Origin of the sequence: Bradyrhizobium sp. 179 (assembly GCF_023073535.1) — a bacterium.
Lineage (GTDB): Bacteria > Pseudomonadota > Alphaproteobacteria > Rhizobiales > Xanthobacteraceae > Bradyrhizobium.
This window is the reverse complement of the sequence record NZ_JADPJR010000028.1, coordinates 1-54,056: the sequence shown is the minus strand read 5'-3', so window position 1 is coordinate 54,056 and position 54,056 is coordinate 1. Positions and strand designations below refer to the sequence as shown.

At 64.7% G+C, this 54,056-nt stretch carries 59 protein-coding genes and 1 riboswitch (1 of these 60 running past the window's edge); of the genes, 26 read left to right on the top strand and 33 right to left on the bottom strand.

All coding sequences use genetic code 11. The annotated features are described in order from the left end of the window. Positions 1–671, top strand: partial view of a DMT family transporter gene (locus IVB12_RS05895; protein ID WP_247296551.1) — the 3' portion only. 292 nt of this gene lie to the left of the window's left edge; the window shows 671 of its 963 coding nt (coding positions 293–963); its start codon lies beyond the left edge, outside the window; the stop codon is at positions 669–671. Positions 672–851: 180 nt separating this feature from the next. Here the strand turns inward: IVB12_RS05895 and IVB12_RS05890 are convergent, their stop codons facing one another. Together IVB12_RS05890 and purQ are read right to left on the bottom strand one after the other, a co-directional pair. Next, complete coding sequence (locus tag IVB12_RS05890) at positions 852–1,823, bottom strand: tripartite tricarboxylate transporter substrate binding protein BugD (RefSeq protein ID WP_247296549.1); 972 nt, start codon at positions 1,821–1,823, stop codon at positions 852–854. Further along, entirely contained in the window at positions 1,820–2,521 is a 702-nt protein-coding gene (gene purQ, locus IVB12_RS05885) for a phosphoribosylformylglycinamidine synthase subunit PurQ (RefSeq protein WP_247296546.1), read from the bottom strand. The genes IVB12_RS05890 and purQ overlap by 4 nt, the downstream gene beginning before the upstream one ends. Before the next feature lie 169 nt (positions 2,522–2,690). Here purQ and IVB12_RS05880 point away from each other — a divergent pair, with 169 nt between their 5' ends. Next, positions 2,691–3,707, top strand: coding sequence for a magnesium and cobalt transport protein CorA (locus IVB12_RS05880; protein ID WP_247296544.1), 1,017 nt, complete (start codon positions 2,691–2,693; stop codon positions 3,705–3,707). Positions 3,708–3,719: 12 nt separating this feature from the next. Here the strand turns inward: IVB12_RS05880 and purS are convergent, their stop codons facing one another. Both purS and purC read right to left on the bottom strand, forming a co-directional pair. Beyond that, the gene (purS, locus tag IVB12_RS05875; protein ID WP_247280678.1) at positions 3,720–3,959 is read right to left on the bottom strand and encodes a phosphoribosylformylglycinamidine synthase subunit PurS; all 240 of its coding nucleotides are present in this window, start codon (positions 3,957–3,959) and stop codon (positions 3,720–3,722) included. A 15-nt stretch (positions 3,960–3,974) separates the two neighbouring features. Beyond that, entirely contained in the window at positions 3,975–4,742 is a 768-nt protein-coding gene (gene purC / locus IVB12_RS05870) for a phosphoribosylaminoimidazolesuccinocarboxamide synthase (protein ID WP_173015815.1), read from the bottom strand. A gap of 310 nt (positions 4,743–5,052) precedes the next feature. On the opposite strand from purC, the gene IVB12_RS05865 reads away from it, so the two are divergent. Further along, positions 5,053–5,376 carry a DUF1476 domain-containing protein gene (locus tag IVB12_RS05865; protein WP_247296542.1) on the top strand — a complete coding sequence of 108 codons (324 nt, stop codon included), beginning with the start codon at positions 5,053–5,055 and terminating at the stop codon, positions 5,374–5,376. Between the two features lie 75 nt (positions 5,377–5,451). Here IVB12_RS05865 and cynS read toward each other — a convergent pair whose 3' ends face one another. Beyond that, positions 5,452–5,940 (bottom strand): cyanase, encoded by a 489-nt coding sequence (gene cynS / locus IVB12_RS05860; protein WP_247296540.1) that lies wholly within the window; start codon positions 5,938–5,940, stop codon positions 5,452–5,454. 269 nt (positions 5,941–6,209) lie between these two features. Next, positions 6,210–7,418, bottom strand: a complete 1,209-nt coding sequence (locus IVB12_RS05855; protein ID WP_247296538.1) for a TrmJ/YjtD family RNA methyltransferase — start codon at positions 7,416–7,418, stop codon at positions 6,210–6,212. Between the two features lie 336 nt (positions 7,419–7,754). Between IVB12_RS05855 and IVB12_RS05850 the strand changes: the two genes are divergently transcribed. Next, positions 7,755–8,969 (top strand): NADP-dependent isocitrate dehydrogenase, encoded by a 1,215-nt coding sequence (locus tag IVB12_RS05850; RefSeq protein WP_247280674.1) that lies wholly within the window; start codon positions 7,755–7,757, stop codon positions 8,967–8,969. A 181-nt stretch (positions 8,970–9,150) separates the two neighbouring features. Here the strand turns inward: IVB12_RS05850 and alaS are convergent, their stop codons facing one another. Then, positions 9,151–11,829, bottom strand: coding sequence for an alanine--tRNA ligase (alaS, locus tag IVB12_RS05845; protein ID WP_247296535.1), 2,679 nt, complete (start codon positions 11,827–11,829; stop codon positions 9,151–9,153). 235 nt (positions 11,830–12,064) lie between these two features. Beyond that, positions 12,065–12,155, top strand: a riboswitch (glycine riboswitch). A gap of 146 nt (positions 12,156–12,301) precedes the next feature. Between alaS and gcvT the strand changes: the two genes are divergently transcribed. The 3 genes from gcvT (at position 12,302) to gcvP (ending at position 16,871) form a co-directional block, all read left to right on the top strand. Further along, positions 12,302–13,450 carry a glycine cleavage system aminomethyltransferase GcvT gene (gcvT, locus tag IVB12_RS05840; protein WP_247296534.1) on the top strand — a complete coding sequence of 383 codons (1,149 nt, stop codon included), beginning with the start codon at positions 12,302–12,304 and terminating at the stop codon, positions 13,448–13,450. Positions 13,451–13,460: 10 nt separating this feature from the next. Next, on the top strand, positions 13,461–13,829 hold the full coding sequence (gene gcvH / locus IVB12_RS05835; RefSeq protein ID WP_247296532.1) for a glycine cleavage system protein GcvH: 369 nt from the start codon (positions 13,461–13,463) through the stop codon (positions 13,827–13,829). Positions 13,830–14,003: 174 nt separating this feature from the next. Then, positions 14,004–16,871, top strand: a complete 2,868-nt coding sequence (gene gcvP, locus IVB12_RS05830) for an aminomethyl-transferring glycine dehydrogenase (RefSeq protein ID WP_247296530.1) — start codon at positions 14,004–14,006, stop codon at positions 16,869–16,871. 147 nt (positions 16,872–17,018) lie between these two features. On the opposite strand, the gene IVB12_RS05825 is transcribed toward gcvP, so the two are convergent. The 4 genes from IVB12_RS05825 to IVB12_RS05810 all read right to left on the bottom strand — a co-directional run bounded on the left by IVB12_RS05825 (position 17,019) and on the right by IVB12_RS05810 (position 21,172). After that, the gene (locus tag IVB12_RS05825) at positions 17,019–17,396 is read right to left on the bottom strand and encodes a hypothetical protein (RefSeq protein WP_247296528.1); all 378 of its coding nucleotides are present in this window, start codon (positions 17,394–17,396) and stop codon (positions 17,019–17,021) included. Positions 17,397–17,399: 3 nt separating this feature from the next. Then, complete coding sequence (locus IVB12_RS05820) at positions 17,400–18,386, bottom strand: hypothetical protein (RefSeq protein WP_247296526.1); 987 nt, start codon at positions 18,384–18,386, stop codon at positions 17,400–17,402. Between the two features lie 103 nt (positions 18,387–18,489). Beyond that, positions 18,490–19,578, bottom strand: coding sequence for a recombinase RecA (gene recA, locus IVB12_RS05815; protein WP_247280668.1), 1,089 nt, complete (start codon positions 19,576–19,578; stop codon positions 18,490–18,492). Between the two features lie 1,336 nt (positions 19,579–20,914). After that, complete coding sequence (locus IVB12_RS05810; protein WP_247296524.1) at positions 20,915–21,172, bottom strand: DUF2798 domain-containing protein; 258 nt, start codon at positions 21,170–21,172, stop codon at positions 20,915–20,917. Between the two features lie 537 nt (positions 21,173–21,709). Between IVB12_RS05810 and IVB12_RS05805 the strand changes: the two genes are divergently transcribed. Continuing rightward, positions 21,710–21,955, top strand: a complete 246-nt coding sequence (locus tag IVB12_RS05805; protein ID WP_247280664.1) for a hypothetical protein — start codon at positions 21,710–21,712, stop codon at positions 21,953–21,955. On the opposite strand, the gene IVB12_RS05800 is transcribed toward IVB12_RS05805, so the two are convergent. Further along, positions 21,952–22,206, bottom strand: a complete 255-nt coding sequence (locus tag IVB12_RS05800; protein WP_247280663.1) for a hypothetical protein — start codon at positions 22,204–22,206, stop codon at positions 21,952–21,954. The genes IVB12_RS05805 and IVB12_RS05800 overlap by 4 nt on opposite strands. 107 nt (positions 22,207–22,313) lie before the next feature. Then, entirely contained in the window at positions 22,314–22,607 is a 294-nt protein-coding gene (locus IVB12_RS05795; RefSeq protein ID WP_247296522.1) for a hypothetical protein, read from the bottom strand. 370 nt (positions 22,608–22,977) lie between these two features. On the opposite strand from IVB12_RS05795, the gene IVB12_RS05790 reads away from it, so the two are divergent. Then, on the top strand, positions 22,978–23,442 hold the full coding sequence (locus IVB12_RS05790) for a PaaI family thioesterase (RefSeq protein ID WP_247296521.1): 465 nt from the start codon (positions 22,978–22,980) through the stop codon (positions 23,440–23,442). A gap of 45 nt (positions 23,443–23,487) precedes the next feature. On the opposite strand, the gene IVB12_RS05785 is transcribed toward IVB12_RS05790, so the two are convergent. Further along, entirely contained in the window at positions 23,488–25,482 is a 1,995-nt protein-coding gene (locus IVB12_RS05785; RefSeq protein ID WP_247296703.1) for a pyrroloquinoline quinone-dependent dehydrogenase, read from the bottom strand. A 55-nt stretch (positions 25,483–25,537) separates the two neighbouring features. Continuing rightward, a complete protein-coding gene (locus tag IVB12_RS05780; protein WP_247296518.1) occupies positions 25,538–25,762 on the bottom strand; it encodes a hypothetical protein in 225 nt (74 codons plus the stop codon). 153 nt (positions 25,763–25,915) lie between these two features. Here IVB12_RS05780 and IVB12_RS05775 point away from each other — a divergent pair, with 153 nt between their 5' ends. Beyond that, entirely contained in the window at positions 25,916–26,320 is a 405-nt protein-coding gene (locus IVB12_RS05775) for a hypothetical protein (protein WP_247296516.1), read from the top strand. Between the two features lie 109 nt (positions 26,321–26,429). Further along, complete coding sequence (locus IVB12_RS05770) at positions 26,430–26,762, top strand: hypothetical protein (RefSeq protein ID WP_247280659.1); 333 nt, start codon at positions 26,430–26,432, stop codon at positions 26,760–26,762. A 56-nt stretch (positions 26,763–26,818) separates the two neighbouring features. Here IVB12_RS05770 and IVB12_RS05765 read toward each other — a convergent pair whose 3' ends face one another. Both IVB12_RS05765 and IVB12_RS05760 read right to left on the bottom strand, forming a co-directional pair. Further along, the gene (locus IVB12_RS05765; RefSeq protein WP_247296511.1) at positions 26,819–27,286 is read right to left on the bottom strand and encodes a YeeE/YedE family protein; all 468 of its coding nucleotides are present in this window, start codon (positions 27,284–27,286) and stop codon (positions 26,819–26,821) included. Between the two features lie 5 nt (positions 27,287–27,291). Then, positions 27,292–27,720 (bottom strand): YeeE/YedE family protein, encoded by a 429-nt coding sequence (locus tag IVB12_RS05760; RefSeq protein WP_247296508.1) that lies wholly within the window; start codon positions 27,718–27,720, stop codon positions 27,292–27,294. A gap of 185 nt (positions 27,721–27,905) precedes the next feature. Here IVB12_RS05760 and IVB12_RS05755 point away from each other — a divergent pair, with 185 nt between their 5' ends. Continuing rightward, positions 27,906–29,075, top strand: coding sequence for a GNAT family N-acetyltransferase (locus tag IVB12_RS05755; protein ID WP_247296505.1), 1,170 nt, complete (start codon positions 27,906–27,908; stop codon positions 29,073–29,075). A gap of 7 nt (positions 29,076–29,082) precedes the next feature. Here IVB12_RS05755 and IVB12_RS05750 read toward each other — a convergent pair whose 3' ends face one another. After that, positions 29,083–29,748, bottom strand: coding sequence for a DsbA family oxidoreductase (locus IVB12_RS05750; RefSeq protein WP_247296502.1), 666 nt, complete (start codon positions 29,746–29,748; stop codon positions 29,083–29,085). 167 nt (positions 29,749–29,915) lie between these two features. Between IVB12_RS05750 and IVB12_RS05745 the strand changes: the two genes are divergently transcribed. Then, a complete protein-coding gene (locus IVB12_RS05745) occupies positions 29,916–30,716 on the top strand; it encodes a thioesterase family protein (RefSeq protein WP_247296500.1) in 801 nt (266 codons plus the stop codon). Here IVB12_RS05745 and IVB12_RS05740 read toward each other — a convergent pair. Together IVB12_RS05740 and IVB12_RS05735 are read right to left on the bottom strand one after the other, a co-directional pair. After that, entirely contained in the window at positions 30,704–31,528 is an 825-nt protein-coding gene (locus IVB12_RS05740; protein ID WP_247296498.1) for a helix-turn-helix transcriptional regulator, read from the bottom strand. The two genes, IVB12_RS05745 and IVB12_RS05740, sit on opposite strands and share 13 nt — an antisense overlap. 40 nt (positions 31,529–31,568) lie before the next feature. Beyond that, the gene (locus IVB12_RS05735; protein WP_247296496.1) at positions 31,569–32,390 is read right to left on the bottom strand and encodes a helix-turn-helix transcriptional regulator; all 822 of its coding nucleotides are present in this window, start codon (positions 32,388–32,390) and stop codon (positions 31,569–31,571) included. A gap of 101 nt (positions 32,391–32,491) precedes the next feature. Between IVB12_RS05735 and IVB12_RS05730 the strand changes: the two genes are divergently transcribed. Next, a complete protein-coding gene (locus tag IVB12_RS05730; protein WP_247296494.1) occupies positions 32,492–32,722 on the top strand; it encodes a hypothetical protein in 231 nt (76 codons plus the stop codon). A 31-nt stretch (positions 32,723–32,753) separates the two neighbouring features. Next, on the top strand, positions 32,754–33,152 hold the full coding sequence (locus IVB12_RS05725) for a hypothetical protein (protein ID WP_247280650.1): 399 nt from the start codon (positions 32,754–32,756) through the stop codon (positions 33,150–33,152). Positions 33,153–33,270: 118 nt separating this feature from the next. Here IVB12_RS05725 and IVB12_RS05720 read toward each other — a convergent pair whose 3' ends face one another. After that, positions 33,271–33,846 (bottom strand): SET domain-containing protein, encoded by a 576-nt coding sequence (locus tag IVB12_RS05720; protein WP_247296493.1) that lies wholly within the window; start codon positions 33,844–33,846, stop codon positions 33,271–33,273. Positions 33,847–34,007: 161 nt separating this feature from the next. Between IVB12_RS05720 and IVB12_RS05715 the strand changes: the two genes are divergently transcribed. Continuing rightward, positions 34,008–34,613, top strand: coding sequence for a hypothetical protein (locus IVB12_RS05715; RefSeq protein WP_247280648.1), 606 nt, complete (start codon positions 34,008–34,010; stop codon positions 34,611–34,613). Here IVB12_RS05715 and IVB12_RS05710 read toward each other — a convergent pair. Then, positions 34,610–35,365 carry a TetR-like C-terminal domain-containing protein gene (locus tag IVB12_RS05710; protein WP_247280761.1) on the bottom strand — a complete coding sequence of 252 codons (756 nt, stop codon included), beginning with the start codon at positions 35,363–35,365 and terminating at the stop codon, positions 34,610–34,612. The two genes, IVB12_RS05715 and IVB12_RS05710, sit on opposite strands and share 4 nt — an antisense overlap. 106 nt (positions 35,366–35,471) lie before the next feature. On the opposite strand from IVB12_RS05710, the gene IVB12_RS05705 reads away from it, so the two are divergent. The 5 genes from IVB12_RS05705 to IVB12_RS05685 all read left to right on the top strand — a co-directional run bounded on the left by IVB12_RS05705 (position 35,472) and on the right by IVB12_RS05685 (position 38,834). Continuing rightward, the gene (locus IVB12_RS05705; RefSeq protein WP_247296490.1) at positions 35,472–36,869 is read left to right on the top strand and encodes a carotenoid oxygenase family protein; all 1,398 of its coding nucleotides are present in this window, start codon (positions 35,472–35,474) and stop codon (positions 36,867–36,869) included. 77 nt (positions 36,870–36,946) lie between these two features. Then, positions 36,947–37,210 carry a hypothetical protein gene (locus tag IVB12_RS05700; protein ID WP_247296488.1) on the top strand — a complete coding sequence of 88 codons (264 nt, stop codon included), beginning with the start codon at positions 36,947–36,949 and terminating at the stop codon, positions 37,208–37,210. A 77-nt stretch (positions 37,211–37,287) separates the two neighbouring features. Beyond that, on the top strand, positions 37,288–37,863 hold the full coding sequence (locus IVB12_RS05695; RefSeq protein WP_247296487.1) for a hypothetical protein: 576 nt from the start codon (positions 37,288–37,290) through the stop codon (positions 37,861–37,863). Positions 37,864–37,876: 13 nt separating this feature from the next. Further along, entirely contained in the window at positions 37,877–38,431 is a 555-nt protein-coding gene (locus tag IVB12_RS05690) for a septation protein IspZ (protein WP_247296485.1), read from the top strand. Positions 38,432–38,537: 106 nt separating this feature from the next. Continuing rightward, a complete protein-coding gene (locus IVB12_RS05685) occupies positions 38,538–38,834 on the top strand; it encodes a hypothetical protein (protein ID WP_247280643.1) in 297 nt (98 codons plus the stop codon). 180 nt (positions 38,835–39,014) lie between these two features. Here the strand turns inward: IVB12_RS05685 and IVB12_RS05680 are convergent, their stop codons facing one another. After that, a complete protein-coding gene (locus IVB12_RS05680) occupies positions 39,015–40,670 on the bottom strand; it encodes a fumarate hydratase (RefSeq protein WP_247296483.1) in 1,656 nt (551 codons plus the stop codon). A gap of 209 nt (positions 40,671–40,879) precedes the next feature. On the opposite strand from IVB12_RS05680, the gene IVB12_RS05675 reads away from it, so the two are divergent. The 3 genes from IVB12_RS05675 (at position 40,880) to IVB12_RS05665 (ending at position 42,543) form a co-directional block, all read left to right on the top strand. After that, on the top strand, positions 40,880–41,353 hold the full coding sequence (locus IVB12_RS05675; RefSeq protein WP_247296481.1) for a hypothetical protein: 474 nt from the start codon (positions 40,880–40,882) through the stop codon (positions 41,351–41,353). Positions 41,354–41,579: 226 nt separating this feature from the next. Further along, positions 41,580–41,753 carry a hypothetical protein gene (locus tag IVB12_RS05670; protein ID WP_247278050.1) on the top strand — a complete coding sequence of 58 codons (174 nt, stop codon included), beginning with the start codon at positions 41,580–41,582 and terminating at the stop codon, positions 41,751–41,753. Between the two features lie 115 nt (positions 41,754–41,868). Then, positions 41,869–42,543, top strand: coding sequence for an isoprenylcysteine carboxylmethyltransferase family protein (locus IVB12_RS05665; protein WP_247296479.1), 675 nt, complete (start codon positions 41,869–41,871; stop codon positions 42,541–42,543). Between the two features lie 26 nt (positions 42,544–42,569). Here the strand turns inward: IVB12_RS05665 and IVB12_RS05660 are convergent, their stop codons facing one another. The 10 genes from IVB12_RS05660 to flgB all read right to left on the bottom strand — a co-directional run bounded on the left by IVB12_RS05660 (position 42,570) and on the right by flgB (position 51,631). Then, positions 42,570–43,277 carry a glutathione S-transferase gene (locus IVB12_RS05660; protein WP_247296476.1) on the bottom strand — a complete coding sequence of 236 codons (708 nt, stop codon included), beginning with the start codon at positions 43,275–43,277 and terminating at the stop codon, positions 42,570–42,572. Between the two features lie 77 nt (positions 43,278–43,354). Continuing rightward, a complete protein-coding gene (locus tag IVB12_RS05655) occupies positions 43,355–44,035 on the bottom strand; it encodes a lectin (RefSeq protein WP_247296474.1) in 681 nt (226 codons plus the stop codon). 159 nt (positions 44,036–44,194) lie between these two features. Continuing rightward, positions 44,195–45,184, bottom strand: a complete 990-nt coding sequence (locus IVB12_RS05650) for a Tim44 domain-containing protein (protein ID WP_247296472.1) — start codon at positions 45,182–45,184, stop codon at positions 44,195–44,197. A gap of 216 nt (positions 45,185–45,400) precedes the next feature. Beyond that, complete coding sequence (locus IVB12_RS05645) at positions 45,401–47,983, bottom strand: PAS domain-containing protein (RefSeq protein ID WP_247296471.1); 2,583 nt, start codon at positions 47,981–47,983, stop codon at positions 45,401–45,403. A gap of 154 nt (positions 47,984–48,137) precedes the next feature. Further along, the gene (gene flhB / locus IVB12_RS05640; RefSeq protein WP_247296469.1) at positions 48,138–49,217 is read right to left on the bottom strand and encodes a flagellar biosynthesis protein FlhB; all 1,080 of its coding nucleotides are present in this window, start codon (positions 49,215–49,217) and stop codon (positions 48,138–48,140) included. Positions 49,218–49,230: 13 nt separating this feature from the next. After that, positions 49,231–50,001 carry a flagellar biosynthetic protein FliR gene (fliR, locus tag IVB12_RS05635; protein WP_247278056.1) on the bottom strand — a complete coding sequence of 257 codons (771 nt, stop codon included), beginning with the start codon at positions 49,999–50,001 and terminating at the stop codon, positions 49,231–49,233. 17 nt (positions 50,002–50,018) lie between these two features. After that, positions 50,019–50,282, bottom strand: coding sequence for a flagellar biosynthesis protein FliQ (fliQ, locus tag IVB12_RS05630; protein WP_011088555.1), 264 nt, complete (start codon positions 50,280–50,282; stop codon positions 50,019–50,021). 157 nt (positions 50,283–50,439) lie between these two features. Continuing rightward, the gene (gene fliE / locus IVB12_RS05625; protein ID WP_122402438.1) at positions 50,440–50,748 is read right to left on the bottom strand and encodes a flagellar hook-basal body complex protein FliE; all 309 of its coding nucleotides are present in this window, start codon (positions 50,746–50,748) and stop codon (positions 50,440–50,442) included. A gap of 16 nt (positions 50,749–50,764) precedes the next feature. Further along, positions 50,765–51,190, bottom strand: coding sequence for a flagellar basal body rod protein FlgC (gene flgC / locus IVB12_RS05620; protein WP_247296466.1), 426 nt, complete (start codon positions 51,188–51,190; stop codon positions 50,765–50,767). 36 nt (positions 51,191–51,226) lie between these two features. Continuing rightward, positions 51,227–51,631: a flagellar basal body rod protein FlgB gene (flgB, locus tag IVB12_RS05615; protein WP_247296463.1), complete on the bottom strand. Its 405-nt coding sequence runs from the start codon at positions 51,629–51,631 to the stop codon at positions 51,227–51,229. 352 nt (positions 51,632–51,983) lie between these two features. On the opposite strand from flgB, the gene IVB12_RS05610 reads away from it, so the two are divergent. Together IVB12_RS05610 and fliP are read left to right on the top strand one after the other, a co-directional pair. Next, positions 51,984–52,943: a flagellar biosynthetic protein FliO gene (locus tag IVB12_RS05610; protein ID WP_247296461.1), complete on the top strand. Its 960-nt coding sequence runs from the start codon at positions 51,984–51,986 to the stop codon at positions 52,941–52,943. Next, a complete protein-coding gene (gene fliP, locus IVB12_RS05605) occupies positions 52,940–53,698 on the top strand; it encodes a flagellar type III secretion system pore protein FliP (protein WP_247296458.1) in 759 nt (252 codons plus the stop codon). The genes IVB12_RS05610 and fliP overlap by 4 nt, the downstream gene beginning before the upstream one ends. The last annotated feature ends 358 nt before the right edge of the window (positions 53,699–54,056 follow it).

Here is a 54,056-nt window from a genome sequence, read left to right as displayed (position 1 = left end):
AATTGATCAACTCGACCTTTCCGTTCCTGATCATCACCTGGTCGCAGCAATATGTGCCGGCGTCGAACACGGTGGTGCTGGCTTCGACGACGCCGATCTTCGCCTTCCTGATCACGTCGCTGATCACGCGGCACGAGCCGGCGACGCTGCTCAAGCTCGCGGGCGCGATCCTCGGGCTTGCCGGCACGATTCTCATCGTCGGCCTCGATGCGCTGCGCGGGCTCAGTCGCGAGATCATCGCGGAGGTCGCGATCCTCTTCGCCACCATCTCGTTTGCCTGCGCCACGATCTTCGGCCTGCGCCTGTCCGATTACGACCCGATGGTGGTGGCGGCCGGTTCGCTGCTGTTCGGCGGCATCATCCTGCTGCCGCCCTCGCTTCTCATCGACCAGCCCTGGACGCTGCACCCGACGCCGACCGCGATCACCGCCACCATCGTCATGGGCATCGTGTCGAGCGCATTGGGCTTGATGCTGTTCTATGTTTGCCTCGGGCGGCTCGGCACGCTCACGACGAACGCCCAAGGCTATTTGCGCATCCCGATCGGCGTCGGCCTCTCCGTGCTGCTGCTCGGCGAGAGCGTGCCGTCGAACCTCGCGCTGGGTCTGCTGCTGGTCATGGCCGGTGTTGCGGCAATGACGGTGCCGACCGAACGGCTGAAGCTGCGCTAGAGCGGGATGAGATGGGGCGTAGCGGCCGCCACGAGGAAGATCGCCCCCTTCTTCCGCTCCATTTTTGTGACGAGCCCGACCCCTCCTGATTGAGCTGACTTTCGGTCTGGCGCCACTGATGCGCAACCATAGCTGCGCCGCCTGCAAACAAATGAATGATTGTCGATCGAAGGCTGGCCGCTACTTGGCGTCGTCCGCGAGCATTTTCCGGTATTTTTCCACGTCGCGCGTCACGAGCTTTTGCAGCACTTCCGGCGTGTGCTCGTCGGGATCGGGCGCAACGGTCGAGAGGTCAGCGAAGCGCTTCTTCACCGCGTCGGATTCCACAGCCGTGCGCGCGGCGGCATTCAGCTTGGCGATCACGGCCGGCGGGGTGCCCTTGGGCGCGAACAGGCCGTTCCAGCCCTGCGCCTCGAATTCGGCTAGGCCGGCTTCGGCTGATGTCGGCAGATCGGGCAACGAGGCCAGCCGCACGGTCGAGCCGACCACGAGGCCCTTTACCAGCTTGTCGTTGATTGCCTGCGAGACGGAGGCGGCCGCATCGCAGACGCCGTCGATCTGGCCGCCGATCGCATCGGTCAGCGCGGGCGCGGCACCGCGATAGCCGACCAGCGTCGCGTCGATCCCGGCGGCGGTGACGAAGCTCTTGCAGATCAGATAGTTCGAGGAGCCGACGCCGGCATGGCCGAGATTGATCCTGCCTGGATTGGCCTTGACGTAGGCGATGAACTCTTTCAGGTCCTTGGCCGGAAAATCCTTGCGCACGGCGACGACGCCGAACGTCTTCGCCACCATGGCGATCGGCACGAACGATTCCGGCGTGAACGGCAGCTTTGGATAGATCGTGTAGGTCGCCGCGTTGGTGCCGGCATTGCCGATCGCGATGGTGTAGCCGTCGGGCTCGGCGCGGGAGGCGCGTGCCAGCGCCGTCGAGCCGCCGGCGCCGGCGACGTTCTCGATCACCATGGTCTGGCCGAGCGCGATGCCCATCTGCTCGGCCACGGTCCGCGCGATCACGTCCGAGGTGCCGCCGGCCGCGAACGGCACGATCATGGTGATTGGACGCTTGGGATAATCCTGCGCGAACGCAACGGTCGCGAACGACAGCGCCGCGAGCGCGGCGAGCGACCGCTTCAGCACGAACCAGATCACGCGGCTTTTTCCAGATGCTGGACGAGGCCGGCGAACAGGCCGCGGCCGTCAGTGCAGCCCATGATGTCTTCGACGTGGTTTTCCGGATGCGGCATCATGCCGAGCACGTTGCCCTTGTCGTTGACGATGCCGGCGATGGAATGCGCCGCGCCGTTGATGTTATGGGTCTCATCAACCACGCCCTCAGGGGAGCAGTAGCGATAGAGCACCCGCCCCTCGCCTTCGAGCCGCTTGATAGTCTCTTCGTCCGCCTCGTAATTGCCCTCGCCATGCGCGACGGGCACGCGGATCACCTGCCCGGCATTGTAGCCGCGGGTGAACGGCGTGTCGGAACGCTCGACCCGCAGATGCACGTCGTGGCAGATGAATTTCAGCCGCGCATTGCGCATCAAGACGCCCGGCAACAGGCCGGATTCGCAGAGGATCTGGAAACCGTTGCAGACGCCGAGCACGAGGCCGCCCTTGGCTGCATAGTCGCGCACCGCGTCCATTACGGGCGCGCGCGCCGCGATCGCGCCGCAGCGCAAATAGTCGCCATAGGAGAAGCCGCCCGGCACCACCACGAGGTCGGTGCCCGCAGGCAGTGAAGTCTCGGCGTGCCACACCATCGCGGGCTCGCGGCCGGAGATCAGCCTCAAGGCACGCGCCATGTCGCGCTCGCGGTTGATTCCGGGAAAGACGAGGATGGCGGCTTTCATGGCGTAAGGTTCCGACGGTGGCTGGAATCGAGATGGCAGGGAGGGCCAATTCGCCAAGAGACATAACCATTTGACGGGGATTTTACCAGTGCTAGCCTCGGCAAAGGGCCTTGTACACAGGCCATGGCCGCATGCGGTTTGGCCGCTCGAATTGCCCGGGATTGAAGCCATGAACGTCCCGTCGCTGTCCGCATCTCCTGCCGAACCGGTGTCCGCCGAGGGCGTCGTCGCGGCCGGCGCCTATGTCGACGGCCGCCGCGTTGCCAATATCGCCATCAGCGAGGCCTCGAGCTGGCGGGCCAAGCCCGGACACGTGGTCTGGATCGGCCTGCACGAACCCGACATGGCGCTCCTCGGCGCCGTGCAGAAGCAGTTCGATTTGCACGAGCTCGCCATCGAGGACGCCAACCACGCCCATCAGCGGCCCAAGATCGAGCAATATGGCGAGGCTCTGTTCATCGTCGCGCGCACCGCGCAATTGATCGAGGGCCGCATCGCCTTCGGCGAGACGCACATCTTCGTCGGCGAAGGCTATCTGGTGTCGGTGCGCCACGGCGCTTCGACCTCCTACACGCCGGTACGCGAACGCTGCGAAAGCTGCCCGCGGGCGCTGGCGCGCGGCGAGGATTACATCCTCTACGCCATCCTCGATTTCATCGTCGACAATTACTCGCCCGTGCTCGAAAGCATTCACGATGAAGTCGAGGCCATCGAGGACGACGTGCTCTCCAAGCCGATCAGCAAGGCGCAGATCGAGCGGCTTTACATGCTGCGCCGCGACCTGTTGCGGCTCAGGACCGCGATCGGCCCGCTGGTGGAGGTTTGCCGCCGGCTGGAGCACGACGAACTCGCCATGGTGCGCCAGGCCATGCAGCCGCTGTTCCGCGACGTCACGGACCACGTCCGCAACATCCAGGAGCGCATCGATTCCATGCGCGAGGTGCTGGCCTTCGCCTTCGAGGCGAGCCTGCTGGTCGGCCAGGCGCAGGAAACGGCGGTGTCCAAGAAGCTCGCCTCCTGGCTCGCGATCATCGCCATCCCGACTGCCCTCGCCGGCATCTACGGCATGAACTTCAAGCACATGCCGGAGCTGGAATGGGAATACGGCTATTACATGCTGCTCGGCGTGATGCTGACGGCATGCGGCGCGCTGTACTGGCGTTTTCGGCGTGTCGGGTGGCTGTGAGCGGCGCGCGCGTTAGACGATCTCGACCCGATAATTCTCGATCACGGTGTTCGCCAGCAGCTTGTCGGCGGCTTCCTTCAGCGCGGCTTCCGCCTTGGCCTTATCGGCGCCGGCGAGCTCGATGTCGAACACCTTGCCCTGCCGGACGCTGGCGATACCGTCGACGCCGAGCGACTTCAGCGCGCCTTCGATGGCCTTGCCTTGCGGATCGAGGATACCCGTTTTCAAGGTAACGGTAACACGTGCCTTCACGTCAAAGATCCTCTTTCAGCTTTTCACCAGCACCGGGCCGGAGCCCTGCGGACGCTCGTTCTCCATGAGGATGCCGAGGCGCTTTGCGACTTCGGTATAGGCCTCGAGCAGGCCGCCGAGATCCCTGCGGAAGCGGTCCTTGTCGAGCTTCTCGTTCGACTTGATGTCCCACAGACGGCAGGAGTCCGGCGAGATCTCGTCGGCGACGATGATCCGCATCATCTCGTTCTCGAACAGGCGCCCGCACTCCATCTTGAAGTCGACGAGGCGGATGCCGATGCCGAGGAAGAGCCCGGTGAGGAAATCGTTGACGCGGATGGCGAGCGCCATGATGTCGTCGATCTCCTGCGGCGTCGCCCAGCCGAACGCAGTGATGTGCTCTTCCGACACCATGGGGTCGTTGAGCTGGTCATTCTTGTAGTAGAACTCGATGATCGAACGGGGCAGTTGGGTGCCCTCCTCGATGCCGAGGCGCTGCGACAGCGAGCCGGCGGCAACGTTCCGCACCACCACTTCCAGCGGCACGATCTCGACCTCGCGAATCAACTGCTCGCGCATGTTGAGCCGGCGGATGAAATGGGTCGGCACCCCGATGTCGTTGAGGTGCTGAAACAGGTACTCCGAGATCCGGTTGTTGAGGACACCCTTGCCCTCGATCACCTGATGCTTTTTCGCATTGAACGCGGTGGCGTCATCCTTGAAGTGCTGGATCAGGGTACCGGGCTCCGGGCCTTCATAGAGAACCTTTGCCTTGCCTTCATAAATGCGACGCCGACGGCTCATTGGGATGTACCGTGTTTTGTTGAAATCCATGAATCTGGTGTGCTCCGGTTGACTAGGATTACGACCCACAGCGGAGCTGCCGTGAACGGCCTGGAACCTCTGGAAACAGAACAGGAACCAAACCTTCAGGCAACCTATCCGATTGGCTGTCCCAGCACAATCGATCCGGTCCATCCGACGCCGACTTATACCGCCTTGACTGCGGCTTAACGGCCCGTTGTTTTGCCGATATGTGCTATCTATGTAGGCATGCAGTCGGGGCGCCGCAACGGAAGGCTCCCGCTCCATTCAGAGGGATTTGGAACAAGGCATGAGCGAGTTCGACAAGCGGCAGGAAGGTTTCGAGAAGAAGTTCGCCCTCGACGAGGAGCAGAAATTCAAGGCAGAGGCCCGTCGCAACCGGCTGCTCGGCCTGTGGGCGGCGGAAAAGCTCGGCATCACCGGCGATGCCGCCACTGCCTATGCCAAGGAGGTGGTCGCGGCGGATTTCGAGGAGGCCGGCGATGCCGACGTCCTGCGCAAGATCATGGCCGATTTCGCCGCCAAGAACGTCACCGTCACCGAGCAAACGATTCGCGCCAAGATGAGCGAATTGCTCGCGGTGGCGGCCGCCGAGGTGAAGGCGGGGAAATAAAATAGGCGAATAGGGAGTGGCGAATGGCGAATTGGGCGTCCCCATTCGCTACTCGCAATTCGCCACTCGCCTCTATCACTCCTCCCTAAATCCGTATTCCGGCACGTTGCCGCTGGCGCCGTAATATTTGTACGGCAGGAACTTGCCGCTCATAGTGATCTTGACGCGGTCGCCCTTCGGGTTCGCAACGCGCTCGATTCCCATGTCGAAGTCGATCGCCGACATGATGCCGTCGCCGAACTCTTCCTCGATCAGCGCCTTCCAGGCCGGGCCGTTCACCATCACCATCTCGTAGAAGCGGTAGATCAGGGGATCGGTCGGCGGCATCGGCGTGCCGGTGCCGCGCATCGGCACCTCGTTGAGCATCGCAACTTCCGCCTTCGACAGACCGAACAGCTCGCCGGCGTTGGCGGCCTGCGGTTTTGTCAATTTCATCTGGCCGAGGATCGCGCCCGTAATCAGCACTTCGGAATAGCCGCCGATCTTCTCGCAGATGTATTTCCAGCTCCAGCCCTTTTCGCGCTTGATGTCGAGCAGCTTTTCGGTGAGGTCTTCGCGTTTCATGCCAGGGTCTCCTTTTGGTTCGGCATCGTGCCGGCCTGCCGCTTTGGGAGGCACGAAGCGTGCCAATAAATGAGGCTAGCGCTTCACACCGGCGCCTCGCCTCGTGACGGCAAAGTCCGAGAACTGCCCGACCGCCCGCTCGTCGATGATGTCCCTCCCCGCGCGTTCTCCAGCGTCTGCGACAAGAGCAACGTTATCGCGAAGACACTGCTCGACGAAGGCAGCCAATAGTCTTCATTCGACGGTGGCACCCAGTCTGAGGTTACCTGCTACGAAGCGCTCGATCCTTCCGACATCATTCCCTGCAGCCGCACCAGCTCCGCCTCCATATCACGCTCCACATCGGCCGCCCGGATCTCCAGCACGCGATAATCCCGCGCCTCGAGCCAAGCCCGCCGCGACGCGCGATCTGCCGCGATGGCTTCCCCCTCGCCCGCGTTGACGAGCTCGATCGCGATCCGGTGCGGGAACGAGACGAAGTCGGGAATGTGCCGCCCCACCGGGGTCTGGCGCTTGAACTGGCCGGCGAAGCGGCGGTCGCGGGTCAGCGCCTGCCACAGCAGGCGCTCGGCGTCGGTCGGGTTGCGGCGGAGCAGGCGCGCGAGCCCGCGCACAGTCGAGCCGCTGTCAGGCACGCTGCCGCCCTGCCCGTGCTCGGCCAAGAGCGCGCGCAGGCGCGTCGCCTGCTCGCCGTCGAGCACGCCGCCCTTGGCCGGGCCCTTGCGGCCTTCCGCGATCGCCATCACCACGCCGTGCAGCGTGTGCATGTCCTGCTTGGTCGGCTCCATCCGGGTGAAGATGTTGCGCAGGTTCACCAGCATGGTGTCGCGCTTCTCGGCCGGGCGCAGGAATTCGACCTTGTCGAGCTCGCGCACGAGGTTGTCGAAGAAGGCCTGCATCTGGTGCTGCGAGGCGCGCTCGGAGCGCTCGGGCATGCCGTGCGGCAGTTCGCCTGACGTGGCGCGCTTGAACCATTCATAGCCGACCAGCAGCACGGCCTGGGCGAGGTTGAGCGAGGCAAAGCCAGGATTGACCGGGAAGGTGATGATACGGTTGGCGAGCCCGACCTCCTCGTTGGTGAGGCCCCAGCGCTCCCGGCCGAACAGGATACCAGCCTTGCCCTCTGTGGCGATGTGACCCGAGATCTCGGCCGCTGCCGCCTCCGGCCCGACCACCGGCTTGGCCTGGTCGTGGGCGCGCGCCGTGGTGGCGAACAACAGATCGAGATCGGCGACGGCCTCTTCCACCGTCGCAAACAGTTTGGCCTTTTCCAGAATGTGGTCGGCGCCGGCCGCGGCGCGCTGCGCGGCGATGTTGGGCCAGCCGTCGCGGGGATTGACGATGCGCAAGGCGGCAAGCGCAAAATTGCCCATGGCGCGCGCGGCCATGCCGATGTTTTCCCCGAGCTGCGGCTCGACCAGGATCACGATGGGGCCGTCGAGGGAAAGCCCCGCTTTGCTCTTGTCAGTCCCCGACATCTCACTTCGCTTTCACGCTGTCTCTCAAGGCCTTGCAGAGGCCGCTTCAGGAGTTGATTCAGGCCGGCCCAGCGGACCGGCCGCATCGCCGCTTGTCGTTTGCCTGTCCTGACAGAATTCTCAAGGGAAATAACGGGTTGGATTCGACTTTTGAATCTCGCCTGGAACGTCAGTCCCCGCCCGGCCGGGAGCCGGCTGCCGCTTCCCATCTGCGGAAGCTGGATGGGCTAAAAGTGCATAATCCCTTGGCTTTCGCCCGCCGCGCGGCGGTGCTAAGAGGCGCCGGATATACCCGTGGCGCGCCCAAAGCGCCGTTTCCAAGAGGCTTCCCCGATCATGGCAAAAATCAAGGTATCCAATCCCGTCGTCGAACTCGATGGCGACGAGATGACCCGGATCATCTGGCAGTACATCAAGGACAAGCTGATCAACCCGTTCCTTGACGTCGAGCTGCTCTATTTCGACCTGGGGATGGAATACCGCGACCACACCAACGATCAGGTCACCATCGACGCCGCCGAGGCGATCAAGAAGGTCGGCGTCGGCGTCAAATGCGCCACCATCACCCCTGATGAAGCCCGGGTGAAGGAGTTCAATCTCAAGCAGATGTGGAAGTCGCCGAACGGCACCATCCGCAACATCCTCGGCGGCGTGATCTTCCGCGAGCCGATCATCTGCAAGAACGTGCCGCGTCTCGTTCCCGGCTGGACCAAGCCGATCATCATCGGCCGCCACGCCTATGGCGATCAGTACCGCGCCACGGACATCAAGTTCCCGGGCAAGGGCACCCTCTCGCTGAAGTTCGTCGGCGAGGACGGTACCGTGATCGAGAAGGAAGTGTTCAAGGCACCGGGCGCCGGCGTCGCCATGGAGATGTACAATCTCGACGACTCCATCATCGACTTCGCCCGCGCCTCCTTCAATTACGGCCTGCTGCGCGGCTACCCCGTCTATCTGTCGACCAAGAACACCATTCTGAAAGTCTATGACGGCCGCTTCAAAGACATCTTCCAGGACATCTTCGACCGCGAGTTCAAGAAGGAATTCGACGCCAAGGGCCTGACCTACGAGCACCGCCTGATCGACGACATGGTGGCCTCGGCGCTGAAATGGTCCGGCGGCTATGTCTGGGCCTGTAAGAATTACGATGGCGACGTGCAGTCCGACACGGTTGCGCAGGGCTACGGCTCGCTCGGCCTGATGACCTCGGTGCTGCTCACCCCCGACGGCAAGACGGTGGAAGCCGAAGCCGCCCACGGCACGGTGACCCGCCACTACCGCGAGCACCAGAAGGGCAAGGAGACCTCGACCAATTCCATCGCCTCGATCTTCGCCTGGACGCGCGGCCTGTCGCATCGCGCCAAGCTCGACAACAATGCCGAGCTCGCCAAGTTCGCGAACACACTGGAGAAGGTCTGCGTCGACACCGTCGAAGCCGGCTACATGACCAAGGATCTCGCGCTCTTGGTCGGCGCCGACCAGCGCTGGCTCTCGACCACCGGCTTCCTCGACAAGGTCGCCGAGAACCTCACGAAGGCGCTGGCAGCGTAAGCCGGCGTCTCGCCTCAACCGTCATTGCGAGCGAAGCGAAGCGATCCAGACTGTCTCCACGGCGGACACTGGATTGCTTCGTCGCATCAGCGCAAATTTGCTCTGCAATTTTGTCGCGAGCTCCTCGCAACGACGAGACCTGTGCCCGAGGAAGCATCATGCGGGGGGGGGACACGGGGTTTTAAGCGCCTGCCATCGCCTTTTCGATCGCCGAGAGCGCCGCGGCCGCATTGGCGCCGTCAGGGCCGCCGGCCTGCGCCATGTCGGGCCGGCCGCCGCCGCCCTTGCCACCGAGCGCTTCGGACGCGATGCGCACCAAGTTCACGGCGTTGAAGCGCGCGGTCAGATCCTGTGTCACGCCGACCACGACACCGGCCTTGCCGTCCTCGGTGACGCCGACGATAGCGACGACGCCGGAGCCGATCTGCTTCTTGCCGTCGTCGGCAAGGCTCTTGAGATCCTTCATCTCGATGCCCTCGACCGCGCGCGCCATCAGCTTGACGTCGCCGACCTCGCGCACGCCCGCCGCCGCGCCGTTGCTCGATGACGCGCCGCCGCCCATCGCGAGCTTCTTGCGTGCGTCGGAGAGCTCGCGCTCGAGCTTCTTGCGTTCCTCCATCAGCGCGGCGATGCGCGCCGGCACGTCGTCGATGGAGGTGCGCAGCTCGTTCGCCGCAATCTTCGCCAGCGCCATGGTGTCATTGGCGTGCTTGCGCGCATAATTGCCGGTCAGCGCCTCGATGCGGCGCACGCCTGAGGCGACCGCGCTCTCGCTCGTGAGCGTGATCAGACCGATGTCGCCGGTCCGCTTCACATGCGTGCCGCCGCAGAGCTCGACCGACCAGCCGAGCGTGTTGGCGCCGCGCTCGCGTGCGGTCCTGCCCATCGAGACGACGCGGACCTCGTCGCCATATTTCTCGCCGAACAGGGCGCGCGCCCCCGCCTCACGGGCTTCATCGACGCCCATGATACGCGTGGTGACCTCGTCGTTCTCCAGCACCACGTCGTTGGCGATGTCCTCGACGCGGGCGAGTTCCTCCGCCGTGATCGGCTTCGGATGCACGAAGTCGAAGCGCAGCCGGTCGGGCGCGACCATCGAGCCGCGCTGAGCGATGTGGTCGCCGAGCACCTGGCGCAGCGCCTCGTGGAGGAGGTGCGTCGCCGAGTGGTGGGCGCGGATCGACGCACGACGCGAATGATCGACCTCGAGCTGGAGCGCGGTGCCGAGCTTCACTTCGCCGCTCTCGACCGTGCCGATATGGACGAAGAGATCGCCGAGCTTCTTCTGCGTGTCGGTGATGCGGACCTTGATGCCGCCCTCGCCGAGCAGCACGCCGGTGTCGCCGACCTGGCCGCCGGATTCCGCATAGAACGGTGTCTGGTTCAGCACGATCGCGCCGGTCTCGCCGGCCTTGAGGCTGCCCGCCTCCTTGCCGTCCTTGACCAGCGCGGAAACCACGCCTTCGGCGCTCTCGGTCTCGTAGCCGAGGAATTCGGTCGCACCCAGCTTCTCACGCAGCGGGAACCAGATCGCTTCGGAAGCCGCCTCGCCAGAACCCTTCCAGGACTCGCGCGCCTTGGCCTTCTGACGCTCCATCGCATCAGAGAACGCCGCCTGGTCGACGCCGATACCGCGCGACTTCAGCGCGTCCTGCGTCAGGTCCAGCGGGAAGCCGTAGGTATCGTACAGCGTGAAGGCGACGTCGCCGTCGAACATGTCGCCCTTCTTCAAGGACGCGCTCTTCTCATCGAGGATGGCAAGTCCGCGCGACAGCGTCTTGCGGAAGCGGGTCTCTTCCAGCCGCAGCGTCTCCTCGATCAGCTTCTCTGCGCGGACCAGTTCCGGAAGGGCCTGGCCCATCTCGCGCACCAGCGCCCAGACCAGGCGATGCATTAGCGGTTCTTTCGCGCCCAAAAGCTGGGCATGGCGCATCGCGCGGCGCATGATCCGGCGCAGCACATAGCCGCGGCCCTCGTTCGAGGGCAGCACGCCGTCGGAGATGAGGAAGGCCGAGGAGCGCAGATGGTCGGCGATGACCCGGAACGAGGCGACGGTCTGCTCGTTCGGCCCGCTGCCGAGTGCGGACGCCGCCGCGTCGATCAAATTGCGGAACAGGTCGGTCTCGAACACGCTCTCGACGCCCTGGAGAATGCAGGCCATGCGCTCCAGGCCCATGCCGGTGTCGATCGAGGGACGCGGCAAGCCCACGCGCTCCTCCTTCGTCACCTGCTCGTACTGCATGAAGACGAGATTCCAGAATTCGAGGAAGCGGTCGCCGTCCTCCTCGGGCGAGCCCGGAGGCCCGCCCCAGATGTGCTCGCCGCGGTCGATGAAGATCTCCGAGCACGGGCCGCACGGGCCGGTGTCGCCCATCGCCCAGAAATTGTCCGAAGTCGGAATCCGGATGATGCGGTCGTCGGAGAAGTCGGCGATCTTCTTCCACAGGCCCGCCGCCTCGTCGTCGGTGTGGTAGACCGTGACGAGCAGCTTGTCCTTCTTCAGCCCGAACTCGCTGGTGATCAGTTTCCAGGCGAGCTCGATCGCGCGCTCCTTGAAATAGTCGCCGAACGAGAAGTTGCCGAGCATCTCGAAGAAGGTGAGATGGCGCGCGGTGTAGCCGACATTGTCGAGGTCGTTGTGCTTGCCGCCGGCGCGCACGCATTTCTGCGAGGTGGTGGCGCGCTGATAGGGCCGCTTCTCGACGCCGGTGAAGACGTTCTTGAACTGCACCATGCCGGCATTGGTGAACATCAAGGTCGGATCGTTGCGCGGCACGAGTGGCGAGGACGGCACAATCTCGTGGCCGTTCTCGGCAAAGAAGTTCAAAAAGGTCGACCTGATCTCGTTGACGCCGCTCATGTTCATCCAATCGGGTATGCTTGGGCCCGCTTCTCGCCATCCAAACAGACGCTAAAGGCTGATATCTGCGGGCCAAAGCGCTTTTAGACAAGGCCAGCTTCGCTGTCCAGAAACTGTGCAAGGAGATGTGCAAGCAGATCAGTAGGTTGCCGCGGTCGCGCAATCCCGGTTGAAAGCCGATGCCGGCCGCGTTGACAGGCTTGGCCAGGCTGTGGTCTTTACATATCTCTATCGTACGGCCACGTCGGGAGAGACCGGCTTTAGGCAGCCGGCGCCGAAGGAGCAACCGCCCCGGAAACTCTCAGGCAAAAGGACCGCGTGGCTTTGACGACATCTGGAAAGAGGCGCCGACGGGGTTAAGACCCGGACAGCGTCCGCCGACGGGATAATACTCTCAGGCACAGCGACAGATGGGGCTTCGATGGGTTGCTGCCGGGGAATCGTCCCCGGGGAACCACCGAGGGCCCCTGTAATGCCTGCACCCGACGACCACGATTCCCTCCGACACACCCCGCTCCACGCCCTGCATGTGTCCCTGGGCGGCAAGATGGTGCCGTTCGCGGGCTATGACATGCCCGTGCAGTACCCCGCGGGCGTGCTGAAGGAGCATCTCCACACCCGCGCCTCCGCGGGCCTGTTCGACGTCTCCCACATGGGACAGATCGCGCTCCGGCCGAAATCCGGCAAGGTCGAGGACGCCGCCCGCGCGCTGGAGCGGCTGGTGCCGCAGGATATCCTGGCGATTGCACCGGGACGGCAGCGCTACGCCCAGTTCACCAATGCGGATGGCGGCATCCTTGACGATCTGATGGTTGCCAATTTCGGCGACCACCTGTTCCTGGTCGTCAACGCCGCCTGCAAGGACGCGGACGAGGCGCATCTGCGCGCGCATCTCTCCGACGACTGCGTGATCGATCCGCTGGACGGCCGCGCGCTGATCGCGCTCCAGGGCCCGAAGGCGGAAACGGCGCTGGCGAAATGGTGTGCAGAGGCGCCGTCCATGAAATTCATGGATGCCGGCCCGCGCGAGGTCGCCGGCCTCCCCTGTTTCGTCTCGCGCTCGGGCTATACCGGCGAGGACGGGTTCGAGATTTCCGTGCCCGCCGGCGATGCCGAGCGGCTCGCCAGGACGCTGCTCGAAAACCCGGACGTGATGCCGATCGGGCTCGGGGCCCGCGACAGCCTGCGGCTGGAGGCCGGGCTCTGTCTCTACGGCCACGACATCGACACCACGACCACGCCGGTCGAAGCCGAGCTGGAATGGTCGGTGCAGAAGAGCCGCCGCAGCGGTGGGACGCGCGCCGGCGGCTTCCCCGGCGCTGAGAAGATTCTCGCCCATTTCGACCAGGGTGCATCCCGCCGCCGCGTCGGCCTGCGCACTGAGGGACGCGCGCCGGTGCGGGAGGGCGCGCTGCTGTTTGCGGATGCGACGGCGGGCGAGCCGATCGGCAAGGTTACATCGGGCGGCTTCGGCCCGAGCCTGAATGCGCCGGTGGCGATGGGCTATGTGCCCACGCGCCAGAGCGCGCTCGGCACCAAGCTGTTCGCCGAGGTGCGCAGCCAGCGCCTAGCCGTCGAGGTCGCCGCCATGCCCTTCGTGAAAAACACCTACAAACGCTGAGGATTCGACAATGACCACGACGCTGTACACCTCCGACCACGAATGGCTCGCCATCGAGGGCGACATCGCCACCGTCGGCATCACCGATTACGCGCAGCAGCAGCTCGGCGACGTCGTGTTTGTCGAGCTGCCCAAGATCGGCCGCATGCTGAAGAAGGCGGAAGCCGCCGCGGTCGTGGAATCCGTCAAGGCCGCCTCTGACGTCTACGCGCCCGTTACGGGCGAGGTGCTCGAGACCAATCCCGCACTCGCGGCCGAGCCCGCGCTGGTGAACACGGATGCGCAGGGCGCGGCCTGGTTCTTCAAGATCAAGATTGCCGACAGAAACGAGCTCGGCGGCCTCATGGATGACGCTGCGTACAAAGCGCATACGGCGTGAGATGAAGCAAGTAGCCGCCTCACACTCACTGTCATGCCTCGCGAAGGCGGGACATCCAGTCGACGCAGCCGCTTCGGCTAGAGCCGAGGGGCCACGGCGTACTGGATCGTCCGCCCCTGTGCGCAAGTGCGCACAAGACGGACGATGACAGCAACTCCTAGCGAGGACCCTATGATGACCGCGCACCGCAAATCCAACGGCGACACCGCCGCCAACTTCGTTCGCCGCCACATTGGCCCCTCGACGCGCGACGTCACCGCAATGCTCGAGGCCGTCAGCGCCAAAAGCGTTGATGCGCTGATGGGGGAGACGCTGCCGGCCTCGATCCGGCAGGCCGCCCCGCTCGATCTCGGCAAAGCCTTGAGCGAAACCGAGGCGATCGCGCATATGGGCGAGCTCGCGCGGCAGAACAAGGTCTTCACCTCGCTGATCGGCCAGGGCTATTCCGGCACGATCCTGCCCGCGGTGATCCAGCGCAACATCCTGGAGAATCCGGCCTGGTACACGGCGTATACGCCCTACCAGCCCGAAATCAGCCAGGGCCGGCTCGAGGCGCTGCTCAATTTCCAGACCATGATCTGCGACCTCACCGGGCTCGACGTTGCCAACGCCTCGCTGCTCGACGAGGCGACCGCGGCGGCCGAAGCCATGGCGCTCGCCGAGCGGCACTCACAGGTGAAGGCAAAAGCCTTCTTCGTCGACAAGGACGTGCATCCGCAGACGCTCGCGGTGATGCGCACCCGCGCCGAGCCGCTCGGCTGGAGCCTGATCGTCGGCGATCCCCTCACCGATCTCGCTAAGAGTGACGTGCTAGGTGCGCTGCTGCAATATCCGGGCTCGTCGGGCGCGGTGCGGGACCTGCGTCCCGCGATCGCGACACTGCGCGCCAAGGGCGCGCTCGCGATCGTCGCCGCCGATCTGCTGGCACTGACGCTGCTCGCCTCGCCCGGCGAGCTAGGGGCCGACATCGCGATCGGCTCGGCGCAGCGCTTTGGCGTGCCGATGGGCTATGGCGGACCGCATGCGGCCTATATGGCGGTGCGCGACGCGCTGAAGCGCTCGCTGCCCGGCCGCATCGTCGGCCTCTCCGTGGATTCGCGCGGGATGCCGGCCTATCGCCTCGCCCTCCAGACCCGCGAGCAGCACATCCGCCGCGAGAAGGCGACTTCCAACATCTGCACCGCGCAGGTGCTCCTCGCCGTGATCGCCTCGATGTACGCGGTCTATCACGGCCCCGAGGGCCTGACGCAGATCGCGCAAGATGTGCATCGCCGCGCGACCGTGCTCGCCACCGGCCTGCGCAGGCTCGGCTTTGCGCTCCAGTCGGAGACCTTCTTCGACACGCTCAGCGTCGATGCTGGCGCCAAGCGTGCCGAGATCATTGCGCGCGCGACCGCCGAGACAATCAATCTCGGCATCAGTGAAACCGCGCTTCGCATTGCGCTCGACGAGACCACGACGCCTGCAACGGTGGAAGCGGTTTGGCGCGCCTTCGGCGGCACACTCGCCTATGCCGAGATCGACGCCGAGACGCGCGAGGCGCTGCCGGACGACTTGAAGCGCACGACCGCTTTCCTCACCCATCCGGTGTTCCATGCGCATCGCTCGGAGACCGAGATGCTGCGCTACATGCGCAAGCTCAGTGATCGCGACCTCGCGCTCGACCGCGCGATGATTCCGCTGGGATCCTGCACCATGAAGCTGAACGCGACCACCGAGATGATGCCGCTGACCTGGCCGGAGTTTGCGACGCTGCACCCGTTCGCCCCGCGCGAGCAGGCCGCCGGCTATCACGCGCTGTTCGCGCGGCTTGAAAAGTGGCTGTGCGACATCACCGGCTATGACGCGATCTCACTGCAGCCGAATTCCGGCGCGCAAGGCGAATATGCCGGGCTGCTCGCGATCCGCGGCTATCATGCCGCGCGCGGACAGAGCCACCGCAAGATCTGCCTGATCCCCTCCTCCGCTCATGGCACCAACCCGGCCTCGGCCGCGATGGTCGGCATGGACGTGGTGGTGGTCGCCTGCGAGAAGAACGGCGACGTCGACGTTGGTGATCTCCGCGCCAAGGCCGAGAAACATTCGAACGACCTCGCCGCTGTGATGATCACCTATCCCTCGACGCATGGCGTGTTCGAAGAGCACATCCGCGAGATTTGTGACATCGTCCATGGCCATGGCGGCCAGGTGTATCTCGACGGCGCCAACCTCAACGCGCAGGTCGGGCTGTCACGGCCCGGCGATTACGGCGCCGATGTCAGCCACCTCAACCTGCACAAGACCTTCTGCATCCCGCATGGCGGCGGCGGCCCCGGCATGGGCCCGATCGGCGTAAGAGCACATCTCGCCCCGTTCCTGCCCGGCCATCCCGCGACCAAGGCGGATGCACCGGTCGGCCCGGTGTCGGCCGCGCCGTTCGGCTCGGCCTCGATCCTCACGATCTCCTACATCTATATCTTGATGATGGGCGGCGAAGGGTTGAAGCGCGCGACCGAGATTGCGATCCTCAACGCCAATTACATCGCGGCAAGGCTCGATCCGCACTTCCCGGTGCTCTACAAGAACGCCAAGGGCCGTGTCGCGCATGAGTGCATCGTCGATCCCCGGCCGCTAAAGACGACCTCAGGCGTCACCGTCGACGACATCGCAAAACGCCTGATCGATTATGGCTTCCACGCGCCGACCATGAGCTTCCCGGTGCCGGGCACACTGATGATCGAGCCGACCGAGTCGGAATCGAAGGCGGAGCTGGACCGCTTCTGCGACGCCATGATCGCGATCCGGAAGGAGATCGCCGAGGTCGAAGCCGGCCGCTTCAAGATCGAGGCCTCGCCGCTGCGCCACGCCCCGCACACCGTGCACGATATCGCCGATGATGCATGGAATCGCGCCTACACCCGCAGCGAGGGCTGCTTCCCCGCGGGCACCTCGCGCAGCGACAAGTACTGGAGCCCGGTGGGGCGCGTCGACAACGTCTATGGCGACCGTAACCTCGTATGCTCCTGCCCGCCGGTGAGCGATTACGCGGAAGCCGCGGAGTAGCGGCTTACGGCGCGATCAACGAACGGGCATCGGCGTCCCAACGCCAGAGCCGTTCGTTGGTCAGCTCGGTACCACCCCACCAACGTGTGAGCGGGTTGCGGCGCCACAAATCGTCTTCGCGGGCTACAAGTGAACGCCCGAGCTCTGTCAGCGTGACCTTCCACTCGCTCTCGCCGCGGTACTGCCGCTCTCATCGCCGCAACGGTCAAGCAGCCACAGCAAAATCAACTGCGCATTCGGCTCAGGTCCTGTCCATAATTCGACCGATTCGTATTCCGCCATCAGCTCGATCAATCCACGCCCCGTCATCCCCGAATTTTCAAGACGCCAGGATGGTGTGTCGTCCAGCCAATGGAGGCTATGCGGCTGCGTTGTGCGTGGCGCAAAGAACGCCTCGAGTTCGGCATCCGACGGCAGCGGTCCCCAGACCAGCCGACGCTCGATCGCAATGACGAGATCGGCGAGACCGGCGCGTTGTATCCCGCCGGCAGTGGACGAGTCTGTTGTCACAATGAACCGCGTCATGCCTCAGGGCCTCGTCAAACCAGGGCCGTACCGCCACAGCCGGTCGTTGGTCAGATGCGTGCCGCCCCACCAGCGATCGATCGGATTGTGGCGGCTGAAATCATCCTGATGGGCCAGGACGGCTTTACCGAATTCGGTCAGCGAAAGGCGGCTGCGCAGATAGACTTTATGCCGAGCCCTCAAATTCTTAAGGTCGATTGTGCGCAGTTCCTCGCCCAAACCGGCCACTGCGGGATTGGGGCCGAGCGCCCGCCCCTCGAGCAACCAAGCCAACTCGGTCTCTCCGAACACGAACGTGCGCCGATGCGAGCGCAGGTGAAACAACGAATTCGTGTTCGCAAACCCTCTGGAAAGAAGTTCCAGAAATCGCATCTCCGTCGCACCAAGCCCTGTCGAGGGTGACGGCAGTTCTGGCAGCAGATTGAGCAAAGCCGGCCTCAGCATCGGTAATGCACTGAGGTCGCTGTGGAGGAGATTGACGCAGCTTTCCGGTGTCGGTTCGCAATAGGCCCGCCACGCCGCCTCGGCGGTCCCGAATTCCCTGGCAGAGACATTAAAGGCGGGAATATGCGACGCAGACTTTCGCAGGTTTTCGCCCCTCATCGCGATCAGATCGTCCACCACAAGGCGCACTTTGAGTTTTTGCGCCGGCCAGGAATGAGATCTGAGGTGATCGAGCAGCCAAATAAGTTGCAACTGATCCTCGGGATTTGGATCGAACCAGAGTTCGATCGCATCGTAAGGTTCGCAGAAATCGACAAGCGACAGATCTTTGCGACGACTCATGGCGCGAGGCCAATGGATGCCCCAGTCCGACCAGTGATCACCCGGCCCAAGACTCTCCGAACGTGCCGCAAAATAGGCCGCACGCATTTCAGGTGGAGGCACGGGTCCCCACTGAAAGCGAAACGAGAACATTATGACGAATTCGGCCAGTCTCGATCTTGCGAGAGCAAAGCCCGACGAACTGGTCAGGACCAGACGCTTCATCACACTACCGATCACGACAACGCAAAACGAAACGGGCGCTGACGACGTCGGCAACTCAACGTCCTCAGCGCCCGCTCCTCGCGAAAATTCTTCGCGGTAAGTCTTACTCCTCCGTCGGCTCCTCGCCGTCGGCGTCGCGCTCGGGGGTGCCGGCGAGAATCTGCTCGGCGATCAGGCCGGAGTTCTGGCGGATCGAGGTCTCGATCTTGGCGGTGATGTCGGGATTGGCCTTCAGGAACGCCTTGGCGTTCTCGCGGCCCTGGCCGAGGCGCTGGCTGTCATAGGAGAACCAGGCGCCGGATTTTTCGACGATGCCGGCCTTGACGCCGAGATCGAGGATCTCGCCCATCTTGGAGACGCCCTCGCCGTACATGATGTCGAACTCGACCTGCTTGAACGGCGGCGCCAGCTTGTTCTTCACCACCTTGACGCGGGTGGTGTTCCCGACGACTTCGTCGCGCTCCTTGATAGCGCCGATGCGGCGGATGTCGAGGCGGACGGAGGCGTAGAACTTCAGCGCGTTGCCGCCGGTCGTGGTCTCGGGCGAACCGTACATCACACCGATCTTCATGCGGATCTGGTTGATGAAGATCACCATGGTATTGGACTTGTTGATGGAGGCCGTGAGCTTGCGCAGCGCTTGGCTCATCAGGCGGGCCTGCAAACCCGGCAGCGCATCGCCCATTTCGCCCTCAAGCTCGGCCTTCGGCACCAGCGCTGCGACCGAATCGATCACCAACACATCGACCGCGCCGGAGCGCACCAAAGTATCGCAGATCTCCAGCGCCTGCTCGCCGGTGTCGGGCTGCGAGATCAGGAGCTCATCGATGTTGACGCCCAGCTTGCGGGCATAGACCGGGTCGAGCGCGTGCTCGGCGTCGATGAAGGCACAGATGCCGCCCTTCTTCTGCGCTTCCGCCACCGTATGCAGCGCCAGCGTGGTTTTGCCCGAGGATTCCGGCCCGTAGATCTCGACGATGCGCCCCTTGGGCAGGCCGCCGATGCCGAGCGCGATATCGAGCCCGAGCGAGCCCGATGACACCGCCTCGATGTCCATGGACCGGTCGTTCTTGCCGAGCTTCATCACCGAGCCCTTGCCGAACTGACGCTCGATCTGGGAGAGCGCGGCGGCCAGAGCTTTACTCTTGTCCATGGAAGATCCTTCGACGATACGCAAGGCAGTGGCGGACATTGGGTCGTGCTCCTTATGGCGAGGATTCGCTAGGGGGACAAACGATTGAGATGCGGGCCGGCAATAAAAGCAATGTACCCCATTTGTTCTAGGTTCGCAATATGTTCTTTCCGAGAGTCCCTAATTCACTCACCGCCTGAATCGAAAAGGGGCCGCCTTTCAGCGACCCCTTGCCGGTTACAATCTCGTTTCGGGATGAAATGCCAGCCCCGGCGGGAGCCATCGTACCGGTACCCCGATGCCAAGTGGATTCCGGGCAACTACCGTTCGTATCACTGTCCTATCTGCCCAGGATCTCTCGCTTAGCCGTCACAATCCTTAATCCTGAGGCACCGAACCTTTTCGCGGTCTATGGCCTTCTTCGGGAGGAGACTGCACCTCCGGAGCCTCTGCCATGACTGAAGACGCACACCGAGACGTCATCGGGCGCAATCCACTCCTGAGGCCGCGCAGGAGGAGAGATGATCAAGTTCGAGCGCAAGGAGAACGCGTTCCGCAAGAAGGACCGCGACGAGCGCGCCGCCGAGCTGCGGCTGCCCTGGGACGAGGTCAAGCTCCACTAGCGCTCGCCAGGGCCCGCTGCGCACGGCTGCCGTGAACCCGAGGGAACCAACATCGCGCGTCGGGGTGCGCTTCTCGCTCGATTAAGGTGTCACATACCTCCGGTAAGTCATTGATGGAATGACGAAATCATCCCAGAGCCTACTGTGCATGGGGTTGTTTTTCCATTTTTGAAAGACAAAGCGCCGGTTCATCATCGGCAAACCGCGACGATACGGACCCCGGTCGCTCCCGCACCTGCGCTTGCGCTGCCTTACAGCACCGCCAGCAGCACGAGGCTGATCACCAGCACGACGAAGCCAGCCGCCGTCGCGGCGGCGAATGACCGCTCTACGTTATCCATGATGCCACCCCGTTGCCGCCGCGCCACGTTCCCCCATGGCCGCGCCGGACGGTGTGGAATCTTGCCGACCCGTGTGTCGCCAGTTGTGCGGCCGGATGTCGAAATTGGGACGGGCGCGGGGCCAGTCTGCGGCCTCGCGACCGCGACTTTCACTGACACCCGTCAGGCGCGTGTCAGCCTGATCGCCTATTCTCGTCGTGCTCGGTGGACCAACACTGGGCCTCCATACCCAGCCGACGACCCCGCTCCCCCGAGCGGGGTTTTCTGTTTGCGGCCCATGGACGAAGGCGATTGCCGACGCGGCTTCGATTTGGCCCTGTCAGGCTGTCGTAAGCCGAACCGGCTAGGGTCGCTTGGCTATGGTGTTGCAGCCCAGCACCTCAGCCTCCAATAACTTTCTCCCCGCTTGGCTCTCCCCAGGCGGGGTTTTTTTCATGCCTGCCGGCCGGGTCGCAGGTCCTTCTCCTCGCGCGTCAGCCGCAGCGAGACGGCGCGGATCGCGGGCGCAGCCAGCAGCACGATCGGCAGCATCGCGGCCCATGCGATCAGCCACGAAACCATCCAGTGCCCGAGGAAGGCCATCGCGCTCCCCGCGGGAACGCTGGCGATGCCGGCCGCGATCAGCGAGGTCAGTCCGGACTGGATGATGCCGAAGACGAAATGGGAGTAGCGGCGGGGAATGCCGAGCATGAGGCGCCCATGGTTTGCCTGCCGTCATGAGGCCAAGCAAGGCACATGCCGTCGGCGCGATGGACTCCGTGGTTCTCCGACCATGAACAGAGTTCCCTTCCCGCGCGCGAGGCCACGATGGGTTTACCGGCAGATTTTGCTTGTCCCCCGGAATATGACGGCGCCCAACATGCTGCAGGCATGGAAAGTGAGTCATGGGAGGTGACCATGAATCACAGGGGTGTCGAATTCACCGTCGCCAGGACGGCAATTCCCGGAATCTGGCACTGGCGATTCCGCATCGGTGAGCAGATCAAGATCGGCCGAACCTCGATTTGTTGGCGATTCGACGGGTGCAGCTGCGCATCGACCGCGAGCTCAAGGCGATCGAGCGCAAGACGGCCTGAGCAAGACCGCCGGTGAGATCAAGCGGCTAGTGCGGCGCCTCGCCAGGGGCGTATCCCGTAGCCGCCCGGAATTGATCTGATCGGGGTTTGGGATTGCACTGCGCGCCCGTGGCCTTGGGGGTTGGGCCGTCACGCGTGATCGGTGCCAGCCATGCCGCTCTACTTCTTTCGAATCCGGAACGGCCGTTATTCCGGCTGCGCGGACCAGGCGAGCGAATTTGCCGATCGCGACTCGGCCTGGAAGGAGATGACCAGCGTCTGCGCCGACATGGCCGCCGGGATCGCCCGCAAGCTCCAGGAAAATTCCGAATGGCACATGGAGCTGCTGGACGAGGCCAAGGAGCCGGTATTCCGGATCCGCATCGTCGCAGAAACGCTCGAAAAGGTGAGACCCTAATCCGCGCTGGGCAGCCGCCGCATGGTGAATTCGATGTCGCCGCCGGGCAATTCGCGCCAGCTCTCGACCGCGCTCATATAGCCCGCCTTGGGGTAGCGGGCGAAGAAGGCCTCCGCCCTCGCCCGTGCCGCTGCGCGTGGCAGCGTGAAGGTCTCGCGCAGATAGCCGTCGCCGGTCGCGTGGTCCGGCTTGCCGCCCATCTTGCGCCGGCGCGCCATCCGTTCGGCGAGATCCCGCGGACGATCGGCCATGTCCCGCCCTCCTCTACGCAAATACGCTCTTGCGAGATGTAAGAGGCCTGTGGGGCAAAGAGGAGTCCCCGGCCGGAGGCGTCCACCGCCTCCGATCGGCGGAAAGGTCAATTGGCAGCCGTGCCGGATTTCTTCTTCGGCGCACTGGTCGCGGCCGATGCCTTCGGCGCCGCCGACTGCTTCGGCGGATCGGAGCGCATGCCGCCCCAGGGATCGTTGGAGGCCTTGGAGTCCGGAATCTTCTTCAGCGTTTCCTTGTAGGCCTTTTCACGTTCGGCTTCCGCAGCCTTCTCCTCGGGGCTCTTGCTCGGACCGTCCTGCAGCAAATTGAGATTGGGCATTTGCGCATAGGCCGGTCCCGCCAGCACGGCCAGCACCGCGGCCATACGGAAAAGCTTCATCATTCGCTCCTTGATCATCCACGAAGCGCGGATCGCCCGCGCCTTGTCGTCCTTGTGGCGGCCGACCGCAAGCTCAGGGCCGCATAGCCGCTAGATCCGGTCCGATCTGCATGATTTCGGCGCATGTAGCCAGTCGTCCCAGATCGGGCCGCATCTGGTGCAGCCGTTCAGCGCAAGGGCGAGCGCGGCCAGACAAAAGACCAGGACACATCGACGCAACATCATCCACCCTACCCAAGCAAGGCCATCATATCGGGCAAAGTCGGGCATTTTCAAGCCGACGCGGCCGGCAGCAGACCGGGTGACTTTGCCGCGCCGATGCGCGCAGAATGAGACCAAACATCCGGCAACAATGGAGGGAACGACAGCAATGCAAACGCAGCCAGACGTCGAGTTCGGCATCACCGATGCGCAACGCATCCTCGGCGAGGTCTTTGCACCCTGGGTCCAGGATCTCGACCTCTCGGTCGAGCGCATCGAGCACGCACAGCCAGCGAATGCGCCGGACTGGCAGCCGGGCGCGCTCTTGCGCATGCCGTTCTCGGAACGGCTGTGCCGGAACGGCGGCGTGGTCTGCGGCCAGGCGCTGATGGCGCTCGCCGACACCGCGATGGTGATCGCGATCCTCGCCGCCAATCGCGGCTATCGTCCGATGACCACGGTCGACCAAACCACGCATTTCATGCGCGCAGCCTCCTCGTCGGACGTGCTGGCGGACGCGCGCGTGGTGCGGCTCGGCCGCACCATGAGCTTCGGCCGCGTCACGCTGCTCTCGGCCTCCGACAACAAGCCGGTTGCGATGGTGTCGAGCGCGTTCGCGATGCTGCCGGGGTGAGCACGCGCGATGTGAACGATAGTTCGCATCGCCTCCATAACACGATCATGATCGCGTGACACGACGGCGGTGGCGCCAGCGCAGGCCCGTGATCACAAGCGCGACGACCGCGAGCGCGATGGCTGAGAACGCCGCAAGAAAACGTCCACCGGGACGATCGACGGTGCGTGACCACAACGATGGCCCCTCGCCCGGCCGCGCCAGACGAAACGCAACGACGCTGTCGCCGATCGACGTGCCTGCCTCGGAGTGGCCGCCGGCGCCGATCGCGACATATTGCTCCCCCTGCCAGAGATAGGTCATGGGGTTGGCGACGCCCGGGACGGGCAACCGGCCCTGCCATAGCTCCCTGCCGCTCTGCGCATCGAAGGCGCGCAAATAGGCGTCCATCGCTCCGGTGAAGACGAGCCCGCCTGCGGTGACCGCGAGCCCGTTGACGAGCGGCGCGCCCCAGGGCAGCGGCACGCCGAGCGGCGCAAGATCCTCGGTGGTGCCGACCGTCGAGCGCCAGAGGATTTTTCCGGCCTTCAGATCAACCGCGACCATCTCGCCCCATGGCGGCTTGTTGCAGAGCAGGCCGAGCGGCGACGTCACCATGGCGCGCGTCATCGCGAACGGCGTGCCACGCTGCTGGCCGAAATCGTGACCGGGCGGCGGATTGAACCCGACGGCGTCCGCGCGCGGAATCAGCTTGATGAGATGAACGGCGCGGCTGGTGTTGGCGTAGAGGACCTGGCTGACCGGATCGAAGGCCGCACTGCCCCAGTTCACCCCGCCACCGGTGAACGGAAACAACAGCGTGCCCTGCACGGAAGGCGGCGTGAACAGGCCCTCATTGTGAGCCTCCGCGAATTGGCGCTCGCAGGACGAGCGACGCAGTGCAGGTATTAGCGAGAGCGCATCGTCGGTCGAGATCGTCTGCGACGTTAGTGGCGGTACATGCGTCGGGAATGGCTGCGTTGGTGATAGCGCCTCACCTTCCGCGCCGCCCTGCGGCACGGCGCGCTCCTCGACGGGCCACACCGGCTTGCCGGTGTCGCGATCGAGCACGAAGACGAAACCCAGCTTGGTCGGCTGGATCACGACGTCGCGCTCGCCATCACCAATGTCGAGGCGCGCCAGCGTCGGTTGCGCCGGCAGATCGTAGTCCCAGACGTCGTGATGCACGGTCTGAAAGGCCCATACGAGCTCGCCGGTCTCAATCTGCAGCGCGACTACCGAATTGGCGTGCTCGTTATTGCCCGGCCGCCTACCGCCCCAGAAATCCGGCGAGGGCGACGACGTCGGCAGGAACACGAATCCGCGCCTGTCGTCGACCGACATCGGCGCCCAGACATTGGCGTGACCGGCTTCGATGCCATCGCGCTTGAGCGGCTCGAAGGTCCAGCGTGGCTGGCCGGTTCGCGCATCGAACGCACGCACCTGGCCGCTCGGCGCGTCGACGCGGCGGTTGTCACCGATTGCAGACCCGACCACGACGACACCGCGGCCGACCGCCGGCGGCGAGGTGATCTGGAATTCGCCCGGCCATTCCAGGGTCATTCCGATATCGAGCTTGATCTGCCCGCCATTGCCAAAACCGGCACAGGGAACGCCTGTCTTCGCATCGAGCGCGATCAGGCGGACGTCGTTCGTGCCCATGAAGATGCGCGCGCGGCAGGCAGCATCCGGCGGCGCCGTGTCGTCGACCCAATAGGTGACGCCGCGGCAGACATAGCGATTGGCCGGCCGCTGGTTGATCGCGATCTTCGGATCGTAACGCCATTTCTGCACGCCGGTGCCGGGATCGAGCGCGATGACCTCGTTGAAGGGCGTGCAGAAGATCAGGCTGTCTTCAACGAACAGCGGCGTCGCCTGGAATTTGGTTCGCCGCATCAGCTCGGGCGCGCGTGCTGTGAGATCGCCCGTGTGATATTCGAAGGCGCGGACGAGTTGGCCGATATTGCCGGGCGAAATCTCCCGCAATGGCGAGAAGCGCGAGCCGCCGGGATCGCCGCCCCAGCTCTCCCAGGCGAAGCATGGCGGCACGGCAAGCAGCAGGAGCGTAACGAATGCGACCGCAGCGCGCAGGTGGATCCGCAACGCCCGCCCCGTTCTATTTCGGCTTCTTGGTGGGCTCGCCAGGGCGGGCCCCGCCCCACGGATCGTACTTTTCCTTGGGCTCGGGAATGCGCTCGAGCGCAGCCTTGTAGGCCTTTTCGTCGATCTTGGGTTTGGTGTCAGCCGGCTTTGCACCCTCACTGGGCTGGCGCCGGCCCTGCGCCTCCGCCGATCCAGCCGCCAGCGCCAGCACCGCGGCCGCGATGACCAAAATCCTCATCCGTGCAATCCCCCTGATGTGGGATACAAACTAGCCCGCAATCCCGTATTCGCAAATGCCCCGGTTTCCGCGTCTTCAGCAAATTTTGAACGGAGCGGACTTCGCCGGATCGCATTCGTGCCTATCTGTTGGCCCGCAGGGGACCTTCAAGGGATGTTGCGGATCATTGCTCATGCGGCGCTGCTCGCCGGCGCGCTCGCGCTCGGTGCCTGTGGCTTTGCCGACAGCCGCGCGCCGGTGCCGGAGTTCATGCGCATGAAGGAGGCCGAGCAGCCGCCGCCCGAGCCGCCCCCGGACGTCAAGCGCCTGGTGCGCGAGCAGATCGACGTCGTCTTCCTCGCCACCTCCTATCCGCGCGAGGTGCACGTCGCCCCGCCTCATCGCGAGCTGCGAGGGCCGGGCTGGACGGCCTGCGTCCGCGCGCAGCTCACCTCCGCGACCGGCACGCCGCTTGGCGCCCAGACCTACATCGTGACCATCAACGCCGGAAAGGTCGTCGACCGCCGGCGGGCGGACGCCGACGACATCTGCGGGACCGAGACTTACGAGCCGATCTAGGAACAAATCGCTGTAACGAAGCTGCGGTTCCGGGAAAAACCAGCATCGCGGACGGGAACGATCACCGCCTCCCCTTCTTGTTACCGCCGAGGGCAGTTTCGAGGAGGACATGATGAGGATGTTGACTATTGCGCTGTTGGCGGGTGTCGGTGCTTTGGCAGCCGCATCGGGTGCGAAGGCTTCCGATATCTATACGAGCAGCGAGTACACCAATCCGGATCTCGTCCAGCAGGTACGACTTGTCTGTGACGACGCTGGCCGCTGCTATCGGACGCGCGGCGGTTCGCGCGTGATCGTGCGGGATTCCTATAACTACATGCCGCGCGAGCGCTATTACGAGCGTCGGACCTATCATCGCGATTGGGATGACGGACCGCGCGCCGGCGTCGGCATTCGCGCACCTGGCGTCAGCGTCGGCGTCGGTGTCGACGACCGCTGGTAATCCATGAACGCTTGATGGCCGGGACCGGACGAGACGACTCGCCCGGTCCCTTCATATCAGGTTTCGTGCGGATCGGCCGGCGTCATGACGCGCGCCCTCGATGGCAAATGCGCGGTGAACCGCGCAAGCAACATGCCGGCAAACATCGCCGCGGCGAAAATGAGGGCGGAGCTCGAGCCAAATCCGAGCGCCGTCAGCGCCGGTCCCGGGCAGAACCCCGCCAATCCCCAGCCAATGCCGAAGATCGCCGGACCAACCACTATTCTCCGATCGACGTCTGCTCGCGTGGGAAGATAAAATCGCTCGGCGAAAAATGGACGTCCCAGCCTCAGGACGCGATTGAAGCCGACGAAAGTCACGGCCACAGCGCCGGCCATCACGAACGCGAGGCTCGGATCCCACGTCCCTGCCGGGATGCCGGCGGCATCGAGGAAATTCAAGACCTTTGCTGGATTCGACATTCCGGAGACGATGAGGCCGACGCCGAAGATCAGGCCGATCGCGAACTGAACGAAAATTGCCATCGCCGTCAGCTCCCGTGCCGCATCACGAAGACGGTCGCCATGCCTGCCGCCATGAAGATGATGGTCGCGACCAGCGAGCGCACCGACAGCCGCGACAGGCCGCAGACGCCATGGCCGGACGTGCAACCGCTGCCCCACACTGCGCCAAATCCCGTCAGTAATCCCGCAACGATCAGCACCGGCGTTCCCGCCAGTATAGTCTGCTCGGGCAGGCCTCCGGTGGTGAATCGAACCAGCACAGGCGCGAGGATGAGACCCGCGACGAAGGCGAGCCGGCCGGGGAATTCGCGATCCTCATAAGGCGGGAACAGCCGCGCCGCGATGCCGCTGACGCCGGCGATTCGTCCCGTCGCCCACATTAGAAGCACCGCGGACATTCCGATCAGCGCCCCGCCCAGAAGCGAAGCCAGCGGCGTGAAAGGTGTGGCGATCATCTTAATCCCTCCGGTCGAGCACCCCTCGCCCATCCGCTACAACCGGCGCAGTGCCGCCGGAATGTCAACGAGACGTTAACACGACCGCTCGAATTGACGCAGCATCCCAACGGTATCTTTCCAATCGTTGCGCTAAGCATGGCCGTAACGCGGCCTTGGCCTGCGTGAACGGGGAACGACGGGACGTGGTCGACATCGCGCAGCAGGCAGCGGTCAAGCCGGCATCGGCAAGGGATGCTGTGGCCGCGCGCGCGCTCGTTCCGCTCACCTCCATTGACGCCGGTCAATGGCGCGCGCTCGCGCAGCGGGCGGTCGAGCCGAACGGCTACTACTTGCCCGGCTGGGAGCTTGCCGTCAGCGCAACCGCGCGCGGCCGCAGCTCGGCCTCGGCACTGCCCGCATTCGACGGATCTTCGGCGCGGCTGATCGGACTGATGCCGGTGATCTCGCTCTGGCGCGCCTGGAAGATTCCCCTGCCCGCGCTGGTGAGCGCGCATCCCTATGGCACGCTGTGTAGCCCGCTGATCGACCGCGACGCCCCGATCGAGGCCGCTATGCGTCTGTTGCAGCAGGCGCGCGAGGCGGGAGCCCATGCGCTGGTGCTGAATGACGTTGCGCTCGATGGCGCTGCGATGATCACCCTCAATCAGGTTCTCAATCGCGACGGCCTGAGACCGCGCGTGCTCAGCTCCTACATCCGTGCCAGCCTCGATGCGACGCAAGACGGCGATGCGCTGCTGCGCGAAGCGCTCGGCGCCAGGAAGCTCAAGGAGCTGCGGCGCCAGCGCCATCGACTCGAAGAAAACGGCGCGGTCGTGTTCGAGGTCGCGCGAGGGCGCGACGAGATCGGGCCCGCGCTGGAAACGTTCCTGCAGCTCGAGGCCAGCGGCTGGAAGGGCAAGCGCGGCACCGCGCTGATCCAGCATGCGGGCGATGCGACCTTCATCCGCCGCGCCGTCGCGGCGCTGGCGGAAACCGCGCAATGCGAGATCATCACGCTGCGCGCCGGCACGACACCGGTCGCCGCCGGCGTCGTGCTGCGCCATCAGGACCGCGCCTTCTTCTTCAAGCTCGGCATCGACGAGCGCTTTGCAAGATATTCGCCGGGCGTGCAGCTCACGCTCGACCTCACTCGCCATCTCTGCGCTGATCCGGCCATTGCCAGCGCGGATTCGATGGCCAGCGCCAACCACCCCATGATCAACCCGATCTGGCGCGGGCGCTTCGCAATCGGCGACGTGCTGGTCCCGCTGCGGCGGAATGATCCGGTCGTCGCGCTCATTCATGCCGCGCTGGCCGGCCTCAACGTCGCGCACCAGGCCGCGCGAGGCGTGGTCCATCGGCTCCGCAAATAAGAGAAAGCTACTCCGCCGCCTGCGCGTTGACCTCCGCCGAGACCTGGCGGATGGCGCGCGCGAGCAGGTTCGGATCCTGCGCGCCGGAGACGGCGTATTTCTGTGCGAACACATAGGTCGGCACGCCGGAGATGCCTTTCTCGGCGGCCTCCTGTGCGTCCGCCGAAACGCGCGCGACATCCTCGTCGGTGGCAAGGCGCTTGCGCACGTCGTCGGCATCGAGGCCAACATCGGCGGCCGCCTGCACCAGCACGTTGACGTCGGTGAGGTCGCCGCCGTCGCGGAAATAGAGCTCCATCAGGCGCTGCTTCATCTCGGGCGCCTTGCCGATCGCCTCGGCCCAGAGGATCAGGCGATGGCAATCGGTCGTGTTGGGCTGACGCGCCACGAGCTCAGGCCGGTAGACGAGCCCCTCCTCGCTTGCGGCCGCGACGACGCGCCCGGCAATGCCCTTATAGGCCTCGACCGAGCCAAACTTCTGGGTGAGATAGTCCTCGCGGCTGATGCCCTCGCGCGGCACCCAGGGATTGAGGAAGAAGGGCCGGAAGTTGAGCTTGACCGGAACATCAGGCACGAGCGCCAACGCGCTCTCGATGCGGTGTTTGCCGATATAGCACCAGGGGCACACCACGTCGGAGACGACGTCGATCTGGAGCGGTTTCAGCGTGCTCATGGCGGCGCTTCCTTCGGGCAGTCTACGGGTCCATCGGAAGATAAGCCGAACCAGAGGCCGCGCAAGGCGCCCGTCCCGCATGGCTCACGACTTCACCTCTGCGGTTATTGTAGGAAACGCAACCCGCCCCGATACTCGCTGCACGATCGAGCCAGCGGGAGACTGCAATGACAGCCATTTTCAGGCCGGAAGGTCATCAATTTCGGGCTACGGAGCATGCCGGCGGTCCGTGGTCGCCGGACATGTTGCAGGGAAGCGCTACCACCGCGCTGATGGCCCGTGAGGTCGAGCGGCTCGCAACCGAATCGGGCTTTGCGGTGCGGCGCCTGACCTTCGATCTCTGGCGACCGGCAGGCCTGCGCGCCTTCAGGACCACCACTGAACTGCTGCGCGACGGGCGCAAGGCCAAGACCGCGCAAGTGCGGCTGATGGACGGCGAGACCGAGATCGGCCGCTGCACGGCGCTGCTGACGGCGCAGAGCGGAAAATCGCCGGTCGATCCCTTCGCGGCGCCCGCAGCGCTCGACCAGGCGCCCGAGGCAGGCACGCCGCCGCCGGCCTTCGCGCAGAAATGGAGCCGCTATTTCCAGAATGTGACGGTGCGGCTGATCGAGGGCGCACTGGAGAAGCCGGGTCCGGCCGCCGCCTGGATGCGGCTCGACGCCGCGCTGGTCGAAGGCGAGCCGAACACGCCGCTGCTCCAGGCGGTGCAGGCCGCTGACTTCTCCAGCGGCGTCGCGCAGATCGTCGATATGCGCCAATGGACCTTCATCAATCCCGAGATCAGCCTCTATTTCGTCCGGCCGCCGGAGGGCGAATGGATCCTGATCCGCGCGGCGACGGGCGTCGGCGCCAACGGCGCGGGCCTGACCACGGCGACGCTGAGCGATCGCAACGGTCCGTTTGCCGAGGTGATGCAGGCCCTGAGCTTCGAGCGGCGTGAGGCCGTGCAGGCTCAGGCGTCCTGAGACGCAAGCGCGATCAGCGTGGTCTCGGACCCTGCATCCGCCGGCATGAACATCTCGACACGAAGCTCCTGGAGCGTGACGTCCTGCGGCGTGCCGAGCGTCAGGACCGCACCGATCAGGCCGATGCCGACCTCACCTTTGCGCAGGCGCACCTCGCACAACGGCCCCGGCACGGCCTCGTCCTCGAGTTGAGGCGCCGGCAGCTCCGGCAAGCGCATCAATTCGCGCCAGGTCGATTGCAGGGCATCGTCGAGCGGGGCGGCCATCGCTTCATGACGCGCCCGCGACAACAGCGCTGCCGCGACAATTGGCCAGTTCTCGACGAACGGCTTGAGCTCGTCCGGCGCGAGGAACATGCGCATATGGTTGAGCGGACGCTGCATACGTTCAGAGCCAAGCAGCATCGTCATCAGACGCGAGGCGGCGCGGTTGGCCTGTTTCACGTTCCAGCGCCGGTCGGTGACGATCGCGGGAAATGGCTCGTGACGGCTGAGCAGAAGATCGATGGCACGCCGCGCATCGGCAAGCTCGGGCGCGGCGAGGTCGCGCTCGCCATATTGCCGCGCGAAGCCGCCGGCCTCGAGCAGCGCATTGCGGTCGCGCAGCGACAAATCGAGCGCGGAGGCGAGCTGGAGGAGGATGTCCCGACTGGCCGCCGCCTTGCCGGTCTCGACATGACTGAGATGCTTGACCGAGATGCCGGCCTCGAACGCCAGCTCCGCCTGGCTCAACTTACGGCGCATGCGCCAGGCGCGCAGGAGATTGCCGACCGGATTGGCCGGCCGCAAGGACCGGGACGAGCGTGTATCCATCCGCCGATTATGCGGGCCCTCGTGCACCCTGTAAACGCGGCTAAGAAAGTGTGGCCGCCATCTGCTTCAGCCGCTCGGCAGTGCGCTCGTCCGCCGGGAAGAAGGTCTCCAGCGCCAGCTCCGACAGAGTGATGTCGACGGGCGTGCCGAACACCATGGTGGTGGAAAAGAAGCTCAGGATCTCACCCTGGTGGCGCAGCTTGAACGGGATCGCGACATTGTCGCTCGGCAGCGGCGCCGCACGCGCCGGGATGGGGTAGCTTTTTAGATCGTTATACAACTTGATCAGTTCAGGATCGGCGGTCGCCTCGCATTGCCGGTGCAGCCGCTCGAGCAGATGCCCGCACCATTCCGCAAGATTGACGGTACGCGGCGCCAGCGCCTCGGGATGAAAGGCAAGTCGCAACACGTTCAAGGGCTGGCCGAGCAGATGCTGCGGGATGCCGTCGAGCAGCGGCGCCATCATGCGGTTGGACGAGACCAGGTTCCAATGCCGGTCCACCGCCAGTGCCGGATTGGGCTCATGTGCCTTGAGGACGAGGTCGATCGCCTGGCGGGCTGATGTCAAGGCGGGATCCTCCAGCGGGCGCTGCGGGAACGCCGGCGCATAGCCGGCCGCGACCAGCAGCACGTTGCGTTCGCGCAAGGGCACGTCGAGGCGCTCGGCGAGCCTGAGCACCATGTCGCGCGAGGGCGCGGCGCGGCCGGTCTCGACGAAGCTCAAATGGCGCGCGGAGATCTCGGCCTCGCCGGCGAGATCGAGCTGGCTCATGCGGCGGCGCTGCCGCCATTCTCGCAAATGGTCGCCGATATGGACCGGTTGGCTGCGTTCAGTACGTGCCGTGGATGCATGTGCCTTCATGATCGAAAACCTAGCATGCGAATTTCGGCCCTTCCATTACCCGCGAGGTAATCGAATTGAGGCGCGGACGCGCGCATCGTCGGTCGCAACAGGAGATGACCATGATCGCGCTGCTGCTCTACCGGACCATCGCTGACCACGTCTTCCCCTGGGCCATGGCCTTCGCAACCCGGATGCTGGCGCGCAGCCTCAACGTCCCGGAGCCGCTCGTGCATTCGACCGGCGACTATGTCGTCGCGCAGGTCATCGCCTTCGAGCACGGCGTCGGCAGGAGCCTGTGCCCGTTCCGCCTCGCCCGCCTCGTCCGCGCCTGGTGGCGCGGATTGCGGTGATGTCCCTCGACCTCAACCAAGGAGAACCACGATGATCGAAGCGTCCACTTTCCTGCGCCGTGCACTGCTCGCCGATGCCGTCTTCAGCGGCGTCGCCGCGCTGGGTTTCACTTTCGGCGCGAGCACGTTCGCCTCGCTGTTCAACCTTCCCGAAGCGCTGCTGGGTGAGACCGGCCTGTTCCTGATTGCCTACACCGTACTGGTCGGCTGGCTCGCCGCGCGTGCATCTGTTTCCAAGGCGCTCGTGCTGCTGGTCGTGATCGGCAACGCGGCCTGGACGGTCGGCAGCATCGCGCTGCTGCTTTCAGGCGCGGTGTCGCCGAACCTCATGGGCGAGCTGATGGTTGTGGCGCAAGCCATCGCGACCGGCGTGTTCGCGGAGTTGCAATATGTGGGGTTGCGGAGGAGCGCGAGTGCGGTGGCGGCGTGACCTACCGATCACTGCCATTCCGGGCTGGTGCGGCAGCACCAGACCCGGAATCTCGAGATTCTCAGGTGCGCAAGGGCGCACCGTAGTTCGCTGCGCACCGCCCCGGAATCTTGGATTCCTACGCCCGCGCGCGGCCGTTCGTCTTGGCGGCGGCGTGACCGTTGAGCTGGTTCTTTTTGGGAGCCTTCTTTTTCGCACTCTTGGCGCCCGCCTTCGCGGCCTTGCGCTCGGCCCGCGCCTTCGCCTTGGTGCGTTGGGCCCGCGCCTCGGCGCGCAGCTTCTTGCGCTTCTTCTCGCAGGAATCGCACTTGCAGCCGATCGGCTTCAGATAGGCTTTGAAATAGTCGGTGCCGTAGTCGTAGTTGATCTCGTCGCCCGGCTCGATGTTCTTGATGGCGCGGATGAAGACCTTGCGCTCGCGCGGGCGGACGTCGGACTCGGCGTTGGGCCGGCAGGAATGATTGATGTAACGGGCGAGATTCTTGCGCACCGATCCGTCGATGGTCCAGCGCCCGTTGAGCTCGAACAGATATTTGTTCTCGATTTCGTCGTGCGCCGGAATCCGCGAGTCCAGGATCGGCCCGAAATAGCGGATGATCCGGGTGCCCTTCTTGATCGGCTTGGTGGCAAAGAGGCCGAGCCCTGTCTTGGAACGGCCGACGCGATAAGGTTTGTTCGAGGATATGGCTGGCATGATCAAGAGAACGAGGACGCGAACGGGGCCGGAGCGGCCCAGGCGAGCCGCTCTTCTAGAACGATTCCGCGCCGCTGTCAGGTGCCTGGAGGCGCTTTTGAACCTTGCCCACAGTCAAGACGTCTGATGCTACGAAGTTCCAGCTGCATCGAAGCGTCATCATGATCCGCATCGTCACCACATGCCTATCCGTGTTGCTGATATGCGCCGCCGTCAATTGGGCCTGCGCCGAGTCCGTGGGCGGCATCTACACCTCGACCGCGCCGAAAGATTGCCGCCAGATCGGTAAGCCCAGCGCGCTCGACGGCAGCACCATGCGGGTCTGTCCGGGCAAGTCCGGCCTCGTAGTGCTGATCGCCGAGGATGATCTTCGCGAGGTCGTCTCGGTCGGCCGCAATCGCAAGGAAGCGGCCGAGGAGCCGGCGGCCAAAGTTTGGTTCGCTCCCTTCAATTCATCGGACACGACTGTCGAATGGCGAGCTGCGGGCGCCAAGCCATTTGCGATCATTCAGCGCTGGCACATCGCCGACAGCAGCGATCCCGACAAGCAGGGGCGGCCGAACACCAAAGCCATGCTGGTCGTGACCCGGCTGCCGCCGGGTCCGGTCTGTCACGTCGCCTATGTCGATGCGATCGCGAATCCCACCGCCAATGAGCTCGCGCGCAAGGCCGCCGACGATTTCGCCCGCGGCTTCAGGTGCGGCAAGGACGAGGTCAAGATCATCGGCACAAGAGGCCGCGCCGTCGAGCTCGCGACCATGCGCTAGGTCTTCGCCGGGGGCAAACAGCCGCCAGGCGGCAATTTCGTGGTCACGGGCGACGTCAGCATCGCCTCGAGCAGCCGTTCGGCCGTCGTTCCCTCGGGCAACCTCTCCAGGATATCTTCGAGCCGGCCATCGAGCAGCAGCATGGTGAAGCCGTGCACCAGCGACCAGGCCCGTGCGATCGCCGCGCCCTGGTTCAAGGTCAGCGCATCGCCGCTGATCTGCTCCTGGCGCATCATGCCGACGGCATTGGCGAGCCCGGCAAAGGAGGCTTCGGCCGCCTCGCGCAGCGAGGGCCTGGAATAATCGAGCCGCTCGGTGCGAAACATGATGCCGTACATGCCGGGATGCGCCTGCGCATAGGCAACATAGGCTTTCGGCCGCGCCAGTGCGTGTTCAAGCGGCGTGGACGCGGCATCGGATGAAGCTGCCATCGCCGCGTTGAATTGGCGGAAGCCGACCGCCGCGAGCTCGCTGAGCAGGCCCGTGAGGTCTCCGAAATGATGGGTGGGAGCGGCGTGCGAGACGCCCGCCTCGCGTGCCACCGCACGCAATGTCAGGCCGGCAAGCCCGTCGCGCTCCAGCACCCGTTCGGCGGCCTCGAGCAACGCCTCCCGCAGAGCGCCGTGATGATAGGGTGTCTCAGCCTTCGCAACTGCCGGGCGCCGCGCGAGACGCGGCAAGACGTGCGAGGTCGACGATGTCTTCTTCGGGGGGCGCAGGCCGCGCGCCGCCCTGGTTTCGCTTTTGCCCATGCACAAGCTATAAGGCGCCATATTGACAGTGTAAAGATTTCCCTGGACCGCAACGGCAATCGGCACTATCTGATCTTTACGATGTAAAGATAGGGAAGGATACGCCGTGCAGCAGGACGTCGTCACCGAGCAGCGCAACAATATCGCGCCGATTCCCTTCGAAGCCGACGCGGCGTACCTCAAGCTCATCGGCGAATTGCCGCGCGAGTTGAACGGCACGCTCTATCGCAACGGCCCCAATTCGCAGTTCTCGTCGCCCGGTGCGCACTGGTTTGTGGGCGACGGCATGCTGCACGCCTTCCACCTCGAGAACGGACGCGCGAGCTACCGCAACCGCTGGGTCCGCACGCCGAAATGGCTGGCCGAGCACGACGCCGGCCGCGCTTTGTTCGGCGGGTTCGGCCGCAAGCTGCCGGATGCCCCGGCGGATCTCTCTGACGGCGGCGTCGCCAACACCAACATCATCTTCCATGCCGGCAAGCTGCTGGCGCTGGAAGAAGCACACCTGCCGACCGAGATCGAGCCGGGTACGCTGGCAACGCGCGGCTATCACAACTACCAAGGCCGCATCGCCGGCAGCTTCACGGCGCATCCGAAGATCGATCCTGTGACCGGCGAACTCGTATTCTTCGGGTACAATGCGGCCGGACCGCTGACCCCTGCCCTCTCCTACGGAGCGATCGATGCGTCAGGACGGGCGACGCGCTTCGAGCGTTTCGAGGCGCCCTATGCCAGCATGGTGCACGACTTCATCGTCACCGCGAACCATGTGCTGTTTCCGATCCTCCCCATCACCGGCAGCATGGAACGCGCGATGAGCGGACGGCCGCCCTATGCCTGGGAGCCGGACAAGGGCGCCTATGTCGGCGTGATGAAGCGCAACGGCACGGCAAAGGACATCGTCTGGTTTCGAGCTGAGGCCTGCTACGTCTTCCACGTCATGAATGCGTGGGAGGAGGATCACCGCATCATCGCTGACGTCATGCAGTTCGAGGAGCCGCCGTTGTTTCCGCATCCCGACGGTCGGCCGACGGATCCGGAGAAGTCGCGCGCCCGCCACTGCCGTTGGACATTCGATCTTTCGGGAAAAACCGACCGCTTCCAGCAGACTTATCTCGACGATCTCGCCGGCGAATTCCCCCGCATCGACGATCGCCGCGCCGGACTGAAGAGCCGCCATGGCTGGTACGCCTGCGCCAATCCACGGCTGCCGATGTTCGACGCGCTCTCAGGCATCGTCCATGTCGACGGCAGCGGCCGACGGCTCGGCCATTATCTGCTGCCGGCCGGCGACACCATCTCCGAGCCGGTGTTCGTCGAACGATCGAAGGATGCGGCCGAGGGCGACGGGTGGCTGCTCGCATTGGTCTGGCGCGCGCGGGAGAACCGCAGCGACCTCGCCGTGTTCAACGCCACCGATGTCGAGGCCGGTCCCGTCGCGCTTGTCCAGCTCGGCCACCGCGTGCCCGACGGCTTTCACGGCAATTGGGTGGGGGCGGCGTAACGCCCTCCTCGTCATTCCGGGCGCGCATTCACGCGAGTCCGGCATGACGGCGCGGATGCATCACCAAGAGGTTCCACATGCACATGCCCTCGATCACAGCAGCCTGCCTCGCCGTCCTCGCTCTCTCCTGCGCCGCGCTCGCATTCGAGATGATCCGACTGAAGCGAAGCAGCCATACCATCTTCAACGGCGGCATCTTGCTCGCCGCGGCTCTTTTGAGCGCCGCAGCGGCGCCGATCCTGTCGCGCCTCCCCTGGGCGGAATTGGCCGAGGAGGCGTCCGAACAAGCCACTGCAGCAATTCATCTTCTAGAGGCCGCCTTCGTCATTTTGACACTGTAAAGATTTCGCTTGACCCAATTTTCGCGTTCGGCTACGTATCTTGACGTTGTAAAGATTCGGCCTGACCGAGGTGGCACATGGCGATTTTCCTGATCCTCGCGCCCTACGCCGTCTTCGCGTTGCTGATGCTGGTGACCTCGGCGACGATCAGCGTGTTCGCGGCCTCCGCGATCTGCCTCGCCACCGTTGCAATCGATGTCGCGCGCGGCCGCTCGGTGAAGATCCTGGCCGCAGGCTCGGCGGCCGTGTTCGCCGCAATCGGCCTCTATCTCGCACTGGTCCATCCCGGGCTCGGCACGCTCAGTGTCAAGCTGTCGGTCGATATCGGCATCTTCGTCATTTCACTCGGCTCGATGCTAGCCCGCCGTCCCTTCACGCTGCAATATGCGCTTGAATCGGTCCCGGCCGAAACCGCGGCGATGCCTGGCTTCCTTTACGCCAATTACGTCATAACCGGCGCCTGGACCGCAGCCGCGCTGTTGATGGCCGCCGCCAATCTCGTGCTGCTCTACGTCCCCGGGCTGCCGCTCTGGTCGAGTGTTGCGGTCGCCTTCGCCGCGCGCAACAGCGCAATCTACTTCACAAAGTGGTATCCCGAGTATCGCCAGATCAAGTACGGTACGCCCGCCCGCGCATTACGCAGCGCCCGCTGAACAGGGATCGACGATGAAGGACGTATTCGCTCGCCTCGCCTCCGACCTCTTTTCCGCCATCGTCTTCCTCGCCGTCTACCTCATCACCGACAACGTCATCCTGGCGACATCGGTGGCGATCGCCGGCGCAATCGCGCAGGTGATCTATGCCCGCGTCAAGGGCCAGCAGCTCAACTACATGACTTATGCGAGCCTCGCGCTCGTTGTTGGACTGGGCGCGATCACACTCTTGACCAATGATCCCCGCTTCATGCTGGCAAAGCCCGCGATCGCGCATTTCGCGATCGGCCTCATCATGCTCAAGCGCGGCTGGATGCTGCGCTACCTGCCGCCGATCGTCGTCGAGACCGTTCCGGAATATGTGACGGCTGCGGGCTATGCCTGGGCGGTGCTGATGTTCGTGATCGGGATCGGCATGATCGCCGTCGCATCGACCGGCGATCTGAAGCTGTGGGCGTTCTATCTCACCATCGTCGCAGGCGGCGCCAAGATCCTGGCCTTTGCCGTGCAGTACGTCGTGCTGCGCCTCATCGTCACCAGCCGCCGGCGCGGCGCTGCCCGCGCCTAATTGCCCCATCGGAGCGTTAGGCAGGAGCTGCGAGTTGGGTTATAGGCTCGCCACAGGACTGGCCGCGGATCGTCGCGGCCCGCCGGGCTTTGTTTGGGAGACGGGAATGGCCGTGGACGGCAACTGGAATCTGACCATGACGACGCCGATGGGCGAGCGCCAGGCGACGCTCAGCCTGAAGGCCGCGGGCGGCACGCTCACGGGCACGCAGGGTGCCGAAGGTAGTACCGCCGAGATTTTCGACGGCAACGTCAGCGGCGACAACGTCTCCTGGAAGGTCTCGATCACCAATCCGATGCCGCTCACGCTCGAATTCACCGGCACCGTCTCGGGCGACAGCATCAGTGGCGAGATGGGCATCGGCCCGATGGGTAGCTTCCCGTTCACGGGCACGCGCGCTTAAGGCCGGTCTGCCGTCCGCTGAGGGCGACAGGGCGCGCCTAAGCTTTTCCGCATCGTCATGGCCGGGAATGCTCGGCCATCCACGGGCTCGCAGCAGCAGAAGGTCCGTGCAATCCCGGGCATCACGGACTTGCGTAAGAGCACATGCACGCTCACCGGCGCCGCAAGCGAGGTGAGGCCGCTAGCCCAAATTCAATTCCTTGAAGAAATCATTCCCCTTGTCGTCGATGATGATGAACGCCGGGAAGTCGACGACTTCGATGCGCCAGATCGCTTCCATGCCGAGCTCGGGATATTCGAGCACCTCGACTTTCTTGATGCAGTGCTCGGCAAGGTTCGCGGCGGCGCCGCCGATCGAGCCGAGATAGAAGCCGCCATATTTCTTGCAGGCCTCGCGCACGGCCGGAGCACGGTTGCCTTTCGCCACCATCACCATCGAACCGCCCGCAGCTTGGAACTGGTCGACGAAGGAATCCATGCGGCCTGCGGTTGTCGGGCCGAACGCGCCGGAGGCATAGCCTTCGGGCGTCTTGGCTGGCCCGGCGTAATAGACCGGATGGTTCTTGAAATAGTCCGGCAGCGGCTCGCCCCTCTCCAGCCGCTCGCGCAGCTTGGCATGCGCGGAATCGCGCGCGACGATCATGGTGCCGGTCATCGAGACCCGCGTCTTGATCGGGTACTTAGAGAACGTCGCCAGAATGTCCTTCATGGGCTGGTTGAGATCGATCTTGACGACCTCGCCGCCGAGCGACTGCTCCACCTGCGGCAGGTATTGCGCCGGGTTGTGCTCGAGCTCCTCGAGATAAACGCCATCCTTCGTGATCTTGCCGAGCACCTGGCGGTCGGCCGAGCAGGACACGCCAAGCCCGATCGGCAGCGAGGCGCCATGACGCGGCATCCGGATCACGCGCACGTCGTGGCAGAAATATTTTCCGCCGAACTGCGCGCCCACTCCCAAGCTCTGCGTCATCTTGTGGATTTCCTTCTCCATCTCGACGTCGCGGAAGGCATTGCCGTCGGGCGAGCCGTGGGTCGGCAGCGCGTCGAGATAGCGGGCGGAGGCAAGCTTCACCGTCTTCATGCAGAGCTCGGCCGAGGTGCCGCCGATCACGATGGCGAGGTGATAGGGCGGGCACGCCGCGGTGCCGAGCGTCAGGATCTTTTCCTTCAGAAACGCGAGCAGCCGGTCCTTGGTCAGGACGGACGGCGTGGCCTGGAACAGAAAGCTTTTGTTGGCGGAGCCGCCGCCCTTTGCCATGAACATGAACTTGTAGGCGTCGTCGCCCTCGGCGTAGATCTCGCACTGCGCCGGCATGTTGTTGGCGGTGTTCTTCTCTTCAAACATCGAGAGCGGGGCGACCTGCGAGTAGCGCAGATTGCGGCGCAGATAAGCATCGCGCGCGCCCTCCGAGAGCGCCGCCTCGTCGTCGCCGTCGGTGATGACGTTGCAGCCCTTCTTGCCCATAATGATCGCGGTGCCGGTGTCCTGGCACATCGGCAGCACGCCGCCCGCGGCAATATTGGCGTTCTTCAAAAAGTCGAGGGCAACGAACTTGTCATTCGGGCTCGCCCCGCCGTCCTCCAGGATCGCGCGAAGCTGCTTCAGATGGCCCGGCCGCAGGTAATGGTTGATGTCGCCGAAAGCCGCCTCCGACAACGCCCGCAGCGCCTCGCGCGACACCACCAGCATGTCCTTGCCCAGCACCTTCTCAACCCTGATACCCTCGGACGAAATCTTCTTGTAGGGCGTCTCGTCCTTGCCCAGCGGGAACAGCGGGGTGTGCTTGTAGGGCGGAACGGGTTTTGACTGGTCGGGAAAGGCGGTGGGAGCGTTCATAGCGGATCTCGGGGTTTGGGGCCTCGTGGGCCCTCGGCATAGAAGCGTTCTAAGCCCATTTTGGACGGAAAAGAAAGGGACCGGGGCGCATGGGAGAGGGTGGCTAGGGGCTCGGGAAGGCATTGGCACGGCACGTGGAAAGGCCGGCGCCCACCCTTGCGCTTCGCGCCCGCCGACGCTTGAATGCGCGCCGCAAGAGGCTTTTCATCATGACATTGAACTTGAACCTCCGCGGCGCGATCCTGGTCGCCGCCGCCATCACCGGCCTTGTGGCCCTCACCTTCCCCGCGCGCGCCGACCGCTGCGACGACAGCGCCAAGGAGCTGGCGAACCAGGTCGATCGGCTCAAGGTGAATTTCCGGGCCGCCAACATCGTGTATTTGACGCACCCGGCGGCCAAGGAGCTGTCCGTTGGCTGCCGCGGCGACAAATATTCGATCGAGCTCTATGCCAAGGGCGATCGCAAGCCCAAACCAGAGTTCTATGCGCTGGTGGGGTCGATGGCGGCGATCGTCTTCACCGTGACGAAGGACGACACCACGACGGGCGCGACACGCTGCCTGAAGCGGATGGGCCTGCTGCGCGGCGATAAGATCAGCATGCGCTACCGGCGGCTCAACATGGAATGCACCCGCACCAAGTCGGACGCCTCCATCGCGATCACGCGCGGCAAAGACGAATAGGAGCCTTGCACGTTCTTGCCGCCGCGGTGCGAGCATCACGATGTTGCTCGCCGCATACGTCGTCATTGCGAGCCAACGGCGTCCGCGCCCCTTTCAAATCTTGCACTCGCGGAAGCAAAGAGAGCGCATCCACCGCGCCAATTCCCTCGCATTTTAGCAATTGCCTTGAAGGAAATTTCGCTCCTCACAGGGCAGGCTCGATTGCTTCCATGTGTGAGGATTGCGGATGAAGGTTTCCACCGTTGCGCCGCCGCCGATCGCGATCGTGGTTCCGAACTACGACACGACCAAGCAGCAGGACGATCAGGCCAAGGTTAAGGACGAGGATCCGACCTATAAGCCGCAGCCGCCCGCGCCGCTGCCGCCCGGTCAGGGTACGCGGATCGATCAGCTCGCCTGATCAGGCTTGCCAAGGCTGAAGCGCCCGATCCGGTCGATCGGGCCTTTGGTGCATCCGGCCGCATCTTTGCCGGATAGCGGGACCATGATCGTGCGGTCATCCCGGGATCCTGCGCATGATCGCACGCTTCCTGTTGCAGAACACGATCGTCGTCGTCGGCATGGGCGCGCTGTTGTTCGCCTCCGCCGGAACGTGGCACTGGCCTTCGGCCTGGGTGCTCCTCGCCACCTCTGCCCTGCTCGGTCCGCTCTGCGGCTGGTGGCTCTACCGGATCGATCCGGCGCTGCTCGCCGAACGTCTGCGGCCGGTTCTGCAACGGGATCAGCCCGTCGCCGACAAGATCTTCGTGACTGTCTTTGTCATCACGATGCTCGCCTGGCTGGCGCTGATAGGATTTGACCGACGCATTGGGTCCTCCGAGATGCCGGTTGCGTTCCAGGTCCTCGGCCTCGTGTTGTTCCTGGCCTCGACGCTGTTCACGATGTGGGTCTTCCGCGAGAACTCCTTTGCCGCCCCCGTGGTGAAGCTCCAGGCCGAGCGCGCACAGCGGGTGATCTCGACCGGCCCCTACGCCCACGTCCGCCATCCCATGTACAGCGGCATGATCCTGTTCTTCACCGGCGTGCCGCTGCTGCTGGGGTCGTGGTGGGGACTTGCGATGCTGCCGCTTTTCGCCGCTTTGTTTGCGGTCCGCATCGGGATCGAGGAGCGCACCTTGCGCGAGGGCCTGCCGGGCTATGCCGACTATGCGGCGCGGGTGCGCTATCGCCTCGTGCCGGGGCTCTGGTGAGGGCAATCCCACTGCCGTCCGACCGGCTAATTATCCAGCTCGCGATAGCGGCGGAAGATGCCCTGCTCGTTGAAGGGAATGCGGCGGTCGCTTTCGAGATAGGCCTTGATGTTCGGCCGCGCAGCGATGCGGTCGTGCAGGCCGACCAGGCCCGGAATATCCGTCTCGAACGCCTTCATGCGCCTGGGGAAGGCATAGCGCAGCCCCGCGACGATCTGGAACAGCGAGAGGTCGACATAGGTCAGTCGGCGGCCGGTGACATAGGTGCCGCCACTCTCGGTGAGAATCTGCTCGAAATAGCCGAGATATTTCGGCACGCGCTCGCTCCAGAAATCGGCGGTGCGCTTCTTCGCCGCTGGCTTCTGGTCCTCGTAATAGTGCGAGGGTCCGAGCGGATGATGGGTGTCGTGGATCTCGACGACGAGGTCGGCGACGGTGAGCTGGAGCTGGTGCACCCAGAGCCTGCCGCCTTCGGTCTTCGGCGCAAGGCCATGGCGGGCACCGAGATAGAGCAGGATGTTGGCGGTCTGGCCGATGACGAGCTTGCCCGCTTTCAGGAACGGCGGGGCAAAGGGCGGCGTGCCTTCACGCGCATTCATCATCTTCATCATCGCAGCCGTTCCGCCCGGCCCGCGTACGACGTCGACATAAGCGGCGCCCGCCTCCTCCAGCGCCAGCCGCACATATTCACCGCGGCCCTGGATCTCGGGCCAGTAATAGAGCTCGTATTTCATGGAGACCGTCCGTGATTGCGTTGCGGCAAGTCAGTACGCAACCACGAACGCCATGACGTGAGAAGGAGTTCCGCGCCTCAATTCGCCGCAAAACAATAGAACAGGCCGTCGCCGCCGGTGCTCTTCAGATCGGCCTGCGAGCAGCCGCCGTCGGGACCGCGGGACGGGTGAGAGCTGTTCCACGATTTCGAGGCCTCATCGTCGCGCAAGCCTCGTCGATCGAGATGGCCGACCATCGCCGCGCCTTGTGTGCTCGATGTCCAGTTCTTGCAGGTGCGATCGTCCGGACCGCCAAACGCGGTGCCGTCTGGTTGCGATCCCGTGAGGACGTCATGCCGGTTTGGCTGGTCGCCAACACCATTGATCCCCTCGCCCTTCTCGCTGAGGGCGGTCTGCTTGGTGAGGTTGTTGGCCGGGCTGTGCAGATCGGCAACGTCCTTCGCAATCACCGCGCCCTTGGCGTTCTGCCACGGTCCCTTGCCGATGCGGTCTCGGGCGTTGATTGCCGGCTTGCCGTCGGCGGCCTGGGTCGAGAGATAGGCGCGCCAGGTTTTGTTGCCTGCGCCGGCGGCCTGAGCGAGCTTCTGGCAGTGCGCGTCGGCTCCCTCGAGGCCGCCGAGATCGGCGCCCTTGCCGAGGCCGCTTGAGGTCACGAAAAAGGTCATGTCGGCCGATTGTGCCAGCGCCGATGGGGCCGCAAGCAAGGCCAATACGAGTGCGAGGCCTGAAATCGCCAGGGATTTCTCGGTGCGGATCATGGTGTCCTCCTGTTGTGGTTGTCGTTGGCCGCCTGATTTCAACCCGACGCACGCCTGCTTATTCCGATGCGGCGATGCGAGGCGCCGCAAAGAAGAGACGCGCAAAAGAAAAGGCGCCGTGCCGGAGCACGACGCCTTGGTTTCTCATGTCACGAGCGATCAGTTGGTCTGCTGGATCGCCGACAATTCCCAGCCGGTGCCCGGCCGGCGGGCGAACGTCCAGATTTCGGTCGCCTCGCCCGGCTGCTCGCTGCCGGCAACGACTGCGCCGGTGTTGCGGTCGACCGTCTTGTCGGTGAGAGCGAAGCGCAGCGCCACCGTGGCGTAGTCCGTCTCGCCTTCGCGCCAGGCCTCCGCGAGGTCGCCCTGCAACAGCTTGACGTTGGTCACCTTGTTGACGACGTTGCGCGCGCGGTTCTGGGCGAGGTCCTGCTCGAAGTAGGAGACCATCTCCGGCGTCGCGAGCGTGTGCAGCTTGGCGACGTCCTCGTTCGACCATGCGGTCTGGACTTCGCCGAGCAGGCGCTCGAATGCTTCATAGTCGTCAGGCTTGATCTCGAGCGGCGCGTTGTTGGCGCCGAAGCCCAAGCCACCGAGACCGCTGCGATAGTTCGGCTGGGGTCCGGGACCTGCGCCCGCATCAGCATTGGCATAGGCCGCCTGCGGCGAGTGACGGCGCTGCCACCAGGACATCGCCAGCCGCACCACGAGCACCACCAGCGCGATCTGGATGATCAGGCCCAGGATCGAGGACAGGCCGCCGAGGCCGCCGAACAGACCGCCGCCGAACAGCATGCCGAGCAGGCCTGCGCCGAGGAAGCCGGCCGCAAGGCCGCCCAGGAAGCCGCCGCCGCGACCGAACAGGCCGCCGCGCGCCGGCGCGGTCGCGGCCGAATTCATGCCTGCGCCCGGCTGGGTGTAAGTGCGGTTGAACTGCGAGGTCGAGCCCGGCGCGGTCGTGGTCGATGGCGGCGCCGAATACGTCCGCGAGCCGCGCGAACCCGAGGAGAAGCCGCCGCCGGCGCGGGCGTCGGCAGACGAGATCGCCAGCGCGGTCGGCAGCGCAAGCGCCAGCACGACGGCAATCGCCTTGAAGACACTGCGGGAGCGTTGCGAGAAAGTCATGTGCGTTTCCCAAATCCCCGGCATGGGGACGTGCGCTTAAGATGGGCAGACTTCCCGAAAAGTGAAGCGGGTTTCGGAACCTGTGGCTGCGGCCCTCAGTCGCGGGGATGTGGCAAAAGCCCATATTTGGCGAGGGTTTGGCCGGGTAAACGGGAACGGGGGGTCGCCGGATACCGGCGGTTTGCAATGCGATTTCCGCTTTCTCCCTCGTCATTGCGGAATGACTGGAGAGGGCGCGCCTCACCCCGCCTTCGTCATCGTCTCCTTCACCGCCGCCACGAGCTGGCTGAGCGTGAACGGTTTTGGCAGGAAGTCGAACTGCTGGCCTTCGGGGAGGCTCTTCTCGAACGCATCCTCGGCGTAGCCGGAGACGAAGATGAACTTGATATCCGGGTTCTTCTCCCGCATCGCCGTCAGCAGCGTCGGGCCGTCCATCTCCGGCATCACCACGTCGGAGACGACGAGATCGATCGCGCCGCTCTGCTCCTCCAGCACCTCCATGGCCTCGACGCCGTTCTCGGCCTCGACCACCGTGTAGCCGCGCGAGCGCAGGCCGCGTGCATTGAGGGCGCGCAGGCCCTCTTCGTCTTCGACGAGAAGGATGGTGCCCTGGCCAGTGAGATCGGTGCGCGGCTTGGCCTCCGCCACAGGTGCGGCGTCCTTCGCGGCGCCATTGCTCGCGCTGACCACGGCTGCGGGCTGCTCGACCTGTAGCTCCGGCTCGGCATGATGGCGCGGCAGGAAGATATGGAACGAGGTGCCCTGCCCCGGTTCGGAATCGACGTAGATAAAACCGCCGGTCTGCTTGACGATGCCGTAAACGGTGGAAAGCCCGAGGCCGGTGCCCTTGCCCACCTCTTTCGTTGAGAAGAACGGCTCGAAAATCTTGTCGCGGATATCGGCGGGGATGCCTGTGCCGGTGTCGGCGACCTCGATCCGGACATAGTCCGCGGCCGGCATGCCCTTGTAGGCGAGCTTGCCGGCATCGTCGCTGGTGACGTTGGCGGTGCGGATGATCAGCTTGCCACCATCAGGCATGGCATCGCGCGCGTTCACCGCGAGGTTGACGATCACCTGCTCGAATTGAGAGACGTCGACCTTTACCGGCCACAGGTCGCGGCCGTGGACGAGATCGAGCTTGACCTTCTCGCCGATCAGCCGGCGCAGCAGCATGGTAAGATCGCTCAAAGCATCGCCGAGATCGAGCACCTGCGGCCGCAAAGTCTGCCGACGCGAGAACGCCAGCAGCTGCCGCACCAGGGTGGCGGCGCGCGTCGCGTTCTGCTTGATCTGCATGATGTCCTGGAACGACGGATCGGTCGGTTTGTGCGCGTTCAGCAGGAAATCGTTCGCCATCATGATGGCGGAGAGGACGTTGTTGAAGTCGTGGGCGATGCCGCCGGCGAGCTGGCCGACGGTCTCCATCTTCTGCGACTGGTTGATCTGGTTCTCCAGCGCGCGCCGCTCGGTGGTCTCGAGCATGTGCACGATGGCGGCTTCCGCGTCATTCTCGGCCGAATCGACCGGCGTGACGAAGAACTGGCCCCAGCGCTCCTTGGTCCCTTCCAGCGCCACTTCGACCGGCGCGACGTCGGCCTGGCCTTCGGCGGCCTGGTTGATGGCCGCGATCAAAAGGTGCCTGTCGCGCGAACTGACCGCGCGGAAGATCGACTTGGAGGCGCTGTCGAGCCCCAAGGCCTGCCCAAGCTTGGCGTAGCGGGCGTTGGCGCGCACGACGTTGCCGGCGCGGTCGACGGTCGCGATTGCCATCGGCGTGTGGTCGAAGAAGCGCATGAAGCGCACTTCGGCGGCGCGGTCGGGATCGCTGCGCTCGTCGCGGGCACGGCTGATCACGAGCGTGCGCGACGGCCCCGGCGTGCCGTCGGCGCCGAAGGCAAGCTTGTGATAGAGCCGCACCGGCATGGTCTTGCCCGTGCGCATGCGCAGGTCGATATCGAAGACCTCGATCTTCACCTCGCCGGGTACCGCCACGATCGAGGTCAGCAGCGAGGCGCCGTCGCCGGAGACGATGTCGGTAAGCTTCAATCCGCCCGAGCCGATCTCGGCGAGGTCGTAATCGAGCCAGTTCGCCAGCGTCGCGTTGACATAAGCGAGCTCGCCGGCTGGATTGACCGAGAAGAAGCCGCACGGCGCGTGATCGAGATATTCGATCGCGTGCTGGAGCTCCTGGAACACGTCCTCCTGGCGCTCCCGATCGCGGGTGATGTCGGCGATCGACCACACCGCATATTTCGCTTCGCGTTTGCCGGTGCCGAGCGGGCGCACCCTCATGCGCAGCCAGCGGCCCTGGTTGCCGTCATGACCGGAGATGCGCACCTCCTCCTGCTGCCGCTTGCCTTCGCGGGCGGCTTTGAGCAGGCGGAACACGGCTTCGGAGACGTCGGGGTTGCCGATAAAGACGCGCTCGACCGGACGCACGTCCTGTGGACCGGTGGCGCCGGTCAACGTCAGATAGGCCGCGTTGGAATAGACCACATGGCCGCGCGCATCGGTGACCGCGAGCCCGTCGAACGCGTGATCGGAGATGCGGCCGATGATGGGATCGTCGAGATTGCGGTCAGCGAAGCGGATGATGCCGGCGGCGAAAGCGAACAGGTTGAACAGGCCGACCATCGCCAGCACGGCGAGGATGCCGAGAATATAGGGCTGCGCCTGCGCGCGCCCGAGCGTCATTAGCCCGACGGCGACCGCGACGAGCCCGGCGGCCACCAGCAGCACGAGCGCGATGCTGCCCGAGCGCGGCGACGGCTCATGCGCCGCAACGGGCTCGCGTGACAGGTCGTGGTCGGTCTCAGCAGTCATTTCACGCTGGCGTAGCCTGTCGGCAGAGAATCAACGCGCTACAGGGCGCGCAGGGTCCTCCCTGCCTGAATCGGACCCGAAGGCGCAAGGGCAGCAGGGGCGAAAGGTACGCTGATTCCCAGATTACGGCCATTCCCGGTACTTTCCGCGCATTTTATCCCCGCCCGACGCTGAATCCGCGCTTCAGCCGCATCACGTAGCCGATGACTTCGGCGACCGCATGGTAGTGCTCGGTCGGGATTTCCTCATCGATGTCGACAGTAGCGTAGAGCGCGCGGGCGAGCGGCACGTTCTCGACGATCGGAATGTCGTGCTCGCGCGCGATTTCCCGGATCTTGAAGGCGAGGTTGTCGACGCCCTTGGCGACGCAGACCGGCGCCGACATGCCGCGCTCGTAGGACAGCGCCACCGAATAGTGCGTCGGGTTGGTGATGATCACGGAGGCCTTGGGAACCGCCGCCATCATGCGCTTCTTGGCGCGCTGCTGCCGCAGTTGCCGGATCTTGCCCTTGATGTGCGGGTCGCCTTCGGACTGCTTGTACTCTTCCTTGATCTCCTGGAGCGACATCTTCTGCCGCTGGAACCAGCTTCGGTACTGGAAGAAATAGTCGGCGATGGCGACGATCGCGAGCGCCGCCACCACTGCCCCGAGCAGATGGATGGTCATGCTGGTGGTGGCTCCGAGCATGGCGGCCGGATCGAGCTTGACCATCGCTTCCATGCGGTGCCGCTCCGGCCACAGGATCATGGCCATGACCACGCCGAGCCCGATCAGCTTGCCGAGACCTTTCAGGAAGTTCGCCGCCGCCTGCTTGCCGAAGATGCGCTTGAAGCCAGCACCGGGCGAGATTTTGCTGAATTTGGGTTTCAGCGATTCGGCGGACCACACCAGGCGATGCTGGAGCATGTTGCCGGCAATCGCCGCCAGTATCAGCATCAAGAGGGGCACGCCGATCGCGGCGAGCACGGCGAACTCGATCTGCTGCATCAGCGCGAGCAGAGCCCTGCCGTCGGTCTTGATCATCCAGGAATTGGCGAGCAGGTTGCGCATCGGCGTCAAGAGCCCGCTGCCGACCGAGGCCGAGAAGGTCGAGACCACGAGCGTGCCGCCCGCCATCATGAACCAGGTGTTGATCTCCTGGCTCTTGGCGACGTCGCCGCGTTCGAGTGCATCGTCGAGGCGCTTTTGCGTCGGGTCTTCTGTTTGACTCTCGGGATCGTTGTCGTCCGCCATCGATCGATCCCTATTACTTGAGCGGCATCATCTGGTGCATGACACCGATGAAGTAATCCAGATACGTACCCATCATCGCCGTGAGCACCACGGCGAGCACCAGAAAGCCCGCGAAGATCGACAGCGGCACGCCGACGAAATAGACCTGCATCTGCGGCATCAGCCGCGCCAGCACCCCGAGCCCGATGTTGAAGACGAGGCCGAACACCAGAAACGGTCCGGAGAGCTGCAAGCCGAGGCGAAACGCGGCGGCGAAGGCCCGCGTTGCCAGCGAGGCGACATCGCCGCTCGAGACGGTCTCGCCCGGTGCGAAGATCGTGTAGCTGTCGTTCAGCGCCGCGATCACCAGATGATGGCTGTCGGTGGCAAACAACAATGTCACGCCCAGCATGGTCAGGAAATTGCCGACCAGCACGCCCTGCTGTCCCTGCGTCGGATCGACCGAGGTGACGAAGCCGAGTCCCATCTGCTGCGCGATCACGGAGCCGGCGACTTGCAGGGCCGAGAGCGTCACACGAGCGGTCGCACCCAGCACGATGCCGATCGCGATCTCATGCAGCATGAGCACCAGGAGCGGCGCGAGCGAGCCCATGTCGACCTGGTAGGCATTGCGATGCAGCGGCAGGATGATCAGCGTGAGCAGCAGCGCGATCGACAGCTTGATCCGCGTCGGAATGTTGGTCTCGCCCAGACCCGGCAGCAGCATCACCATCGCACCGACCCGGGCGAAGGCGAGCATGAAGGAAGCGGCAAGCGCCGGCAGCAGCGAGATGTCGATGCGCATGACCGACGCATTGTGCCTCAGCCGCCGATGATTCGCGACGAGATCCGCAGCATGTGGGCATGGAGCGAGTCGGCCATGAACGGTAGCGCCAATAGCATCGTGGCGAAGATGGCCAGGATCTTCGGCACGTAGATCAGCGTCTGTTCCTGGATCTGCGTCAGCGCCTGGAACAGCGACACGATGACGCCAACCACGAGGCCGACCACCATCAGCGGTGACGACACGATCACGATGGTCCAGATCGCATCGCGCGCGACGTCGAGGGTTTCGGGTCCGGTCATGACACAGTTCCTTTGTTCAAGTCTCATCCTCATCATTCTGACGGGACGGAATGTTCTCTCCCCGTCATTGCGAGCGTAGCGAAGCAAATCCAGACTGCCGTCTGCGGAAAGATTCTGGATTGCTTCGCTGCGCTCGCAATGACGACGGAGGCCGAAATCAGATCGGCATCTTCATGATGTCCTCATAGGCCGCGATCACGCGATCGCGGACCGAAACCAGCGTGGACACCGCGACGTCGGTGTCGGCAACCGCCGTCACTACGTCCATCACGTTGGCCTTGCCAGCGGCCATCGCCACCGTCTGCGCGTCGGACTTGCGGCCGGACTCCATGACGCTGCCGACCGCGTCTTTCAGCAGTGAAGCGAAGGATTGCCCGCTGGGCTCGCTGCCCTTGCCGGCGCCGCTGTTCTCCAGCACGCGGGCGAGATTGGCGTAAGCATTGGCGGCGATTGTCGGTGATGCCATGACTCAGATGTCCTGTTCAGCTCTTGAGGATGTCGAGCGTGCGCTGGATCATCCGGCGCGTCGCACTGATGATGTTGAGATTGGCCTCGTAGGACCGCTGCGCGTCACGCATGTCCGTCATCTCGACCACCGAGTTCACGTTGGGATATTTGACATTACCGCTCGCATCGGCGGCCGGATTATTCGGCTCGTATTTGACGCGGAAGCTGGACTGGTCCGGCTTGATCCTGCCGAGGGTGACAACCTGCGCGTCGAGCGTGCGGTCGAGCGCGGACGAAAAGGTCGGCACCTTGCGCCGGTAGGGCTCGCCGCCAGCGGTCTGCGAGGTCGAATCCGCGTTCGCGATGTTCTCCGAGATCACCCGCATGCGGCCGGCCTGCGCCCGCAGGCCGGAGGTCGCGATCGCCATCGAGCGGGCAAAGTCGCTGCTGTCATTCGCCATGATGCGTCTCTAGCTCTTCCGTTCCGGGATCATGCTCTAGCCCTTGCCGATCGCGGTCTTGAGCAGACGCAGGCTCTTGGAATAGAGCGAGGTCGCCGCCGCGTAGTCCATCTGGTTGCTGGCGGCCTTCATCATCTCCTCTTCAAGATTGACGGCGTTGCCGGCAGGGCGAGTCTCAAAACCCGCATTCTTGTTCTGGTCGAATGCGGAGGCCGCCCCTAGCGGCGTCATGTGAGAGGCGCTGGTGCGGGCCAGGGCCAGCGGCCCCATCGAGCCCGTGACGGCGCCGGTCCTGTCGAACTTAGGCTCGACCAGGTCGCGCGGCCGGAATTTGGGGGTATCGGAGTTGGAGACGTTCTCGGACAGGACGCGCTGGCGCTCCTGGTGCCACTGCATCTTGGTCCGAAGCGCTGACAGCACCGGGAGGTCGTTAATGGACATCGTTGCGGCTCCTTCCGCCCCTTGCGGACCTTGAGATCCGAAGCTAGGCAGAATTTGCCGCCTGTATGGTTAACAGCTGGTTAAAGATATCACAGGCACCGGTTCCCCGATGGACACGACAGGCGGGCAGTTCCGATTCGGCCTTTCCAAAAGTGGCATTAACCCAACCATTTGGCGGCGCGTACACGGGCCAAGAAGTCGTTTTGGATCGAGCGATTCATGGGTTATTAAGAGTTGGGGACGGCAAAACTTGCCGTGGAACGTTAAGAGATCGCAGTTTGGGGCATCGTATGCCGGTGGTTGGCGCGTCTGACCACGGGCACGAGAAAAGCGCCATTTGTCGGGGACAAGTATGCAAGGCAGCCCTATCACCTTCATCGTCGCGTTCATCGTCGTTCTGGCGTTGATCGGCGTCGCTGCATGGCTGGTTCGCCGATTCGCCAGCAGCCGGCTGGGCGCCAACACCCAGCGCGGCAGGATGCCCCGGCTCGCCGTGATCGATGCCGCCGCCGTCGACGGACGGCGGCGCCTAGTGCTGGTCCGGCGCGACAATGTCGAGCATCTCCTGATGATCGGCGGCCCGACGGACATCGTTGTCGAGCCCAATATCGTTCGCGCCGGGTCCGGCCGCGACCAGTTTCCGCAGCGCTCCAGCGCTGCCGAAGCGCCGCGCCTCGCCCCCATGCCCGATTCCGGCGCCTGGGCCGACGAAGCGCCGCGACCCGAACTGCTCGATCACCCCGAGCCGCAAATGCCCGAGCCGCCGCCACGGCCCGCGCGGCCGTCCTTCGTCGACGAGGTGCGCCGGCCCGCTCCCGCGCCGGCCGAACGCCGCAGCGATCCCCTGGCCGGCTTTCCGCCCGAGCCGATCGCGCCACGGCCCGAGCGCGAACCACGGCCCGAGCCGCTGCCGCCGCGCATCGCCCGCAGCGAGCCGCCGTTGATGCCGCGTCCGCCGCGCCACAACGACCCGGGAAAGGTGCCGCCGGTGCGCGCCGAGCGTGCGGCGCCGCCGCCACCGATTCCGCAGGCGGCTCCGCCGGCCCCTGCCCCGGCCGCTACGCCCTCGAGCGCCGAGCAGAATCTCGCCGAAATGGCCCAGCGGCTCGAAGCTGCGCTGCGACGCCCGGCTGGCGAAACGGTCGCGCCTCCGGTTGCGCCGGAGCCACCGGCCGCTCCCCCGCGCGCGGCACGCAGCGAGCCGCCGGCGCCACCGGCCCCGCCGGCAAAGCCCGCCACGGAAAAGACCAGCTTTGAAAATCTCGAAGACGAGATGGCGTCCCTGCTCGGCCGTCCGAAGCCGTCTTCGTGAGGTTGCCGGCCCTCCCGCGTAGAGTTCTTTTTCTTTCTGTCCTGATCGGCGCGGTCTCCCTCGCGAGCCTTTCGCATGCGCAGGACGTCAGCATCAATCTCGGCGGAGGTCCGGGTGGCGGCGGCGTCACCGAGCGGGCGATCCAGCTCATCGCCCTGCTCACGGTGCTGTCGATCGCGCCGTCGATCCTGATCATGATGACGTCGTTCACGCGCATTGTGGTCGTGCTGTCGCTGCTGCGCACCGCTATGGGCACGGCGACCGCCCCGCCGAACTCGGTGATCATTGCGCTGGCGATGTTCCTCACCTTCTTCGTGATGGGGCCGGTCCTGCAGAAATCCTACGACGAGGGCATCCGGCCGCTCGTCGCCAACCAGATCGGCGTCGAGGACGCACTCCAGCGCGCCTCGGTGCCCTTGCGCGGCTTCATGCAGAAGAACGTGCGCGAGAAGGACCTCAAGCTGTTCCTGGATCTCTCCGGCGAGGCCCTGCCGGCCACGCCTGACGATCTCGCACTGCGCATCCTGGTCCCCGCCTTCATGATCTCCGAGCTGAAGCGCGCCTTCGAGATCGGCTTCCTTTTGTTTCTACCCTTCCTGATCATCGACCTCGTCGTTGCCTCAGTGCTGATGTCGATGGGCATGATGATGCTGCCACCAGCAACGATCTCGCTGCCGTTCAAGCTGATCTTCTTCGTGCTGGTCGACGGCTGGTCGCTGGTGGCGGGAAGCCTGGTGCAGAGCTACGGGGGATGATGGGGCGTTCGGCGGCAGCTTCGCGCGACGGATCCTCTCCACTCCAGCGCTGGCCTCTCCCCGTCATGTATGGACGGCCCCCTCTCGGCAAGGGCTTTTTGCTGCTTCGGCAAACGGATCGGGGAGCGGTCATGTATATGGCCTCGAGATGCGGCCATTGACCGCGGGCCCTGATGGAGATCGCAGATCGAATTCCAATCATTGCGGCGCGCTGTAACGCGCGATGACGGCGCGGAGTGTTTCGATCTCGGTTTCCTGGCCATTTGCCATCACACCTTAAGTGCCCTTCCGATAGGCGTGGAGCGCGAGCGCGGCGGCTGTTGCCCCTCAACTAGGCCGCAGCCGGCGCGCTCGCGCG

Bases quoted from the DNA above. Each gene is read 5' to 3' on its own strand.
- IVB12_RS05775 (WP_247296516.1), top strand. From the start codon at position 25,916: ATGTTGCGGATCATTGCTCATGCGGCGCTGCTCGCCGGCGCGCTCGCG.
- IVB12_RS05770 (WP_247280659.1), top strand. From the start codon at position 26,430: ATGATGAGGATGTTGACTATTGCGCTGTTGGCGGGTGTCGGTGCTTTG.
- IVB12_RS05765 (WP_247296511.1), bottom strand. From the start codon at position 27,286: ATGGCAATTTTCGTTCAGTTCGCGATCGGCCTGATCTTCGGCGTCGGC.
- gcvT (WP_247296534.1), top strand. From the start codon at position 12,302: ATGCCTGCACCCGACGACCACGATTCCCTCCGACACACCCCGCTCCAC.
- IVB12_RS05865 (WP_247296542.1), top strand. From the start codon at position 5,053: ATGAGCGAGTTCGACAAGCGGCAGGAAGGTTTCGAGAAGAAGTTCGCC.
- gcvP (WP_247296530.1), top strand. From the start codon at position 14,004: ATGACCGCGCACCGCAAATCCAACGGCGACACCGCCGCCAACTTCGTT.
- IVB12_RS05680 (WP_247296483.1), bottom strand. From the start codon at position 40,670: ATGAACGCTCCCACCGCCTTTCCCGACCAGTCAAAACCCGTTCCGCCC.
- fliE (WP_122402438.1), bottom strand. From the start codon at position 50,748: ATGGCATCACCGACAATCGCCGCCAATGCTTACGCCAATCTCGCCCGC.
- IVB12_RS05610 (WP_247296461.1), top strand. From the start codon at position 51,984: ATGCAAGGCAGCCCTATCACCTTCATCGTCGCGTTCATCGTCGTTCTG.
- IVB12_RS05780 (WP_247296518.1), bottom strand. From the start codon at position 25,762: ATGAGGATTTTGGTCATCGCGGCCGCGGTGCTGGCGCTGGCGGCTGGA.
- IVB12_RS05795 (WP_247296522.1), bottom strand. From the start codon at position 22,607: ATGAAGCTTTTCCGTATGGCCGCGGTGCTGGCCGTGCTGGCGGGACCG.
- IVB12_RS05710 (WP_247280761.1), bottom strand. From the start codon at position 35,365: ATGGGCAAAAGCGAAACCAGGGCGGCGCGCGGCCTGCGCCCCCCGAAG.
- gcvH (WP_247296532.1), top strand. From the start codon at position 13,461: ATGACCACGACGCTGTACACCTCCGACCACGAATGGCTCGCCATCGAG.
- IVB12_RS05810 (WP_247296524.1), bottom strand. From the start codon at position 21,172: ATGCTCGGCATTCCCCGCCGCTACTCCCATTTCGTCTTCGGCATCATC.
- IVB12_RS05670 (WP_247278050.1), top strand. From the start codon at position 41,580: ATGAAGGTTTCCACCGTTGCGCCGCCGCCGATCGCGATCGTGGTTCCG.
- IVB12_RS05690 (WP_247296485.1), top strand. From the start codon at position 37,877: ATGAAGGACGTATTCGCTCGCCTCGCCTCCGACCTCTTTTCCGCCATC.
- IVB12_RS05745 (WP_247296500.1), top strand. From the start codon at position 29,916: ATGACAGCCATTTTCAGGCCGGAAGGTCATCAATTTCGGGCTACGGAG.
- IVB12_RS05790 (WP_247296521.1), top strand. From the start codon at position 22,978: ATGCAAACGCAGCCAGACGTCGAGTTCGGCATCACCGATGCGCAACGC.
- IVB12_RS05730 (WP_247296494.1), top strand. From the start codon at position 32,492: ATGATCGCGCTGCTGCTCTACCGGACCATCGCTGACCACGTCTTCCCC.
- IVB12_RS05760 (WP_247296508.1), bottom strand. From the start codon at position 27,720: ATGATCGCCACACCTTTCACGCCGCTGGCTTCGCTTCTGGGCGGGGCG.
- purC (WP_173015815.1), bottom strand. From the start codon at position 4,742: ATGAGCCGTCGGCGTCGCATTTATGAAGGCAAGGCAAAGGTTCTCTAT.
- IVB12_RS05855 (WP_247296538.1), bottom strand. From the start codon at position 7,418: ATGTCGGGGACTGACAAGAGCAAAGCGGGGCTTTCCCTCGACGGCCCC.
- IVB12_RS05685 (WP_247280643.1), top strand. From the start codon at position 38,538: ATGGCCGTGGACGGCAACTGGAATCTGACCATGACGACGCCGATGGGC.
- IVB12_RS05880 (WP_247296544.1), top strand. From the start codon at position 2,691: ATGAACGTCCCGTCGCTGTCCGCATCTCCTGCCGAACCGGTGTCCGCC.
- fliQ (WP_011088555.1), bottom strand. From the start codon at position 50,282: ATGACCGGACCCGAAACCCTCGACGTCGCGCGCGATGCGATCTGGACC.
- IVB12_RS05820 (WP_247296526.1), bottom strand. From the start codon at position 18,386: ATGAAGCGTCTGGTCCTGACCAGTTCGTCGGGCTTTGCTCTCGCAAGA.
- IVB12_RS05675 (WP_247296481.1), top strand. From the start codon at position 40,880: ATGACATTGAACTTGAACCTCCGCGGCGCGATCCTGGTCGCCGCCGCC.
- cynS (WP_247296540.1), bottom strand. From the start codon at position 5,940: ATGAAACGCGAAGACCTCACCGAAAAGCTGCTCGACATCAAGCGCGAA.
- IVB12_RS05740 (WP_247296498.1), bottom strand. From the start codon at position 31,528: ATGGATACACGCTCGTCCCGGTCCTTGCGGCCGGCCAATCCGGTCGGC.
- IVB12_RS05655 (WP_247296474.1), bottom strand. From the start codon at position 44,035: ATGATCCGCACCGAGAAATCCCTGGCGATTTCAGGCCTCGCACTCGTA.
- IVB12_RS05695 (WP_247296487.1), top strand. From the start codon at position 37,288: ATGGCGATTTTCCTGATCCTCGCGCCCTACGCCGTCTTCGCGTTGCTG.
- IVB12_RS05800 (WP_247280663.1), bottom strand. From the start codon at position 22,206: ATGGCCGATCGTCCGCGGGATCTCGCCGAACGGATGGCGCGCCGGCGC.
- IVB12_RS05660 (WP_247296476.1), bottom strand. From the start codon at position 43,277: ATGAAATACGAGCTCTATTACTGGCCCGAGATCCAGGGCCGCGGTGAA.
- IVB12_RS05645 (WP_247296471.1), bottom strand. From the start codon at position 47,983: ATGACTGCTGAGACCGACCACGACCTGTCACGCGAGCCCGTTGCGGCG.
- IVB12_RS05650 (WP_247296472.1), bottom strand. From the start codon at position 45,184: ATGCCGGGGATTTGGGAAACGCACATGACTTTCTCGCAACGCTCCCGC.
- recA (WP_247280668.1), bottom strand. From the start codon at position 19,578: ATGTCCGCCACTGCCTTGCGTATCGTCGAAGGATCTTCCATGGACAAG.
- IVB12_RS05735 (WP_247296496.1), bottom strand. From the start codon at position 32,390: ATGAAGGCACATGCATCCACGGCACGTACTGAACGCAGCCAACCGGTC.
- flhB (WP_247296469.1), bottom strand. From the start codon at position 49,217: ATGGCGGACGACAACGATCCCGAGAGTCAAACAGAAGACCCGACGCAA.
- IVB12_RS05805 (WP_247280664.1), top strand. From the start codon at position 21,710: ATGCCGCTCTACTTCTTTCGAATCCGGAACGGCCGTTATTCCGGCTGC.
- IVB12_RS05700 (WP_247296488.1), top strand. From the start codon at position 36,947: ATGCACATGCCCTCGATCACAGCAGCCTGCCTCGCCGTCCTCGCTCTC.
- purQ (WP_247296546.1), bottom strand. From the start codon at position 2,521: ATGAAAGCCGCCATCCTCGTCTTTCCCGGAATCAACCGCGAGCGCGAC.
- IVB12_RS05715 (WP_247280648.1), top strand. From the start codon at position 34,008: ATGATCCGCATCGTCACCACATGCCTATCCGTGTTGCTGATATGCGCC.
- IVB12_RS05750 (WP_247296502.1), bottom strand. From the start codon at position 29,748: ATGAGCACGCTGAAACCGCTCCAGATCGACGTCGTCTCCGACGTGGTG.
- IVB12_RS05725 (WP_247280650.1), top strand. From the start codon at position 32,754: ATGATCGAAGCGTCCACTTTCCTGCGCCGTGCACTGCTCGCCGATGCC.
- fliR (WP_247278056.1), bottom strand. From the start codon at position 50,001: ATGCGCATCGACATCTCGCTGCTGCCGGCGCTTGCCGCTTCCTTCATG.
- flgB (WP_247296463.1), bottom strand. From the start codon at position 51,631: ATGTCCATTAACGACCTCCCGGTGCTGTCAGCGCTTCGGACCAAGATG.
- IVB12_RS05825 (WP_247296528.1), bottom strand. From the start codon at position 17,396: ATGACGCGGTTCATTGTGACAACAGACTCGTCCACTGCCGGCGGGATA.
- alaS (WP_247296535.1), bottom strand. From the start codon at position 11,829: ATGAGCGGCGTCAACGAGATCAGGTCGACCTTTTTGAACTTCTTTGCC.
- flgC (WP_247296466.1), bottom strand. From the start codon at position 51,190: ATGGCGAATGACAGCAGCGACTTTGCCCGCTCGATGGCGATCGCGACC.
- IVB12_RS05665 (WP_247296479.1), top strand. From the start codon at position 41,869: ATGATCGCACGCTTCCTGTTGCAGAACACGATCGTCGTCGTCGGCATG.
- IVB12_RS05850 (WP_247280674.1), top strand. From the start codon at position 7,755: ATGGCAAAAATCAAGGTATCCAATCCCGTCGTCGAACTCGATGGCGAC.
- IVB12_RS05720 (WP_247296493.1), bottom strand. From the start codon at position 33,846: ATGCCAGCCATATCCTCGAACAAACCTTATCGCGTCGGCCGTTCCAAG.